The 54,904-nt window shown below is 67.9% G+C and carries 58 protein-coding genes and 1 pseudogene (2 of these 59 only partly in view); 30 read left to right on the top strand and 29 right to left on the bottom strand.

Features of this window, described 5'->3' with window-relative positions; translation table 11 throughout:
- The 6 genes from ACFXHA_RS29675 to ACFXHA_RS29650 form a co-directional block, all read left to right on the top strand.
- Positions 1-536 carry the 3' portion of a PIG-L family deacetylase gene (locus ACFXHA_RS29675; RefSeq protein WP_379362254.1) on the top strand. 280 nt of this gene lie to the left of the window's left edge, so the window shows 536 of its 816 coding nt (coding positions 281-816); the start codon falls outside the window, past its left edge; its stop codon occupies positions 534-536.
- A 316-nt stretch (positions 537-852) separates the two neighbouring features.
- The gene (locus ACFXHA_RS29670) at positions 853-1,809 is read left to right on the top strand and encodes a helix-turn-helix domain-containing protein (protein ID WP_379362253.1); all 957 of its coding nucleotides are present in this window, start codon (positions 853-855) and stop codon (positions 1,807-1,809) included.
- Positions 1,810-1,909: 100 nt separating this feature from the next.
- Positions 1,910-2,740: a hypothetical protein gene (locus ACFXHA_RS29665; protein ID WP_379362252.1), complete on the top strand. Its 831-nt coding sequence runs from the start codon at positions 1,910-1,912 to the stop codon at positions 2,738-2,740.
- 51 nt (positions 2,741-2,791) lie between these two features.
- Positions 2,792-3,928 carry a TfoX/Sxy family DNA transformation protein gene (locus ACFXHA_RS29660; protein WP_379362251.1) on the top strand — a complete coding sequence of 379 codons (1,137 nt, stop codon included), beginning with the start codon at positions 2,792-2,794 and terminating at the stop codon, positions 3,926-3,928.
- Positions 3,909-4,712 carry a methyltransferase domain-containing protein gene (locus ACFXHA_RS29655; RefSeq protein ID WP_379362250.1) on the top strand — a complete coding sequence of 268 codons (804 nt, stop codon included), beginning with the start codon at positions 3,909-3,911 and terminating at the stop codon, positions 4,710-4,712. Before ACFXHA_RS29660 ends, ACFXHA_RS29655 begins: the two co-directional genes overlap by 20 nt.
- 232 nt (positions 4,713-4,944) lie before the next feature.
- Positions 4,945-5,697 carry a rhomboid family intramembrane serine protease gene (locus ACFXHA_RS29650; RefSeq protein ID WP_379362317.1) on the top strand — a complete coding sequence of 251 codons (753 nt, stop codon included), beginning with the start codon at positions 4,945-4,947 and terminating at the stop codon, positions 5,695-5,697.
- Here the strand turns inward: ACFXHA_RS29650 and ACFXHA_RS29645 are convergent.
- Positions 5,600-8,329: an AAA family ATPase gene (locus ACFXHA_RS29645; RefSeq protein WP_379362249.1), complete on the bottom strand. Its 2,730-nt coding sequence runs from the start codon at positions 8,327-8,329 to the stop codon at positions 5,600-5,602. The genes ACFXHA_RS29650 and ACFXHA_RS29645 overlap by 98 nt on opposite strands.
- A 220-nt stretch (positions 8,330-8,549) precedes the next feature.
- On the opposite strand from ACFXHA_RS29645, the gene ACFXHA_RS29640 reads away from it, so the two are divergent.
- Complete coding sequence (locus ACFXHA_RS29640) at positions 8,550-9,362, top strand: class I SAM-dependent methyltransferase (RefSeq protein WP_379362248.1); 813 nt, start codon at positions 8,550-8,552, stop codon at positions 9,360-9,362.
- Positions 9,363-9,444: 82 nt separating this feature from the next.
- Here ACFXHA_RS29640 and ACFXHA_RS29635 read toward each other — a convergent pair whose 3' ends face one another.
- From ACFXHA_RS29635 to ppgK, 3 genes are all read right to left on the bottom strand, one after another.
- On the bottom strand, positions 9,445-9,654 hold the full coding sequence (locus ACFXHA_RS29635) for a hypothetical protein (protein WP_379362247.1): 210 nt from the start codon (positions 9,652-9,654) through the stop codon (positions 9,445-9,447).
- Between the two features lie 225 nt (positions 9,655-9,879).
- Positions 9,880-11,304 carry an RNA polymerase sigma factor gene (locus tag ACFXHA_RS29630; RefSeq protein ID WP_379362246.1) on the bottom strand — a complete coding sequence of 475 codons (1,425 nt, stop codon included), beginning with the start codon at positions 11,302-11,304 and terminating at the stop codon, positions 9,880-9,882.
- A gap of 153 nt (positions 11,305-11,457) precedes the next feature.
- Complete coding sequence (ppgK, locus tag ACFXHA_RS29625) at positions 11,458-12,216, bottom strand: polyphosphate--glucose phosphotransferase (protein ID WP_379362245.1); 759 nt, start codon at positions 12,214-12,216, stop codon at positions 11,458-11,460.
- Between the two features lie 108 nt (positions 12,217-12,324).
- On the opposite strand from ppgK, the gene ACFXHA_RS29620 reads away from it, so the two are divergent.
- Positions 12,325-13,287, top strand: coding sequence for an inositol monophosphatase family protein (locus ACFXHA_RS29620; RefSeq protein WP_379362244.1), 963 nt, complete (start codon positions 12,325-12,327; stop codon positions 13,285-13,287).
- Between the two features lie 175 nt (positions 13,288-13,462).
- On the opposite strand, the gene cei is transcribed toward ACFXHA_RS29620, so the two are convergent.
- The gene (gene cei / locus ACFXHA_RS29615; RefSeq protein ID WP_379362243.1) at positions 13,463-14,143 is read right to left on the bottom strand and encodes an envelope integrity protein Cei; all 681 of its coding nucleotides are present in this window, start codon (positions 14,141-14,143) and stop codon (positions 13,463-13,465) included.
- 492 nt (positions 14,144-14,635) lie between these two features.
- Here cei and ACFXHA_RS29610 point away from each other — a divergent pair, with 492 nt between their 5' ends.
- Positions 14,636-14,938, top strand: a complete 303-nt coding sequence (locus tag ACFXHA_RS29610; protein ID WP_033087954.1) for a DUF4193 domain-containing protein — start codon at positions 14,636-14,638, stop codon at positions 14,936-14,938.
- A 147-nt stretch (positions 14,939-15,085) separates the two neighbouring features.
- Here the strand turns inward: ACFXHA_RS29610 and ACFXHA_RS29605 are convergent, their stop codons facing one another.
- Entirely contained in the window at positions 15,086-15,580 is a 495-nt protein-coding gene (locus ACFXHA_RS29605) for a DUF3093 domain-containing protein (protein WP_379362316.1), read from the bottom strand.
- Between the two features lie 79 nt (positions 15,581-15,659).
- Here ACFXHA_RS29605 and dut point away from each other — a divergent pair, with 79 nt between their 5' ends.
- Together dut and ACFXHA_RS29595 are read left to right on the top strand one after the other, a co-directional pair.
- Positions 15,660-16,160, top strand: coding sequence for a dUTP diphosphatase (gene dut, locus ACFXHA_RS29600; protein ID WP_379362242.1), 501 nt, complete (start codon positions 15,660-15,662; stop codon positions 16,158-16,160).
- Between the two features lie 5 nt (positions 16,161-16,165).
- Positions 16,166-17,029 carry a DUF3710 domain-containing protein gene (locus tag ACFXHA_RS29595; protein WP_379362315.1) on the top strand — a complete coding sequence of 288 codons (864 nt, stop codon included), beginning with the start codon at positions 16,166-16,168 and terminating at the stop codon, positions 17,027-17,029.
- A 229-nt stretch (positions 17,030-17,258) separates the two neighbouring features.
- On the opposite strand, the gene ACFXHA_RS29590 is transcribed toward ACFXHA_RS29595, so the two are convergent.
- Positions 17,259-18,143: an alpha/beta fold hydrolase gene (locus tag ACFXHA_RS29590; RefSeq protein ID WP_379362241.1), complete on the bottom strand. Its 885-nt coding sequence runs from the start codon at positions 18,141-18,143 to the stop codon at positions 17,259-17,261.
- Positions 18,144-18,423: 280 nt separating this feature from the next.
- Between ACFXHA_RS29590 and ACFXHA_RS29585 the strand changes: the two genes are divergently transcribed.
- The 3 genes from ACFXHA_RS29585 to ACFXHA_RS29575 all read left to right on the top strand — a co-directional run bounded on the left by ACFXHA_RS29585 (position 18,424) and on the right by ACFXHA_RS29575 (position 20,550).
- A complete protein-coding gene (locus ACFXHA_RS29585) occupies positions 18,424-18,816 on the top strand; it encodes an OB-fold nucleic acid binding domain-containing protein (protein ID WP_379362240.1) in 393 nt (130 codons plus the stop codon).
- A 176-nt stretch (positions 18,817-18,992) separates the two neighbouring features.
- Positions 18,993-19,685, top strand: coding sequence for a DUF3159 domain-containing protein (locus tag ACFXHA_RS29580; protein ID WP_379362314.1), 693 nt, complete (start codon positions 18,993-18,995; stop codon positions 19,683-19,685).
- A gap of 283 nt (positions 19,686-19,968) precedes the next feature.
- Positions 19,969-20,550, top strand: coding sequence for a sigma-70 family RNA polymerase sigma factor (locus tag ACFXHA_RS29575; RefSeq protein ID WP_379362313.1), 582 nt, complete (start codon positions 19,969-19,971; stop codon positions 20,548-20,550).
- 108 nt (positions 20,551-20,658) lie between these two features.
- On the opposite strand, the gene ACFXHA_RS29570 is transcribed toward ACFXHA_RS29575, so the two are convergent.
- The gene (locus tag ACFXHA_RS29570) at positions 20,659-21,348 is read right to left on the bottom strand and encodes a potassium channel family protein (protein ID WP_379362239.1); all 690 of its coding nucleotides are present in this window, start codon (positions 21,346-21,348) and stop codon (positions 20,659-20,661) included.
- A gap of 2 nt (positions 21,349-21,350) precedes the next feature.
- Positions 21,351-22,016, bottom strand: a complete 666-nt coding sequence (locus ACFXHA_RS29565; RefSeq protein WP_379362238.1) for a potassium channel family protein — start codon at positions 22,014-22,016, stop codon at positions 21,351-21,353.
- A 222-nt stretch (positions 22,017-22,238) separates the two neighbouring features.
- Between ACFXHA_RS29565 and ACFXHA_RS29560 the strand changes: the two genes are divergently transcribed.
- From ACFXHA_RS29560 to ACFXHA_RS29545, 4 genes and pseudogenes are all read left to right on the top strand, one after another.
- Positions 22,239-24,227, top strand: coding sequence for an APC family permease (locus ACFXHA_RS29560; RefSeq protein ID WP_379362237.1), 1,989 nt, complete (start codon positions 22,239-22,241; stop codon positions 24,225-24,227).
- A pseudogene (locus ACFXHA_RS29555) lies at positions 24,224-24,598 on the top strand (TRAM domain-containing protein); the annotation flags it as partial. The gene ACFXHA_RS29560 and the pseudogene ACFXHA_RS29555, both read left to right, overlap by 4 nt.
- A gap of 48 nt (positions 24,599-24,646) precedes the next feature.
- Positions 24,647-26,155 carry a class I SAM-dependent RNA methyltransferase gene (locus tag ACFXHA_RS29550; RefSeq protein WP_379362312.1) on the top strand — a complete coding sequence of 503 codons (1,509 nt, stop codon included), beginning with the start codon at positions 24,647-24,649 and terminating at the stop codon, positions 26,153-26,155.
- 169 nt (positions 26,156-26,324) lie between these two features.
- Positions 26,325-27,134 (top strand): hypothetical protein, encoded by an 810-nt coding sequence (locus tag ACFXHA_RS29545; RefSeq protein WP_379362236.1) that lies wholly within the window; start codon positions 26,325-26,327, stop codon positions 27,132-27,134.
- 4 nt (positions 27,135-27,138) lie between these two features.
- On the opposite strand, the gene ACFXHA_RS29540 is transcribed toward ACFXHA_RS29545, so the two are convergent.
- Together ACFXHA_RS29540 and ACFXHA_RS29535 are read right to left on the bottom strand one after the other, a co-directional pair.
- Positions 27,139-27,819, bottom strand: coding sequence for an SIMPL domain-containing protein (locus ACFXHA_RS29540; RefSeq protein WP_379362235.1), 681 nt, complete (start codon positions 27,817-27,819; stop codon positions 27,139-27,141).
- A gap of 66 nt (positions 27,820-27,885) precedes the next feature.
- Positions 27,886-28,467, bottom strand: coding sequence for a winged helix-turn-helix transcriptional regulator (locus tag ACFXHA_RS29535; RefSeq protein WP_379362234.1), 582 nt, complete (start codon positions 28,465-28,467; stop codon positions 27,886-27,888).
- Positions 28,468-28,560: 93 nt separating this feature from the next.
- On the opposite strand from ACFXHA_RS29535, the gene ACFXHA_RS29530 reads away from it, so the two are divergent.
- A complete protein-coding gene (locus ACFXHA_RS29530) occupies positions 28,561-29,772 on the top strand; it encodes a pyridoxal phosphate-dependent aminotransferase (RefSeq protein WP_379362233.1) in 1,212 nt (403 codons plus the stop codon).
- Positions 29,773-29,794: 22 nt separating this feature from the next.
- Here the strand turns inward: ACFXHA_RS29530 and ACFXHA_RS29525 are convergent, their stop codons facing one another.
- The 3 genes from ACFXHA_RS29525 to ACFXHA_RS29515 all read right to left on the bottom strand — a co-directional run bounded on the left by ACFXHA_RS29525 (position 29,795) and on the right by ACFXHA_RS29515 (position 32,599).
- Positions 29,795-30,538, bottom strand: coding sequence for an SDR family oxidoreductase (locus tag ACFXHA_RS29525; RefSeq protein ID WP_379362232.1), 744 nt, complete (start codon positions 30,536-30,538; stop codon positions 29,795-29,797).
- Between the two features lie 289 nt (positions 30,539-30,827).
- Positions 30,828-32,027: an NADH:flavin oxidoreductase gene (locus ACFXHA_RS29520; protein WP_379362231.1), complete on the bottom strand. Its 1,200-nt coding sequence runs from the start codon at positions 32,025-32,027 to the stop codon at positions 30,828-30,830.
- A complete protein-coding gene (locus tag ACFXHA_RS29515) occupies positions 32,024-32,599 on the bottom strand; it encodes a TetR/AcrR family transcriptional regulator (RefSeq protein ID WP_379362230.1) in 576 nt (191 codons plus the stop codon). Before ACFXHA_RS29515 ends, ACFXHA_RS29520 begins: the two co-directional genes overlap by 4 nt.
- 121 nt (positions 32,600-32,720) lie before the next feature.
- Here ACFXHA_RS29515 and ACFXHA_RS29510 point away from each other — a divergent pair, with 121 nt between their 5' ends.
- The gene (locus ACFXHA_RS29510) at positions 32,721-33,332 is read left to right on the top strand and encodes a DedA family protein (RefSeq protein WP_379362229.1); all 612 of its coding nucleotides are present in this window, start codon (positions 32,721-32,723) and stop codon (positions 33,330-33,332) included.
- 1 nt (position 33,333) lies between these two features.
- Here the strand turns inward: ACFXHA_RS29510 and ACFXHA_RS29505 are convergent, their stop codons facing one another.
- A complete protein-coding gene (locus tag ACFXHA_RS29505; RefSeq protein WP_379362228.1) occupies positions 33,334-33,681 on the bottom strand; it encodes a hypothetical protein in 348 nt (115 codons plus the stop codon).
- 41 nt (positions 33,682-33,722) lie between these two features.
- Here ACFXHA_RS29505 and ACFXHA_RS29500 point away from each other — a divergent pair, with 41 nt between their 5' ends.
- On the top strand, positions 33,723-34,541 hold the full coding sequence (locus ACFXHA_RS29500) for a hypothetical protein (protein WP_379362227.1): 819 nt from the start codon (positions 33,723-33,725) through the stop codon (positions 34,539-34,541).
- A 4-nt stretch (positions 34,542-34,545) separates the two neighbouring features.
- On the opposite strand, the gene ACFXHA_RS29495 is transcribed toward ACFXHA_RS29500, so the two are convergent.
- From ACFXHA_RS29495 to ACFXHA_RS29480, 4 genes are all read right to left on the bottom strand, one after another.
- Positions 34,546-35,565: a hypothetical protein gene (locus ACFXHA_RS29495; protein ID WP_379362226.1), complete on the bottom strand. Its 1,020-nt coding sequence runs from the start codon at positions 35,563-35,565 to the stop codon at positions 34,546-34,548.
- Between the two features lie 25 nt (positions 35,566-35,590).
- Positions 35,591-35,770: a hypothetical protein gene (locus tag ACFXHA_RS29490; protein ID WP_379362225.1), complete on the bottom strand. Its 180-nt coding sequence runs from the start codon at positions 35,768-35,770 to the stop codon at positions 35,591-35,593.
- 83 nt (positions 35,771-35,853) lie between these two features.
- Complete coding sequence (locus ACFXHA_RS29485) at positions 35,854-36,291, bottom strand: DUF1707 domain-containing protein (protein ID WP_379362224.1); 438 nt, start codon at positions 36,289-36,291, stop codon at positions 35,854-35,856.
- 91 nt (positions 36,292-36,382) lie between these two features.
- Entirely contained in the window at positions 36,383-37,309 is a 927-nt protein-coding gene (locus ACFXHA_RS29480; RefSeq protein ID WP_379362223.1) for a LysR family transcriptional regulator, read from the bottom strand.
- Positions 37,310-37,372: 63 nt separating this feature from the next.
- Between ACFXHA_RS29480 and ACFXHA_RS29475 the strand changes: the two genes are divergently transcribed.
- Together ACFXHA_RS29475 and ACFXHA_RS29470 are read left to right on the top strand one after the other, a co-directional pair.
- A complete protein-coding gene (locus tag ACFXHA_RS29475; RefSeq protein ID WP_379362222.1) occupies positions 37,373-37,957 on the top strand; it encodes a UbiX family flavin prenyltransferase in 585 nt (194 codons plus the stop codon).
- Positions 37,954-39,459: a UbiD family decarboxylase gene (locus tag ACFXHA_RS29470; RefSeq protein ID WP_379362221.1), complete on the top strand. Its 1,506-nt coding sequence runs from the start codon at positions 37,954-37,956 to the stop codon at positions 39,457-39,459. Before ACFXHA_RS29475 ends, ACFXHA_RS29470 begins: the two co-directional genes overlap by 4 nt.
- Positions 39,460-39,624: 165 nt before the next feature.
- On the opposite strand, the gene glsA is transcribed toward ACFXHA_RS29470, so the two are convergent.
- A complete protein-coding gene (gene glsA / locus ACFXHA_RS29465) occupies positions 39,625-41,460 on the bottom strand; it encodes a glutaminase A (protein ID WP_379362220.1) in 1,836 nt (611 codons plus the stop codon).
- Between the two features lie 145 nt (positions 41,461-41,605).
- Between glsA and dxs the strand changes: the two genes are divergently transcribed.
- Together dxs and ACFXHA_RS29455 are read left to right on the top strand one after the other, a co-directional pair.
- On the top strand, positions 41,606-43,552 hold the full coding sequence (gene dxs, locus ACFXHA_RS29460) for a 1-deoxy-D-xylulose-5-phosphate synthase (protein WP_379362219.1): 1,947 nt from the start codon (positions 41,606-41,608) through the stop codon (positions 43,550-43,552).
- 119 nt (positions 43,553-43,671) lie between these two features.
- The gene (locus ACFXHA_RS29455; protein WP_379362218.1) at positions 43,672-44,475 is read left to right on the top strand and encodes an enoyl-CoA hydratase; all 804 of its coding nucleotides are present in this window, start codon (positions 43,672-43,674) and stop codon (positions 44,473-44,475) included.
- 52 nt (positions 44,476-44,527) lie between these two features.
- Here the strand turns inward: ACFXHA_RS29455 and ACFXHA_RS29450 are convergent, their stop codons facing one another.
- The 8 genes from ACFXHA_RS29450 to ACFXHA_RS29415 all read right to left on the bottom strand — a co-directional run bounded on the left by ACFXHA_RS29450 (position 44,528) and on the right by ACFXHA_RS29415 (position 50,129).
- The gene (locus ACFXHA_RS29450) at positions 44,528-45,055 is read right to left on the bottom strand and encodes a hypothetical protein (protein ID WP_379362217.1); all 528 of its coding nucleotides are present in this window, start codon (positions 45,053-45,055) and stop codon (positions 44,528-44,530) included.
- Positions 45,056-45,087: 32 nt separating this feature from the next.
- Positions 45,088-45,597 (bottom strand): hypothetical protein, encoded by a 510-nt coding sequence (locus ACFXHA_RS29445; RefSeq protein ID WP_379362216.1) that lies wholly within the window; start codon positions 45,595-45,597, stop codon positions 45,088-45,090.
- Positions 45,598-45,672: 75 nt separating this feature from the next.
- Positions 45,673-46,179: a hypothetical protein gene (locus tag ACFXHA_RS29440; protein ID WP_379362215.1), complete on the bottom strand. Its 507-nt coding sequence runs from the start codon at positions 46,177-46,179 to the stop codon at positions 45,673-45,675.
- Positions 46,180-46,211: 32 nt separating this feature from the next.
- On the bottom strand, positions 46,212-46,769 hold the full coding sequence (locus ACFXHA_RS29435) for a hypothetical protein (protein ID WP_379362214.1): 558 nt from the start codon (positions 46,767-46,769) through the stop codon (positions 46,212-46,214).
- 53 nt (positions 46,770-46,822) lie between these two features.
- Positions 46,823-47,356 (bottom strand): hypothetical protein, encoded by a 534-nt coding sequence (locus ACFXHA_RS29430; RefSeq protein WP_379362213.1) that lies wholly within the window; start codon positions 47,354-47,356, stop codon positions 46,823-46,825.
- Between the two features lie 50 nt (positions 47,357-47,406).
- On the bottom strand, positions 47,407-47,955 hold the full coding sequence (locus ACFXHA_RS29425) for a hypothetical protein (RefSeq protein WP_379362212.1): 549 nt from the start codon (positions 47,953-47,955) through the stop codon (positions 47,407-47,409).
- A gap of 123 nt (positions 47,956-48,078) precedes the next feature.
- A complete protein-coding gene (locus ACFXHA_RS29420) occupies positions 48,079-49,323 on the bottom strand; it encodes an HRDC domain-containing protein (RefSeq protein ID WP_379362211.1) in 1,245 nt (414 codons plus the stop codon).
- A 179-nt stretch (positions 49,324-49,502) separates the two neighbouring features.
- Positions 49,503-50,129, bottom strand: coding sequence for a DUF3000 domain-containing protein (locus ACFXHA_RS29415; RefSeq protein WP_379362210.1), 627 nt, complete (start codon positions 50,127-50,129; stop codon positions 49,503-49,505).
- A gap of 74 nt (positions 50,130-50,203) precedes the next feature.
- On the opposite strand from ACFXHA_RS29415, the gene hemE reads away from it, so the two are divergent.
- From hemE to ACFXHA_RS29390, 5 genes are all read left to right on the top strand, one after another.
- On the top strand, positions 50,204-51,271 hold the full coding sequence (gene hemE / locus ACFXHA_RS29410) for a uroporphyrinogen decarboxylase (protein ID WP_379362209.1): 1,068 nt from the start codon (positions 50,204-50,206) through the stop codon (positions 51,269-51,271).
- A gap of 86 nt (positions 51,272-51,357) precedes the next feature.
- Positions 51,358-51,570 carry a toxin-antitoxin system HicB family antitoxin gene (locus tag ACFXHA_RS29405; RefSeq protein WP_379362208.1) on the top strand — a complete coding sequence of 71 codons (213 nt, stop codon included), beginning with the start codon at positions 51,358-51,360 and terminating at the stop codon, positions 51,568-51,570.
- Positions 51,570-51,932, top strand: a complete 363-nt coding sequence (locus ACFXHA_RS29400; protein ID WP_379362207.1) for a Fic family protein — start codon at positions 51,570-51,572, stop codon at positions 51,930-51,932. Before ACFXHA_RS29405 ends, ACFXHA_RS29400 begins: the two co-directional genes overlap by 1 nt.
- Positions 51,933-52,003: 71 nt before the next feature.
- Positions 52,004-52,636, top strand: coding sequence for a hypothetical protein (locus ACFXHA_RS29395; RefSeq protein WP_379362206.1), 633 nt, complete (start codon positions 52,004-52,006; stop codon positions 52,634-52,636).
- Between the two features lie 228 nt (positions 52,637-52,864).
- Positions 52,865-54,217 (top strand): protoporphyrinogen oxidase, encoded by a 1,353-nt coding sequence (locus tag ACFXHA_RS29390; protein ID WP_379362311.1) that lies wholly within the window; start codon positions 52,865-52,867, stop codon positions 54,215-54,217.
- Positions 54,218-54,455: 238 nt separating this feature from the next.
- On the opposite strand, the gene ACFXHA_RS29385 is transcribed toward ACFXHA_RS29390, so the two are convergent.
- On the bottom strand, positions 54,456-54,904 hold the 3' portion of the coding sequence (locus ACFXHA_RS29385; protein ID WP_379362205.1) for a TetR/AcrR family transcriptional regulator. It continues 148 nt past the right edge of the window; 449 of the gene's 597 nt are visible here — the last part of the coding sequence; the start codon falls outside the window, past its right edge — the gene reads right to left on this strand; the stop codon is at positions 54,456-54,458.

Genomic DNA, 54,904 nt, shown 5'->3' with positions numbered 1-54,904 from the left:
TGGACGGCTGGGACGCCAACCAGCACCCGGACGTCTTCTGGAACACCCCCGTCGACCAGGCGGCCACCCGACTCGCCGACCTGATGCGCCACTACCGCCCCCAGGTCGTCGTCACCTACGACGAGAACGGCAACTACGGCCACCCCGACCACATCCAGGCCAACCGCATCACGCTGGCGGCCGCCGCGGCCACCGACATCCCGGACAAGCTCTACTACACCGCGATTCCCCGCGAATCCTCCCGCGAGATGTTCGGCCTCCTGCGCGCCAAGGGCCTCCTCGACTTCGACCCGCCCGAGGACTTCGGCATCCCGGCGGACCAGATCACCGCCACCGTGGACGTCACCCCCTACACCGAGCGCAAAGCCAAAGCCCTTGCCGCCCACGCGAGTCAATCCGACAGCGTCCCGTTCCTGTCGCTACCCTCCGACATGCAGCACCTGATGTTCGGCACCGAAGTGTTCGTCCGCCACTTCAACCGCGTCGCCGCCGCTCCGCCTCAGGAGACCGACCTTTTCGCCGGCCTCCGCCCCTGATCGGGTCTGGCAGGACACATTCCATGGCAGACCAAGCGCGCTCGGCGCGACGCTGCGGCGAGCGCGCTTGGAACCATGTACACGAACCGGTCACCGCCCTTGCGGGTGATGTCCTCGCTCATGCTGCTCGGTCTTCCCCTCCTACTGGAGACCGAGAAACCTCACTCGTCGTGCCGCGTTCCGGTCGGCTGTCGAGAGCGTCTCTCGCACACTAGGTTCCGCGGAATCCCGGTTTCTACCGTTTTCCTGCCCATTCGCGGTCGTTTTCTGCCCGGTGCGAGGGCCGCGTCCGGCGTGCCCTTGTAGCCTTGTGGTGGTGCGCGATGGCGGTGTGGTCGATCCGGGATACCAGTGTGAGACCTTCTCAACCGATGAGGACGACCCCGAGGAATCCTGGTACGAGTACCTCCGTCAGCGTCAGGGCTCGGTTCGGCTGGGCTTCGGCAGCGACTTCCGTTCGGACGCTTACGCTCAGAACGTCGGCCAATTCCAGATCGTCCGATTCACTTCCGGCGCACTCGATTACCAGCGTTCACGACGTGATGTGCGATCCGACGGCGACAACAGCTATCGCCTCCTCGTCCCGCTGGAGGGTCGATTCAAGTTCGAACAGGGCGATTCCAGGGAAGTCTTCGAGCCGGGCAAGATCTGCTTCTTCCATTGGGGCCGCCCCCTGCTGATGACCCACACCGACCCGATCAGCGCGCTGATCATGACCGTCCCCGAACGAGCGATCGCTACCCGCCGCGCCGAACAAGCCGCACTCACCCTGGACCCGAACCGCCCCTTGGTGCGCGCACTCGAAACCCAGGCCCGACTGCTCGTCGAGGCCGACGGCTGGACAGCAGCCGACTTCAGCGTCGCATTCTCCAGCGCCCTGACCCTCCTCGACGGCGCCCTGAACCCTTCTCCCGCCATCGGATCCGGCAAACGCGCCCTGGACGCCGACCGCGCCCGCCGCCTGATCGAAGCCCACGCGAACGACCCCCACCTGACCCCCGCCGCCATCGCCGCGATGCTCGGCATCGGCGAACGCACCCTCTACAAAATCCTCGACAGCGCCGGCTACCCCTCCCCGGCCACCCTCCTCCGCACCATCCGAGTCGAACGCGCTCACCGCCGCCTATCGGTCGCCCTCCCCATCGACCTGGACACGATCGCCTTCGAGGAAGGCTTCCCCAGCCCCCGCAGATTCCGGGAAGCCTACCGAGACCACTACGGTCAAACTCCAGCCCAAGCCCGAGACCAACTGTTCTCCGCCGCGCAACCCTGAAGATTGCCTGACGGAATACCTGCGCATGCTGTCCGTATACCGGGGGAGCGGTTGAATGCGGGTATCGGGCAATCGGTTTCGGACTGGAGGGCGGCACCCCATGAATGCGCGGGCTTTTGCGGCGCTCGCCGTCGCGGCGGTGCTGGCAGCGGGCGGCTGCCGGGCGGCCGGGGAACCGCGCACCCAGGCTGCCATGGCGAAATGGCTGATCTCCGGGGAAGCGATCGCCTTGCTCGCGGGCGCGGGGATGCCGCAGTCCGAACTGTCCACCGACTTCGATGTCGCCTCGACCTATCTGACTGTGGGCGGCATCGACCCGGTCGAGTACGCCAAAGCTGTTCGCACGCAATCGTTCACCAGTCTCGATGCCATGAGATCGGCGCTCGACCACGGCCTGGACCAGTCGGTCCGCGCGGTCCTCTACGACAACGAAGCCTGGTCGTTGACTCCCGCCGCCGAACAACAGGACCCGGCCGGGGCGCAATCGCGCGCCGCCGAGCTCGCCCACTCCCACCACCTGCTCCTGATCGCCACCCCCGCCACCGACCTGACCCGGGTTCTCGCCCCCGGTGAGAACCCGTATGCCGCCTACCTGCGGCTCGGCATCTCGGCTGCCGCCGCGAAGGTCGCGGACGTCATCGATATCCAAGCTCAGGGCAGCGAATCCGACACTGCCCGCTACAGCGATTTCGTTCGCGGAGCGGCAGCAGCCGCCCACGCCGCCAATCCGCATGTCGTGGTGCTCGCCGGTCTCAGCACCAACCCGAGCGGACAGAGCGTCACCGCCGGCCAGCTCCGCGCTGCCGTGGACGCCACCCGCTCCGTCGTCGACGGTTACTGGCTCAACATCCCCAAGGCCGGAAAGGCCTGCCCGCGCTGCGGCACCGCACAACCTCAGGTGGCGGTCGCCCTGCTGCGTCAGCTCTCTTGAGACGCAAAATCGGTTGTGCACAGGGGCATTGGTGTGGCGTCATGGATCGCGATGAAACAGCAGCGTCCGGCTGCCGCCAGAGCGGTCACCGATGGGATGAAACTGCACCGGCACCTGGTGCGGTTGGCGGGTGGCGTTCGCACAGTGATCACGTTGCGTCCCGGCACCGCTGTTCGATTCAGCACGAACCGCTTTCACGACACCTGGCATGTGTTGTCGGACGACCACGGCGCGCAACTGCTGGCGCGGTTGCTCTGGGGCCTGTCCTACCAGGCTCGTCCCGGCACGATCGTGCTCATCGACGGCCGGTTCCTGACCCCGACCCCGTTCGACGCGGACCCGGCCGATCCCATTGTCCTCGTTCCGGGCTGGTGCACGGCGTTCGACGATCGAGTGGCTCGAGAATTGAAAAGCCGCCTGCCCCTGTCGAATCCGGAGGGCACGGTGCGCTGGCGCACCTTCGGCCTGGATCGGACCCTGGAACCAGCGGTGTTGGAAGACTGGTGGGACCGCTACCGCCACCGAGAAGAGAAGGGTCGCGTCAGCCGCCGCGGCGGACTGCTCGTCCTCGCCCCCGGCTCGCCCGACGAGTCGCGCGCATGGGCGTTGCAGGCGGCCCGCCTGGACACCGCGAACCGGTTCGGCAGCGACTACGCCTACCTCGGTCCCTGGGATCGTGGGTACGACGGTGAAATTCAGGTGTTCCGCCGCTTCCGGCCGATGGTGAACGTGGCCGCTCGCGCGCGTGCGCAAGTCCTTTCTCGCCCCGGCGTTTTCACCGGACCCGACGATCTGCGATCGGCGGTGTGGCGGGAGGCCGAATTCGTCAGAGGCGACGCTCACCTGAGAGTTCGCGAATGGCAGGGCAGCACCTACACGCTCGGACGGGAGGCCGCCGCCATGCTGGCCCACGCCGACGTGGCCACCCTCGACGATCTCGCGGAGGTCGGCTCGGTCGAGGCGTATCGCCGAATGCGTGCCGCCGACGTGCGCGGTCTCAGCCTCGAAATGCTGTGGGCGATCGAGGGCGCGCTCACCTATCGCGACCGACGCAGCATCGGTGCGGACCGTCGCCGCGAACTACTTGCCGAACTCGGTCCCCAACCCGCACTCGAACCGATCCGCCGACGCCGCCACCGAGCCCCCATCCGGCGCGTACCGTGCGGTTATGACCACCGGCCAACCTAGCGGCTTCGAGTCCATCACCGACCGGCCGCAGTACTACATCGACTTTCTCGACGAACGTACTTCCATCCCCGGCGAGCAGATGGCCAAGCGGATCATTACCGAGCTTCTCGACCTGCGTGCGGGACTCGCGGTGCTCGATGTCGGATCCGGCACCGGCACCGACACCATCGAGGTCGCCAAGGCTGTCGGCCCGGCCGGGCGAGTGGTCGGCCTCGACAAGAGCCCCGACATGGTCGCCGCGGCCCGTGACCGTGCCACCGCCGCGAGCCTGCCGGTGGAATTCGTTCAGGGCGACGCCCACACCCTCGATTTCCCCGATGCCTCCTTCGACCGGGTCCGCACCGAACGCATGCTCATCCACCTGCCCGACCCGGAAGCCGCTGTGCGGGAAATGGTTCGAGTGACCAAACCCGGCGGAATCGTCGTCGCCTCCGACATCGACGCCGGCACCGTGTTCTTCAACAGCATGAACAAACCCTTGGCGGAAGCACTCACCCAACGCCTGTCCGACGGCCTCGCCCAGGGCTGGATGGGCCGCCGCCAACAGCGCTACCTGATCAACGCCGGCCTCGAAAACGTCCGCGTCGTTCCGAACGTCATCCTGAACAGCGTCGCCTTCCTCCGAATAGTCTGCACCGGCCTCCTGACCGCAATGATCGCCGACAACACCACAACCGCCCCCGCCGTCGACGCCTTCTGGTCCGAACTCGAACAAGGCGAACGCGAAGGCTGGCTCTGCACCGGCGTCACCTGCTTCACCGTATCCGGCACCAAACCCCACTGAACCGATCCGAGAACCGCACGCCGATGGATGCCCCTCGGCAATGCCGCCGATCACGCGGCCGATCGGGCTGGCATGGCCGAAAAGTATTGTGGCCCCGCGGCTCCAGTAGCGGATGGTGCCGGTGGCTCGACCAGCACCACCGCGGCGGTGCTGAGTCCATGATTCACTCCTGTGGCGCCCGGGGCGTCGCGCAGACCGTGGATTAGCCTCAGGCGTGGATGTTCTGAAGCGTATGGGGGTGGAGCGGTTTCCGGGGCTGACTGTCGGGGTGTTCGTGGGGACGGCGGCGGTGAATGTTCTGCAGTGGCTCGTGGTGGGTGTGCTGGGACAGTTGGAGCGAAGTCCGTCGGGGTTACACAGGGATTGGTGGCGTTCGGGTACTGCATTGTTCGTGCAGGACGGTGGGTTCGGTGGTGCGCTGCTGAATCTGGTCTTCCTGCTGGTGCTGGGTACGGTTGCCGAACAGGTGCTCCCGCGGTGGCGCTGGTTGATTCAGTACTTCGGGGTCGGGCTGGGGGTCGAGTTCATCGCTTACGGGTGGCAGCCCGTGGGAGGTGGGAACTCCATTGCCGTTTGTGGTCTCGCGGGAGGGCTTGCGGTGTCGCTGTGGCACCGGGAAGAACGCTTGCCGGACTGGACGCCGATTGCCGTAATCATCTGGAGCACGGCCATGTTCGTCACCCTGTGGGACCGAGCATGGCTGCCCGCGGTCTTGGGGTGCGCGTTGCTCGTGGGTCCCGCGAAGATGCTGTCGGCCCGCAGCATCGACCTTCGTCGCCCGGTCGCGGTGCTACCCGTGGCCGTCGGCCTCGTCCTCGCCGCGACCGCGAATATTCATGGTGCAGCGTTGATTCTGGGCACCGCCGCTGCTGCGAGTACCCCCTCCGCTACAGCTGATCGAGCAGTGGGGATAGTTCGGCACGGACTGCGACGCCGAGTTTCGGGTAGGCCTTGTAGAGGTGGCAGCCGACGGTGCGGGGGCTGAGGAACAGCTGGCCGCCGATCTCGCGGTTGGACAGTCCGCGCGCCGCCAGTCGGACCACTTGAAGTTCTTGCGGTGTGAGCAGATCCAGGACCGATGCATCGCTCGGCCGACGGCTGGTGTCGCCGGTGGCGCGCAGTTCGGCGCGGGTCCGTTCGGCCCAGACCTTTGCGCCGATTCGCTCGAAGGTCTCCAGCGCTGCACGTAAACTCGTGCGCGCCTCGGTCTTTCGCCGGGCGCGCCGTAGCCATTCCCCGTACAGCAGGTCGGTGCGGGCGGCCTCGAGGGGGCGATTGCCTTTCTCGTGCAACCGGACCGCCGCGGTGAAGTGTGCCTCGGCCTGGTCGCCGGAAGCCAGCTGGGCCAGGCACCGCGCGTAGACGGCTTGGATCCAGGGTGCTCGGCTGGCGTCCGCCCAACGACGGAAACGTTCGAGCGACTCGCCGATGCGTTCGGGCTGGCCGGTGCGCAGCGCGGCGTCGACGCGCATGGGTGTGAAGAACACGGCCATATAGTGGCCGCCCATGGGACCGCGGGCAGCGGATTCGATCCGGTCCAGTACCCGGTCGTAGTGTCCCGCGCCCAGATCGAGCAGCCCGAGCGCAGTGGTGGCCAGCACGGCGGTGGCGAGCTCACCCCGATCCAGGGCGGCGGCCAGGGTCGGTTCCGCGAATTCCCGGCAGCGCTGCTCGTCGCCGGTCTGTGCCGCGCCCCAGGCGAGAATGCTTCGGAGGCCGTCCATTTGGTGATGCTGTCCGACGGAGTCGGCGAGTGCCAAGGCCTCCTCGGCGTGCACGGTGGCGTCGCGGTGATGCCCGGTCGCGTATTCGGCGGAGGCGAGATAGTGCAGCCGCATCGGCAGCATCCGGAGCGAGGACTGTGCGCGGTCCTCGGCAACCAGGGCCGTGAGCAGTTCGCGTGCCTCGTCGTCGAGGCCGACCATCATGCCCATGGCGGCTGCGTTCATGCGCTCGTCCGGGCTCAATTCGGCGGAACGAGAATGTGCGTAGGTCGCGCAGGCGCGCAGGCGGTGGAGTGCGGCTTCGTCGTCGCCACCCAGCATGTGGGCCATCCCGATCATGCCCTCGCTCATGGGGCTCGGGCCGCGGCGCTGGTGGAGCAGGTCCGCGGCTTGCTGGGCGAGCTCGGCACTGCCGACCAGAACGCCATTGCGCATCGCGTCGGTCAGCATCTCGCTCACCAGGTGGTCCGGCGCCCGGCGGGCGGCGTCGATGAGGATGCGGGTGGCCTGATGGCGGGAACCGAATTCGGATTCGACGACGGCACGCAGATAGTCGAGGCGCGGTGCGTCCGTCCCGTCGACGGTTCCGCGCGCCGCGCGGCGCACGAGACCGGCGGTGCGCTGTAGATCGCCGGCGGTCGCTGCCGCCTTGGCGGCGCAGATGAGGCGACGGGTCGCGGTGGCCGGATCCACGGTCATGGTGGCCGCGCGTTCCATCGCCGCGGCCGCGAGCGCATGGTCCGCACGGTCGGATGCCCGGCGTGCCGCGGTTTCGAGGGCCGTGGCGATGTCGTCGTCGGTTCCGGTCGCGGCGCGATGCCAGGCCCCGCGATCGGCGGCGGCGGGGCAGCCGCACGCCGTGAGTGCCGCGGCCAGCGCGCGATGCGCGTCGAGCAGGCGGTGCACCGGGGCGGCACCGAGCACTGCCGCGCGCGCCAGCGGGTGCCGGAAGGCGAGCTGATCTCCTTGTCGCACAATCAATCCGGAGTCCTCGACGGCGGCCAGCTCGGCGTGGCCGGCGTCGAGGGCGGCCGCTGCGGCCAGCACGATCTCGAGGCGGCCGGTCTCCTCGACGGCCGCGATCAGCAGCAGGTCGGTGGCCGCCGCGTCCAATTGTGCGGCGCGCCTGCCGAATGCGGTCTGCACCCGGGCGGAGACCGGCAGCGTGGCGAGGTCGTAGGTGCCGGTGGGCGCGCGGCCGGTACGTTGCTCGGTGCTCAGCACGGACGGCAATTCGACCAAGGCCAGCGGATTGCCTTCGGTTTCGGACAGCATGCGGGCGCGTACCGCCGGCGCGAGTTCCGGATACCGCTCGTCGAGCAGGGCGGCCGCGGCGGCGGGATCGAGTCCGGTCAGCTCCTGGGTGGCGAGGGTGGTGAGTCCGGCCGGATCGCGGGCCTCGCCACGCACCGCGAACAGCAGGAGCACCCCCTCATGATGCAGCCGCCGGGCCGCGAAAGTCAGTGCCTCGGTGGAGGATCGGTCCAGCCATTGGGCGTCGTCGACGAGGCACAGGACCGGTCCGTCCTCGGCGAGTTCGGCCAGCATGGACAGTACGGCGAGGCCGATCAGGAAGCGGTCGCCGGTCTCGGCCGCGGCCAGGCCGAACGCGCCGCGCAGGGCGGCGGCCTGTGGTTCGGGCAGGGCGTCGAGGCGATCGAGGACCGGGCACAGCAGCAGATGCAGTCCGGCGAAAGGCAATTCCGCCTCGAGTTCGATTCCGGCCACGCGAATCACCCGCAGTCCGCCGGCTTGCGCCGCGGCGTAGTCGAGCAGGGCGGTCTTGCCGATGCCGGGCGGTCCGGTCAGCACCAGCGCTCCGCTGCGGCCCGCGCTCGTCTGCGCCAGGAGTCGATCGATCAGCGCCAACTCTTCCGCACGCCCATGTAGCACTCGACGGACCCTACTTAACCGACATGACAGATCAAGGACCAGTCGATCGACTGAATCCTTTCACCGCATCCCGCAATAGCGTTCTCACCAGCTAATTCACACCGAATACAGGAGCTGGCATGTCCCCGAATTACTCGCTGGGCGAACGCGATCGACGGCTGTCGCCACCACAGTGCTGTTCTTCGCGGCGGCCTGCTGATCAACCCACAAGGAACTCGACATGCAACGTATCCGTCTGAACCTGAATCAGCTGGAGGAAACCCTGCTGATCACGTTGTGGGCCAAGGCCCTCGACAGCAAGCTTCCCGTCCCGATGCTCGGCGACACCCACTCCGCGGAAATCGCGGACCGCATCGACTACGACTTCAGCACCTTGAAGATCAAAGACAGCCTGACCTACGAGACAGCCCTTCGCAGCCGAATGCTGGACGACGCCGTGCGTTCGTTCACCACCGCCCATCCCAACGCGGTGGTAGTCGACCTCGGCTGCGGCCTGGATCCCCGAATGATCCGCTGCCACCCACCCGCCGGAATCGACTGGTACGACGTCGATTTCCCCGAAGTCGTGGCACTACGCCCCCAATTCCTCCCCGAGTCCACCCATCTCATCGGCGCCGACATCACCGACCCCGACTGGCCGGCCGACATCCCACGCGACCGCCCAGCCATAATCATCGCCGAAGGCCTGATCCCCTTCCTCCCCAGCGACTCATTCCAGCTCCTGACCCGCACTCTCACAACACATTTCACCACCGGCGAAATCGCCCTGAACGGCTACACCCGCTTCGCCGCCTGGGCAATGAAATACCACCCCACCATCAAAGCCCTCGGCATCAAAGCCGCCACCGGATTCGACGATCCACGCATACCGGAAACCTGGAACACCGGCCTCACCCTCATCGACGAGGACTTCCTCACCCGAGCCCCACAAATCGCCGCCTGGCCTCAACCCCTCCGCGCCCTCACCCGCGCCATGTCCCACAGCACCACCCTCTCCCGCCAGGGCGCCCGAATCCTCCGCTACCACTTCTGACCCGAAACGATCGCCTCAACGCTCACCGGTCGCCGCTGACGTTCGTAATCGATCAATCGTTCGGCAGTGCCCACATTCCCCATCACCATGGTGAGCAATTCGCGATAGTTCTCCTGGGACGGAGCCGGATCCAACCGAGCTCGGCAGGGTCGGCGACGGTGATTTCGCCCCGCACCACCGTGTAGCGAGCGGTGACATCGCTGTTGACGACCACCGCCACGATTCCCAGCACCACAGCACCGGCGAGCGGAATACTCGCAAGCGCAAGCTTCCTCTTGACGGACATCGCCATAACCCGCGCCCGAAGGTTTTCGCAGTTTCGCGGTCGGCGGGGGTGTCTGTCAGTGGAAGGCATCTGGTCGGGTCCGGATTAGTCGAGCATGTCGATCGCTCGAACCCGTAGCTCTACACCTCGGTCGAACTCGATGAACTTCTCGTAGAACTCGGACCATTCGTCAGTTGAAAAAGCGATTGGGCCGCCGAGCGGGAAGCTCGGCGGCCCAATGCGAATGACCTTCTAATCCAGGTAGTCCCGGAGCACCTGGCTGCGGCTGGGGTGGCGCAGCTTGCTCATTGTCTTGGATTCGATCTGGCGGATTCGCTCGCGGGTGACGCCGTAGACCTGGCCGATTTCGTCCAGGGTTCGGGGCTGGCCATCCGTGAGGCCGAAGCGGAGACGCACCACGCCTGCTTCACGCTCGGAGAGCGTTTCGAGGACCGACTGGAGTTGGTCCTGCAACAGGGTGAAGGAGACTGCGTCGACCGCGACGACCGCTTCGGAGTCTTCGATGAAGTCGCCGAGTTGCGAGTCGCCTTCGTCGCCGATGGTCTGGTCCAGGGAGATGGGCTCGCGGGCGTACTGCTGGATTTCCAGCACCTTCTCCGGAGTGATGTCCATTTCCTTGGCGAGCTCTTCGGGGGTGGGCTCGCGGCCCAGGTCCTGGAGGAGTTCGCGCTGGATGCGACCGAGCTTGTTGATGACCTCGACCATGTGCACGGGGATGCGGATGGTGCGGGCCTGGTCGGCCATGGCGCGGGTGATGGCCTGACGGATCCACCACGTCGCGTAGGTCGAGAACTTGTAACCCTTGGTGTAGTCGAACTTCTCGACCGCGCGGATCAGACCGAGGTTGCCTTCCTGGATCAGGTCCAGGAACGCCATGCCGCGGCCGGTGTAGCGCTTGGCCAAAGACACCACGAGTCGCAGGTTGGCTTCCAGCAGATGGTTCTTGGCGCGGTTACCGTCGCGCATGATCCACTGCAGGTCGCGGCGCGACTGCACGGGCAGCTTCTCGCCCTTGTCGGCGAACTCGCGCAGCTTCTCCGTGGCGTAGAGGCCGGCCTCGATGCGTTTGGCGAGCTCGACCTCCTCCTCGGCGTTGAGCAGCGCGACCTTGCCGATCTGCTTGAGGTAGGCGCGGACCGAGTCGGCGGAGGCGGTGAGCTCGGCGTCCTTGCGGGCCTGGCGCAGCGCCTCGGATTCCTCTTCGTCCCAGACGAAGTCACCGGAGGCCTTGTCCTTCGCCGAGGGTTCGTCGGCCTCTTCGGCCTCCGCGCCCGCGGGGGTGACAACGGCAGGGGTCGCGGCCCCTTCCTCCTCGTCGTCCTCGACCTCGTCGACGATTTCTTCCTCTTCGAGGTCGTCCTCGTCGATTTCGAGATCGTCGAGGTCCTCGTCGAGTTCGATCGCTTCGTCGTCGAGGGCTTCTTCGCCCTCGCCACCCTCGGCCTTGGGCGAGGCCTTCTTGGCCGCCACCTTCTTGGCGGTGGCCTTGGTGGCCTTCTTCGCGGCGGTCTTCTTGGCCGCGACCTTCTTTGCCGCGGCCTTCTTGGCCGGGGCCTTCTTGGCGGCAGCCTTCTTGACCGGCCGTGCTTCAGTGGTGTCTGCTGAGTCGGCGGCTTCGGCCGAATCGGCGGTCTCTCGGGTATTCGTGGCTACCACGTACGCCCTTTCGTGACGGTCTCGTGCGGCGTCACGCCAGAGTGATCATCCGGCGGAGCGGTTCTGTCGGGGGATATACCGGCTCTCGTGCCGGTGTCGGTTTCCGGCTCACCGCCGGGCATGTGTTCCATTGTAACGATCGAACCAGCTTACTTATGGTGCGATACCGGCTGACACCGCCATGGCTGCTCCGACGATGCCCGCGGTGTTGCGCAGCGCGGCGGGCACCACGGGGGTTCTGTTGGTGAGCAACGGAATCCATTCCTGGTAGTCGCGGCTGATGCCGCCACCGGCCACGAAGACGTTCGGCCAGAACAGGTTTTCCAGCGTGACCAGCACTTTGGACACCTCGCGCGCCCATTCCTCGTAGCTCATGCCGACCCGATCCTTGACCGAGGCGGCGGCCCGGTGCTCGGCCTCACGGCCGTCGACCTCGAGGTGCCCGAGCTCGCTGTTGGGCATGAGCACACCGTTGTACATCACGGCCGATCCGATGCCGGTGCCGAAGGTGAGCAGCATTACCAATCCGCTGAGATCCTTTGCCGCGCCGTAGCTGTCCTCGGCCATGCCCGCCGCGTCGGCGTCGTTGAGGACGGTCACCTCGCGGCCGCCCAGCGCGACCGAGAACAGGTGCCGCGCGTCGATGCCGACCCAGGTCTTGTCGATGTTCGCGGCGGTGCGGATCTGGCCGTGCAGGACGACGCTCGGCATGGTGATGCCGACCGGGCCTTCCCAGCCGGATTGGGCGACCAGTTTGGCCACCGCCTCGGCGACCGCGTTGGGGGTGGCCGGATGCGGGGTCGCGATCTTGATGCGGTCGTACACGAGCTCACCGGTCGCGAGATCGACTTCGGCCCCCTTCACGCCGCTGCCACCGATATCGATGCCGAACGCGTGCCCGGGATCGGACATGGACCACTCCTCGTTCTCCAGTGATTGCCGGAAAGTCGCAGCTCCCCGGCCCATGAGCTGTGTCGTGCACGACAAGCCTAATGCGCGGGATGCCGGATCTGTGCTGCGATGGAGCTCGTGCCGGAATCGAATTTCACCACCCCTGTCCCCGCCGCCGTCAATACCGATGCCACCGCCGCCAGCAATGCCGACACTTCGGACATAGCCGAACTGCGCCGCGTCGCGGTGTATCTCGCCGAGACCGCCGCCGCGCACGTACGCGCGCGTCGGCCCGAGGTCTTCGGGCCGGACGCGAACGAGCCGGATGCCGTGCAGTCCAAGAGCACGCCCGTCGACCCGGTCACCATCGTCGATACCGAGACCGAGCAACTGGTCCGCAAACTCGTGGCGGAGCTGCGCCCCGGCGACCTCGTGGTGGGGGAGGAGGACGGCGGCAGCCTGACCGACGATCCCGATCTCGTGCACTGGGTGGTCGACCCCATCGACGGCACCGTCAACTTCGTCTACGGCATCGCCTCGTATTCGGTGTCGGTGGCGGCCGTGCGCGGCGGCAGGTCGGTGGCGGGTGCGGTCGCCGACGTGGCGCACGCGGTCACCTACAGCGCCGGGCTGGGCCTGGGCGCGCATCGCGCGGACTCGAGCATGGACGGCACCGCTCCGGGCGGCACGCCGATCGCCTTGGGCGCCAACCCCGTCGACACGGTGGCGATGGCGTTGGTGGCGACCGGCTTCGCCTACGCGACGCCGCGCCGCACCCGCCAGGGGCAGCTGGTGGCCCAGGTGTTGCCGCATATTCGCGATATCCGCCGGTTCGGTTCGGCGGCACTGGATTTGTGCGCGGTGGCGGAGGGTCGCACCGACGCCTATTACGAGCACGGGCTGAATCTGTGGGACTGGGCGGCGGGCGCGCTCATCGCGACCGAGGCCGGGGCGCGCCTGATTCTGCCGCCCGCGCCCGACTCGCCGGGTGCGGCAGGCGATTTGGTGTCGGCCGCGGCGCCCGGCATCGCTGACGAACTGTTCGGTCTGTTTGACCGTTTGGACGTCACCACCCCTATCCCGGTTTCGTGACAGGGGACTGAACGGCTTCCGAGCGCGCGAGCTGTTCGGACGAAGCATGCAAAAGGAATCGCCGCGACCGAGAGGTCGCGGCGATTCTTCTGTCTCGATGATTCTGTTGTGTTGTGCCGGTACGGGTTTCGCGAGGGCCCGCGGAATCAGAGCGGCGCCCCCGCGAAAGAGATAATCAACACTTGGCGTGTCGCGCGGCTTCCAGCAATTTCGGGTCGATGGCCGGTGCGGTGCCGGGCGTCGGGTTCTTGAGCGACTTCAGCACCTCCTCGGCATCCGTACCGGGCCGCAGGTCGCGGAACAGCGTGCCGAGCACCAGATCCACCGTGTCGTCCTGGCGCTGATCCTCGATCAGCTCGGCACACGGCATGACCAGCTGCGTCGCGGCCGCCGCGGAACGCCCGTTCACGCCGAACCGAATCTGCCCGGTGCACTCCAGATCACCGTTCACGTAGACCGGGTCGTTGCCGATCTGCACGTCCGGTGCGCTGGCGAAACCGAGATCGCCCAGCTCGGAGGCCACGTGCGCGGCCTGGCCGCGCTGGTTGTTGGCATTGAAGACACGCACCTTCGAGGAGGCGAGAGCGGCCGGCTCCACATCACGTAACTGCGACGCCGACACCCGCTTACCGAGCGGGGCGGGCGCTGCCGCGGAGGTGCTCGAGGCGGGGCTGGGCGAGTTGCAGGACATGGCGCCCTGATCGCTCTCGGTCGTGGTCAGCGCCTTGAACCAGACGCCGACACAGATGAGAGCGATGACACCCACCATGGCCGCCCAGGGCTCCCAGCGACGCCGAATGAACGGCCGTCCGCTCTTCGGATCGGTCGAGTTACCTTGGGTGATCAGTGAAACCACGCCCACACTCTACGAAAACGTGCGGGCGGGTGCGTGCAGGGCCACGGCAAGTCGGGCATTCGGTGTGGCGCGCGCCGCGGGAATCAGACCGGGCCGCAGCTGGTTCCACCAGGTCCGGACGGTCGCCATCAGGTCTCGGAGGTTGCGAGGAAGATCTCGGAGCGTTCCCTCATCGGTGACGATTACCCCTCAGTTTCAACTCGCAAGGGTTTTGATTGCGACTTTTGTCCCGGGGTCCGCTATTGTCTGGCGGCCCAGATCGTACAACCAGGGTGAAACTGGGGATCGATTTCGGGAACAACAAGGGCATGTCCTGCGTTGACCGAGCGCGATCCGGTGCGGATGAGGAGTATCCGGCTCGGATCTGTGACCGGTGTACGCGTGACGTACACCACGGGCGGGGCGGCACTCCGACCCGATCCGGCTCCGCGAGGAGCCGGTGAGGTGGGTGCCGGTCCGGGATATACGGAGTAAGGACGAGGGGAAGACGAGATGGCAACCGACTATGACGCACCGCGGCGCAGTGAATCCGACGAGGTTTCGGAGGACTCGCTGGAGGAGCTGAAGGCTCGCCGCAACGAAGCCGCGTCCGCCGTCGTGGATATCGACGAATCCGATACCGCGGAATCGTTCGAGCTTCCCGGCGCGGACCTTTCCGAGGAGGTGCTTTCGGTCCGTGTGATCCCGAAGCAGGCCGACGAGTTCACGTGTTCGAGCTGCTTCCTGGTGCACCACCGCAGCCGACTGGCCAGCGAAGCCGGCGGTCAGCTGATCTGCATGGACTGTGCCGCATAAGGCCTGACAAGGCCGCGTAACGCACTGTCTGTGCAGGGGATCCGAAGGATCCAGAGGATTCCGACAGCCCGCGCTCGGTTCGCCGAGCGCGGTCCGGAACCGGCCGCGCAATTCACGACCGGTCCCGTCGGAACAATTTCGGCAGGATCAGACCTGCTCGGCCGCGTTCTTCAGGCCCATGGCGGCGATGATCTTTTCCGGATGGCGAGTACTGACCAGCCAGTACGGCGTCGGATCGTCCGGATCGTCGAGCACCAGCAACACCATCGGTCCTACCCAGGCCCGATGCTGAACGAACGCGGCGGGGTCGAGCTGGCGACCCAACGCCGCGCTTTTCGCACTGGTCGGCACCGGTGCCGCGCGTTTGACGAAGGTCGCGGGCAGGTGGGCGCGATCGGTGCGCAGCTCCGGTACGCCGTCGGCGTCCGCGGCCACTTCCACGCGATGGCGTGAGAACCACACCAGCACCCAGGCCGCGATCGGGAACAGCAGCACGTACGGCAGCCAGGCCCGCACTCCCGGTGCGCCCATGTGGATTTCGGCTGCCAGCAGCCCGGTCACGACGAGGGCGACGGGCACCCACCACCACGGCACCCAGAGGCGCTCGGTGTAGAGGGGTGCGGTCTGCTGCTTAGGTTCCATGGTCACCTGAGGGGGCTGGTCGGACACGACATCAGACTAGGTCAATGACTCACGAACCGAACGCGTAGGCTCGGCCCACGTGACCGGTATTCCACCTATTCCCCTGCTGCGGCTCGATCCCGGCATCCCCGTACCGACGCGTGCCCATGAAGGCGACGCGGGCGTGGACCTGTGCACCACCGAGGACGTCATCATTGAACCGGGGGAGCGGGTGCTCGTCGGTACCGGCATCGCGGTGGCGCTCCCGATCGGCACGGTCGGTTTGATCCATCCCCGTTCGGGTCTGGCGGCCAAGGCGGGGCTCTCGGTCGTCAATACCCCCGGCACGGTCGACGCGGGCTATCGCGGTGAGATCAAGGTGTGCCTGATCAATCACGATCCGCGGGCGGCCGTCGAGCTCCGGCGGGGTGACCGGATCGCCCAGTTGCTGGTGCAGAAGGTCGAATTGGTGGACTTCGTGGAGGTGGAGACCCTCGACGAGACCGCGCGCGGCGCAGGAGGATACGGATCGAGCGGTGGGCATGCGAGCCTCGCCGCGACGTCCGGTGGGGCGGGTCAGGCGACCGGCAAGGAGGCATGACAATGGTGTTCGGACGTAAGAAGAACAAGGGCGGCGACAACGCCGACGAGGGTCGCTACGACGACGAGTACACCGAGTACGACGAGTACGAGGACGAGTACGACGAGTACGAGGAAGCCGACGACGTCGCGGGCGAATTCGACACCGCCAACTTCGCGCCGGTGACCGTCCCCACCAAGTCGGGCCCCTACGACTACGAGAATGTCGCCGATCGGCTCGAAGCCATTTCCGAGCAGCGCCTGGACCTGGGCTCGGTCATCGTGCCGGTGCCGCCGGGCGGGCAGCTGCAGGTCGAGATGACCCCCGACGGCACCCCGCAGGCGGTGCACCTGGCCACCCAGCACGGCCGGATCACGGTGGCGGCCTACGCCGCTCCCAAGACCTCGGGCCAATGGCGTTCGGTGGCAGCCGATCTGGCCGAGACGCTGCGCAAGGACGGCGCGCAGGTGTCGGTCGTGCAGGGCCCGTGGGGTCGTGAGCTGCACGCCGTCACCCAGGGCGCGGATCTGCGCTTCATCGGCGTGGACGGTCACCGCTGGATGGTTCGCCTGGTCGCGGCCGGTCCGACCGGTGCGGCCGACGACAATTCCCCGCTGGTCGCCGCCGCCCGCGCGGTGCTCGGCGAGACGGTTGTCCGCCGCGGCGACGAACCGCTCCCGGTTCGTGAACCGCTGCCGGTGGTCCTACCCCAGGAGCTGGCCGACCAGCTCGCCGCCGCCCACCAACAGCAGCTCGCCGCCCAGCAGCAGGCCGTGCAGGCCCAGATGGCCGCCATGCAGGGCGGCCCGGCCTTCCAGCCGGACCAGCCGTCGGCCGAACCGCGCCGCGGCGCGGAAGGCTCGGCCATGCAGCAACTCGGCCTGAACTGACCGACCGGTCCGGGACGGACCACCCAGCCCGTATTCGGTCGTAAGACAAGACAAACGGGGCACCGCCAGTGTGGCGGTGCCCCGTTTCGCTATGAGCGCAATGGCCACGCGCCCGGTCGGCGACCTCGTGCGGCCCGCCCCGAGGACCGCAGTGCGACACCGAGTCCGAGGACTTGGTGCGCCGCCGGACCAGCTCCGGTCGCGGCCGTGTGGCGCGGGTGGATTCGGGTCAGGGGGCCGGGACGCGGCGGGGGAGTAGGGCGTTGAGGCCGCGGGTGCCGAGGATGGATGGGTCCGCGCCGAGCTCGTCGAGGGTGATGGTGTGCAGGGTGGCGTGGGGGATGAGGGCGGTCCAGCGTTCGGCGACCGCGAAGGGGTGCACGGGATCGTCTGTCGCGCCGATGATTTCGACCGGGGCGGTGACGCGGGCCAGCAGGTCGGGTTCGGGCCAGGCGTAGGCGGCGGCCTCTTCCAGGGCGGCGGGGAGGTCGGGCCACTGGGAGGTCCAGGAGCGGGTGAGGGCGTCGGCCAGCCAGGCGGGGCTGGATTCGCGCATGCGGGTCAGCATGGCGTCGAGGCCGTCGGCGCGTAGTTGGGCGGCGGTGGCGGCGGCGCTGAGGGCGGCCGGGCAGCCGGTGGTGTCCGCGCCGGTCCAGGCGGGCAGTGCGGCGATGACGCCGTACACGGAGTCCGGGTGCGCGGCGGCCCAATCCACGGCCACGGCCGCGCCCAGGGAGATGCCCGCGATCAGGATCGGTCCGGAGCGGGCGGCGGCGTCCAGCGCGGCGCGGTAGCTCTCGATCACCCGGCGTGGATCCGGGTCGACCGCCAGGAAGGGCAGATCCACTGCCGCGCAGGCGGATCCGAAGGCGCGCCGCGCGAAGTGGGCGTCGGAGCCGGTCCCGGGCAGGGCGACCACGATCGCGGGCCCGCCCCGGGTCGCCGACCGACGTGCCGAGCCTGCTGCCCGATTTGCCGAGGTCGCTGCCCGATCGGCCGGGGTCTGGGCGGGGTTTGCCGGGGGCACTGCGGGACTCGCCGAGGCGGCTGCCGAGCTGGGCGAGGTCGTCGCCGCAGCGGTCGGGGCTGCCGTCGGAGAAGGTAGATCGGGCATCGGTCGAGCCTAGTCGGGGCCGGGGTGCGGCCCGGTGACTGTATGCCGGTGACCGGTGGGTAGGGCCGGGATGGTGTGGCGGTGACCGACGGGGTAAGGCCGGGGGTGGTGGGTGGTGACCGGTGGGTAGGGCGGTGACGGGCGTGCGTGGCGGGTGCAGGTCGGTGCATCTACAGTGGCGGTGTACGGCCACGGGCGGCCGGGTGGCAAACCACCGGGCCCGTGGGGAAACGAACGACGTGAGACCCACGCCGTCGAGCTCTACAGGAGAGCGTGCGAGATGCCATCCGCGGGTGGGAAGGACACCCCGTCGGGCTATTTCCGGCGGTTGAGCCGTCGCCTGACGGAGGACCTGGATCGTTTGGATGCCGAGGAACTCGCCGAGACGTCGGAAGCGTCGGGCGCGTGCCGGGCATCGGAGTGCCGGCGCGGCGAAGAGGTCACCATGTTGGGCCGGTTGCGCAGCGTGGAGGCGTGTCCCAAGTCCGCGGGCGCGGAGGTGGAGGCCGAGTTCTTCGACGGCACCGATTCGGTCGCGCTGGTGTTCATCGGTCGGCGTCGCATTCCGGGAATCGAGCCGGGGCGTCGTATCCTGGTCCGCGGTCGCGTCGGTGAACGTGACGGTGGCAAGGTCATCTACAACCCCTACTACGAACTGCGCGGGAATTCCTGACACTCATGCCGAACTCCACCAGTAGCAGCGACGAGAGCCGCGATCGGAGCGCAGCTTTCGGCGCGCCCGCCGCGTTCGATCCGCCCACGGTCCAGTTCCACGCGATGCCCGGGGCGCAGGACACGGGAGCCGACCAGCCGCCGCTGCGGTTGGACAAGGCGCTGTTGGACGAGGATATGCAGGCTCTGGTGGATGCCGAGACGGCCGCCGGGGATGACGACCAGCCGGAGCCGACCCTGCTCGAGCAGATGGGCGGGATCAGCGGCCTGATCTACTCGTCGCTGCCGGTGCTGGTGTTCGTGCCGATGAATTCCTTCCTGGGCCTGACCGCCGCCATCTGGGCGTCGCTGGGTGTGGCGGCGGCGATTCTGGTGTGGCGCTTGGTGCGTCGCGGTCCGATCCAGCCCGCGATCTCGGGTTTCCTGGGTGTCGGCGTGTGCGCGTTCATCGCCTACCGGATGGGTGAGGCCAAGGGCTTCTTCCTGTTCGGCATCTACGCGAGCTTGGTCTACGGTGGCGCGTTCCTGCTGTCGCTGGTGGTGCGCTGGCCGTTGGCGGGTGTCATCTGGGGTGCGCTCAACGGGCACGGCACCGGCTGGCGTTCGGACAAGGCCGCGATGCGCCTCTACGACATCGCGACCGCGGTGTGGGCGGTGGTGTTCGTGGCCCGCTACCTGGTGCAGAACCATCTCTACGCCTCCAACAGCACCGGCCTGCTGGCCGCCGCCCGCATCGGGATGGGCTGGCCGTTGACCGCTGTCGCGGCGCTGGTGACCTTCTGGGCGGTCCGTAAGGCGGGCCATCTGCCCTCGCAGCAGAAGGCCGAAGCGGCCGCTTCCGGGGCTCAGGCCCCCGACTCTGCGGTCTAGACATCCGCCCGATCGGCCCCTTATCGCCATAAAACGCCAGGGCGCAACACCTTCGGGGCCATTGGGGGACGTAAGGGGGTAACCAACCCACCCCTGGGGTACCTATTTCGGAGCCCCGGCTGCGAGCACGATCTTTCTCAGAAGCTACGAGAAAGGATCGAGCGGAGTGGTTACCGACGAGAAGGCAGTGGCGGCGCAGGATCGGGGCGAGGGGCTCGGGACCGCGGTGCAGACGGCAGCCTCGCGCCGGCACCCGGCGGGGCGGGGAGTCAAGAGCACGAGTGTGGCGACGTCGGAATCCCGGCGTGCGGCCGCTGAATTGGAGAAGCTGATCGGCCCGGCCGCGGCCGGTGACCGGGAAGCGGTCTCGGAAATTCTGAAGATCGTCTATCCGCTGGTGCGCCGCTATTGCGCGGCCCGCATGAGCGGAGCCGGTCACCTGCATGTGACCGCGGACGATGTGGCACAGGAGATCTGCCTGGCGACGGTGCAGGCGATTCCGCGCTACCGGGATCAGGGCAAGTCGTTCCTGGCCTTCGTGTACGGGATCTCGGCCAACAAGGTGGCCGACGCCTTCCGGCGGGCGCAGCTGCACCCGGCCTACCCGGTGGCGGAGTTCCCGGACGCTCCCAACAACGAGGCGGGACCGGAGGAGCGGGCGCTGGCGATGGAAACCCGCATGGCGGCACGCGATCTCATGCAGGTGCTGTCCACCACGCATCGTGAGGTGCTGGTGATGCGGATCGTGCTGGGGTGGACGGCGGCGCAGACCGCCGAGGCCATCGGCACCAGCCCGGGCGTGGTGCGGGTCATGCAGCACCGCGCGCTCAACCGGCTGCGCGCCGAACTGCGGGCGGCGTCCTGACGGTTCGGGGGGACGCTCGACGATGAGCTACGACGAAGAAGTGGGCCGGGCACTGGGGAGTGCGTCCGGCCCACTGTCGTGTGTGCGGTCAGGCATCAGGTGTGCGGGTCAGGCGGACGTGTCGTCCTCGGTCCCGAAGCCGTTGACGCCGAGCGCCTTGCGCAGATCGTCCTCGGCCTCGACGGAGGCGACGAACAGCAGTTCGTCCTCGCCTTCGAGGGGATCGTCGGCCTGCGGGACGATGACTCGCCCGCCGCGCAGGATGGTCACCAGCGCCGCGTCGCGCGGCAGCGTGAGGGTGCGAACGGCCCTGCCCGCCAACGGCGTATCGGTGGGCAGCGTGATCTCGACCAGGTTGGCCTGACCCTGCCGCAGCGTCATCAGCCGCACCAGGTCGCCGACCGAGACGGCCTCCTCGACGAGCGAGGCCAGCAGTCGCGGCGTGGATACGGCCACGTCGACGCCCCAGGAGGAGTCGAAGAGCCATTCGTTGCGCGGATCGTTGACGCGGGCCACGACTCGGCCCACCCCGAATTCGGTCTTGGCCAGCAGCGCGAACACCAGGTTCACCTTGTCGTCGCCGGTGGCGGCGATGACCACGTCGTAGGTTTCCAGCCCGGCCTCCTCGAGGGTCTCGAGTTCGCAGGCGTCGGCGTGGGTCCAGACGGCGTTGGGCGCGCTGGTGGGGTCGATGTGGTCGAGGCGGCGTTCGAGCAGCATGACCTGGTGACCGCCGCGCAAGAGTTCCTGGGCGATGGAGCGTCCGACGGCTCCGGCACCCGCGATGGCTACCTTCATGTTCAGACCTCGTTCGCAGGGGGGTTGGCGGCCAGGGCGACGGCTTCACCGACGGTGCCCGAGGTGGCGGCGATATAAACCTGGTCGTCGGCCTGCAGCATGGATTTCCCGTTGGGCAGCACGCCTTGTCCGAAGCGGATGACGAAGGCCACGCGCGCGCCGATGGCGTCCTCGAGGGCGTGCACCGAGTGCCCGTACCACTCCTCGTGCAACGCGAGTTCGGTGACCGCGACGGTGCCGGTGGGGTCGCGCCAGGTGGTCGTGGACTGATCCGAGACCAGGGTGCGCAGGAAGCGGTCGGTGGTCCACGGCACGGTGGCGATGGTGGGGATGCCGAGGCGTTCGTAGACGGCGGCGCGTTTGGCGTCGTAGATGCGGGCGACGACGCGTTCGACGCCGAAGGTCTCGCGGGCCACCCGGGCGGAGATGATGTTGGAGTTGTCGCCGGAGGAGACGGCGGCGAAGGCGCCGGCGCGTTCGATTCCCGCGCGGGTCAACACATCTCGATCGAAGCCGACGCCGGTGATGCACAGGCCGGGGAAGTCGCGGCCCAGCCGCAGGAAGGCGCTCGAGTTCTGATCGATCACCGCGACCTCGTGGCCGATGCGGACGAGGGCGCGGGCGAGCGAGGATCCGACCCGCCCACAACCCATGATCACGACGTACACCGTACGAACCCCATTCCCGAAAAGCGTGGTGTGCGGTCTGATTGCTTGCTCGGGTCGCAACCGTACCGCTCGAGTTTCCCTGCGGGCACTTTCCCCCTCCCGAAGTTGTTCAAACCGGAATCGGGAAAACCTCACAGTCCTCGGTGGCAACACTACGACCGCCGGGACCCGGGCGTCGCGCCGCGAACACAGCCGTCGCTCCACTGCCTTATGCTGCCTGGAGTGTCGAAGTTGACGACGGCCGCCAAGCGCATGCTGGTCGGCCGCCCTTTCCGCAGCGATTCTCTCGGGCATACGCTGCTGCCCAAGCGGATCGCGCTCCCGGTTTTCGCCTCGGACGCGCTGTCATCGGTGGCTTACGCACCCGAGGAGATCTTCCTGGTGCTGTCGGTGGCGGGGCTGTCCGCGTACGCCTACGCCCCCTGGATCGGTCTCGCGGTCGCGCTGGTGATGGCGGTGGTGGTGGCCAGTTACCGGCAGAACGTGCACGCCTACCCCTCGGGTGGCGGTGACTACGAGGTTGCGACCAAGAACCTGGGGCCGACCGCGGGATTGACCGTCGGCAGTGCGCTATTGGTGGATTACGTGCTCACGGTGGCGGTGTCGATTTCGTCGGCGGCATCGAATATCGGTTCGGCAGTGCCGTTCGTCGCAACGCACAAAGTGTTGTTCGCGGTGTCCGCGATTGTGATTCTCACCGCGATCAATCTGCGTGGTATCCGCGAATCCGGTACGGCCTTCGCGATTCCCACCTATGCCTTCATGATCGGCATGGCGCTGATGCTGCTCTGGGGTTTCATCCGGATCGGGTTGGGGCAGACCGTGCATGCCGAGTCCTACGGTTTCGGGCTGAAGGCCGAGGATTCGCATCTGGCGGGGCTGGCGTTCGTGTTCCTCGTGGCGCGCGCGTTCTCCTCCGGCTGTGCCGCGCTGACGGGTGTGGAGGCCATCAGCAATGGTGTGCCCGCGTTCCGCAAACCCAAGTCCCGCAATGCCGCGACCACGTTGCTGCTGTTGGGCGCGATCGCGATCACCCTGTTCATCGGCATGATCATCCTCGCCCAGAAGGTCGGCATCGTGTACGCGCACGACAGTGCCGATCTGATCGGTGCGCCCGCCGGATACGAGCAGAAGACGATGGTGGCGCAGCTGGCGGGTGCGGTGTTCGCCGGTTTCCCGGTCGGCTTCTACTTCATCACCATCGTCACCGCGCTGATCCTGGTGCTGGCGGCCAATACCGCGTTCAACGGTTTCCCGGTGCTGGGTTCGATTCTGGCGCAGGACCGTTTCCTGCCGCGGCAGTTGCACACCCGCGGGGACCGGCTGGCGTTCAGCAACGGCATCCTGTTTCTGGCCGGTGCGGCGATCGCGTTCGTGGTGCTGTTCGGCGGCGAGGTGACGCGCCTGATCCAGCTCTACATCGTGGGCGTGTTCGTATCGTTCGTGCTGAGTCAGACCGGCATGCTGCGGCATTGGACGCGATTGCTGCGCACCGAGACCGATCCCGCGCAGCGGGCGCGCATGAAGCGTTCGCGGGTGATCAACGCGATCGGTCTGACCATGACCGCGACCGTGCTGATCATCGTGCTGGTCACCAAGTTCCTGGCGGGCGCGTGGATCGCCATCGTCACCATGGCTGCCATCTTCGGATTGATGAAACTCATTCGCCGCCACTACGACACGGTGTCGCAGGAGCTCGACGAGACCGAATGGGACGGCGTGCTGCCCAGCCGCACCCACTCCATCGTGCTGGTGTCCAAGCTGCACCTGCCGACCAAGCGCGCCCTGGCCTATGCCCGTGCCACCCGACCCGACACCATCGAGGCGATCACCGTGAATGTGGACGAGCCCGATACCCGTGCGTTGGTGCGGCAATGGGAGGACAGCGATATCTCGGTGCCGCTCAAGGTGATCGAGTCGCCGTATCGCGAGATCACCAAGCCGGTGGTGGATTACGTGAAGCGGGTGCGTCGCGACTCCCCGCGAGACGTGGTCACCGTGTTCATTCCCGAGTATGTGGTCGGCCACTGGTGGGAACAGTTGCTGCACAACCAGAGTGCGCTGCGGCTGAAGGGACGTCTGTTGTTCGAGCCCGGTGTCATGGTGACCAGCGTCCCGTGGCAGCTGTCGTCCTCGGCGGGCCGCGCCCGCCCCGGTCGCGTCGCGAACGCGCCCGGCAATATCCGCCGCGGCTTCGGAGACGAGCGATGAGCGCCGGATCCGATTGGTACGGGCAGATCTTCGAGGTCCGCCTCGGCCCGCCCGGCCACGGCGGCTTCTGCGTCGCCCGCCACGAGGGCCGCGTCCTGTTCGTGCGCCACGGCCTCCCCGGCGAACTCGTCCGCGCCCAGATCACCGAGGACCGCGGCGGCTCCTTCTGCCGCGCCGACGCCATCGACATCCTCGAACCCTCCCCCGACCGCGTCCCCGCCACCTGCCCGGTCTCCGGCCCGGGCGGCGCCGGCTGCTGCGACTTCACCTTCGCCACCCCCGCCGCCCAACGCGACCTCAAACACCAGGTCGTCGCCGAACAACTGCGCCGCCTGGCGAACTGGGAACCCGACTTCATCGTCGAATCGATCGCGGCACCTGTCGGCCTGCCGGGCGGCGTTGCCGCGCAGCGGGATGCGATGGCAGGCGGGATCGTATTGCCTACCCACCCGGCGGACCCCGCCGAACGGACGCCGGGCCAGCGACTGCTGAGCCCAGGCCGAGTCGGCGGCGTATCGGCCCGCCTGACCTCGACACTGCTCGCCGCAACCGGCGAGTCCGCAACCGGCAGCGCCACTCCGGCCGCCGCCGATCCCGCAACGAGGGGCGAGTCGTCCGCGACTCCGGGTGGGTCGTCTGCCGACGCTGCGACTGAGCTTGGGGCGTCTGCCGACACCGCGGTTGGGGCCGGGTCCTCCGCCGCCGATGCGGCTGAGTCGCTCGCCGATGGCTCCACCAGAGGTGGGATCTCCGCTGGCACCTCGGTAGCGGCCGAGTCGTTCGGTGGCGAACACTCCGGCAGTGTCGCGCCCGGCCGAATCGGCGGGGTGGCTACACATTTGGCTCGTACGTTGACGGTTGGCGCGGACTCGACCGTGGGCGCTGCGCAGGGTCCGGTGGCGATCGGTGGCGCTGTTGTGGCTGCCTCGCGCGCGGGCAGCGAGTTGCCGAGCCTCGGTGGCTCGCGGTCGGCGGATGCGTACGCGGGTGGCTGGCGGAGCCGGGTTCGGTTGACGGTGGACTCGGATGGGCGGGCCGGGGTGCACCGGTATCGCAGTACCGAGGTGATCACGGATCTGCGGTGCCCGCAGCCGATGGCGGGGGCGATGGAGGGGATTGCCGAGCGGAAGTGGACGCCCGGTGCGGATCTCGTTGTCGCCGTGGATGGTGACGGGATGCGGCATCTCGTGGAGGTGGCTCCGGCCGCGGACGAGCGTGGCGACCGCCGCGGTCGAGGTGGTCAGCGGCACGAAAGCGGAAAGGGCGCGGGCGCTTCCGGGCGGCGTGGCGGGGACCGGGGCAGTACCGCCGCGCGGCGGGCGGCAGCGCACGGTGCGCGCGACGAGCGGGTGATCGATGGCACCGGGCGGGCCGTGCAGTATGTCGCCGAGCGACGCTGGGAGGTGTCGGCCACGGGGTTCTGGCAGCCGCATTACGGTGCGGCGCAGACCTATTCGGATGTCGTAGCGGAGTGGGCGCAGGCCGCGCCCGGTGCACTGGTGTGGGATCTGTACTGCGGTGTCGGAGTCTTCGCGGCTCGGCTCGCGGGGCAGGTGGGCGCGGCCGGTCTGGTGCACGGTGTCGAGTTCGCGCGCGACGCGGTGACCGAAGGCCGTGGCGCGCTGCGGGATATGCCGTGGGTGGATCTGACGGTTGCGCGGGTCGAGCGGTGGATTCACGAACAGCCCGATGCCGCACCGGATGTGGTCGTCCTGGACCCGCCGCGTGCGGGCGCGGGCAAGGAAGTGATCACCGCGCTGAGTGAGCGTTCTCCCCGCCGGATCATCCATATCGGCTGTGACCCAGCCGCTTTCGCCCGCGATGTGGGCCTCTATCGCGCCGCAGGCTACGAGCCCGCCGCCCTGCGTGTCTTCGACGCCTTCCCGGGTACTCATCACGTGGAATGCGTCGCGGTGCTGGAGCGCTGAGGAAGGGTTTTCAAGATCAAGGTGTACTCAGCGCGGAATTTTGTCCGAATTACCGCGCTGAGTACACCTTGTCCTGTCATGCAGCACATCACCCCGCAGCCATTGGCGTGATGGCGACAGCGGATGGGTTGGCGGCCCGCCGGATTCGGGGTGCGCCAAGATGTAGCCCGTGACTACGTTGTCGGATCCGACTGTGGCGTCGGTGGTCGAGTTGATTTATGGGGATCAGTCGCGGTTTCACTCGCTCGAGGCGTTGCTGTTGGGGGTGGATCTCAAGCGGCCGGGGTATCGGGCCGAGTTGTGGGTGAATGCGGATAGTTATTGGGGGCGGCTGGTGACGCCCGTGTACGGGGCGCGGGTGGCGGCGTCGGAGGGTGATGCGCAGGCGGACCGGGCGCTGCTGGATCTGGTCGAGGTGACGGTGGCGCGGTTCCTGCGTGGAGAATCCTTGGCGCGCAAGCAGCTTCCGGCCTGGTTGGCGGGATTGCGGGGCGCGCTGTTGGCGGACGGCTATCGGATGAAGCTCGATCGGGCGGGTGCGACGGGACCCGACGGTGAGGTGCGCTGCCGGTTGAAACCCACCCCGTGGTTGCCGGTGCGGCTGAGCGAGCGGGTGGCCCTGCTTGCGACCGAGCTGGAGGTGCGCGGCCAGCAGACCGCGCTCGACCATCTGCGCCAGGCGGTCAAACATTATGAACGCGAACGGTTCTCGGCCTGTGAGAAGCGGCTGCGTGCCGCGCTGCGGCAGATCACGGCGTATGCGGCCGGGACCGGCGACCTCGACGAGGCCCGCAATGTGCGCCACCTGGTCGACACCGGCCGCGTCAGCATCGCCGCCGGCACCCGGCTGCTGCACGACCTGCGGGAAATGGCCGTCGACGACCCCTTCCCGCATCGAACCCGCGCCGACGCCACCCGGTTTCGCGTCCAGCTCACCGAAACCCGGGCGGCCTGGCTGTTGGGCAAGGTCGAGTTGTAAGAGGTCAGGCCAGCTGCCAGGTGACGCGGATACTCGCCGACACTTCACTCTCACCCAGCTGCACCGGCAGCGCGCCCGCCGAGTCGGCCATCTTCTCGGCGGCAAACGCGATGCGCGGCTGCGGAATCGGCCCGGAAACGTTCTCGGTGATCTCGAGCACCGGCCCGAGCGTCCGCCCCGCCCGGAACACGTACTGCTCCGCCTTGCCCAGCGCATGATCCCAGGCCGCGTTCCGCGCCCCGACCATTAAGATCTCCTCATCGGCGACGGCGAGCGTCAGCCCACCGAGCCGCACATCGTCACCCCCGGCCGTCACCGCGTGCGCAATGATCTCCGCAGGCCCACCCTCGGACTTCGCCTCCCCGTCTGCCTCGGCGATCTCCCGCAACGTGACCGTCAACGACGTCCCCGCGATATACCCGACCAGCTTCTCCCGATTCCCGTCCGTCCACACGGTATCGGCCCGCACCGTCAGCCCACTGGTATTGATATCCCGCCCGGCCACCCCATCGGCCCGCAACGACCCGATCACCGCATCGGCCCGCACCCCAGCCTGCGCATACGCCGCGGCCACACTGTCGGCCCGAGTCTCCACCGACAGCGACACCCGCATAATGTCGGGAGTAGCACTGGCCGCACCCGATCCGATCATCGTGATCGTGCCGATACCGTTCTCGCTGCTCACGGGTTCCTCCTCGATCGATCCGACCACAACCCAGCCGATGCTACCGACGCCGGGGCTGCGTTTCGGTCAGGCGACGGGGTCTTCGAGGGTGGTGGCGAGGGTGCGAGCTCCGGTCGCGATCTCGCCGGCCTCGGCGAGGGTGAGGCGCAGTTCGAGGTCGGGGTGTTCGGCCGAACCGTCGTGGTGGGTGATGCCGGATTCGCCGATCACGTAGTGCAGCACCGTGTCTCCGATGTGCACCGTGACCGTGCCGGCGGGCACGAGGTCGGCCACGGCCCGGCCCAGCGGCAGCGCGAACCAGTGTGCGCGGACCGCGTCGGTGGCGCGCTGTTCGCCGAGTTGGCCGGTGCCCCAGGCGGACAGTGAGTCCAGGACGGGGCGGAGCGCGGTTCCGGATTCGGTGAGTTCGTAGAGGGCGGTGCCTGCGCGGGGCCCGACTCGGCGCTTGGTGAGAATCCCGTCACGTTCGAGGTCCTTGAGGCGGGCGGCCAGGACGTCGGTGCTGATGCCGGGGAGGTCGGCGAACAGGTCGCTGTAGCGGCGGGGGCCCGAACACAATTCGCGGACCACCAAGAGGTTCCAGCGGTCGCCGACGATGTCGAGGGCGCGGCTCACGGTGCAGTAGTGGTCGTAGCTTCGGCGTGGCACGATTCCACTGTAACCAACAACTTGGAAAAACAAAGTGCAAACTTGGAAATTCCAAGTAGAGTGTGCGACAACCACACCGAGAAGGGGTCGTTCATGCAGGTGAAGCAGTCGAGCAAGCTGGCGGGCGTGTCCTACGAGATCCGCGGGCCGGTCGCCGAGCATGCCGCACGGCTGGAGTCCGAGGGGCATCACGTCGTGAAGCTCAATACCGGCAACCCGCTGACCTTCGGCTTCGAGGCACCCGCCGAGCTGTTGCAGGACATGGTCCGCAATCTGCCGCAGTCCAGCGGCTACTCCTCGTCCAAGGGGCTGCTCTCGGCGCGGCGCGCGGTGGTGCAGTACTACCAGACGCTCGGGCTGACCGAACTCGACGTCGAACAGGTCTTCCTGGGCAACGGCGTCTCCGAGCTCATCATGATGGCGATGACCGCGCTGCTCGAGACCGGCGATGAAGTCCTGGTTCCCGCACCGGATTTCCCGCTCTGGACCGCCGCCACCGCGCTCAACGGCGGCCGCCCGGTGCACTACATCTGTGACGAGGGCGCGGACTGGATGCCGGATCTCGCCGATATCGAAGCCAAGATCACCGATCGCACCCGCGCGCTGGTCATCATCAACCCGAACAACCCCACCGGCGCGGTGTACGCGCCGGAGGTGGTCAAGGGGATGCTCGAGCTCGCCCGCCGCCACAACCTGGTGGTGTTCTCCGATGAGATCTACGACAAGATCCTCTACGACGGCATGACCCACACCGCGACCGCGTCGCTGGCCCCGGATCTGTTGTGCCTCACCTTCTCCGGGCTGTCGAAGTCCTACCGCGCCGCCGGTTTCCGCGGCGGCTGGCTGGCGATCACCGGCCCGATCGAGCACGCCGAGAACTATATCGAGGGCCTGACCATGCTGGCCGGGCTGCGCCTGTGCGCGAATGTGCCTGCGCAGCAGGCGATTCAGGCCGCACTCGGCGGGCATCAGAGCATCTACGACCTGACCATGCCCGGCGGCCGGCTGTGCGAGCAGCGCGATCGGGCGTGGGAGGCGCTCAACGCGATTCCGGGCATCTCGTGTGTGAAGCCCAAGGGCGCGCTGTACGCCTTCCCGCGCATCGACCTGAACATGTACCAGATCCACAATGACGAGCAGTTCGTCCTGGATCTGCTGCTGCGCGAGAAGATCCACATCGTGCAGGGCACCGGCTTCAATTGGCCGCGCCCCGACCACTTCCGGATCGTGACGCTGCCGCATGCCGATGAGCTCGAAGCCATCATCGAACGCATCGGCCGCTTCCTCGCCACCTACAAGCAGTAGTGCGACCTACAAGCCGTAGGTCTCAGACCGGGCGTCCGGCCGTCATCCCGCCGTCGACCACGAATTCGGCCGCATTGCAGTAGCTGGATTCGTGGCCGGCGAGGAACACGACCAGCGCCGTCACTTCCTCGGGCGCGCCGAGGCGGGCCAGCGGATTCGCGTCACGATTGACGGTGGTGCCCTCGGGCACCCCGATCATCGGGGTCAGGATCCCGCCCGGGTGCACGGAATTCACGCGCACCCCGTGCGGCGCGAGCTCGAGCGCCGCGGACTTGGTGAGCCCGCGCACCCCGAATTTCGAGGCGGTGTACCCGTGCGCGCCCGGCACGCCCTGGATCCCGGCGGCCGAGGAGATGTTCACCACCGACGCGGGCCGTGCCGCCACCAGCGCGTCGCGTGCGGCGCTCAATCCCAGGAACGGCCCGGTCAGATTGATAGCCAGCGCCCGCTGCCACTGCTCCTCGGAATAGGTTCCCAGCGGCCCGAAGTCGAGAATCCCCGCATTGTTGACCAGCACGTCGAGCTTGCCGAACCGCTCGACCGCGGTGGCCACGGCCGTCGCCCACTCGTCGGCACGGGTGACATCCAAATGGACGAACGCCGCCGCGTCGCCGAGTTCCGCCGCCAGCTTCGCGCCCGCTTCATCGGCGATGTCTCCGAGGATGACCGACGCCCCTTCGGCGATGAACGCCCGCGCATGCGAGGCCCCCATCCCCGATGCCGCCCCGCTGATCAGCGCGACCCGCCCGTCCAGTCTTCCACTCACGATTGCTCCTCGATTCTCATTGTCGGCCGCCGAATCCGCGGCAGCCCAAGATATTCCGGCCACTCCCTGCTGGGCGGGCCGCGCACTCCGACCTGGCCGAGAGGGCAGGCAGAGCGGCCGTGTCAGCCGACCGGTGGACCGTGCCGGGCGGGGCGCGCCGAGCCGCCCTCGTCATTCGGGCGCGTTTTTGGCCGGAATCCACTCCGACCGTGTGGATCCCGGCTGAAAGCACGCCGGGATGAGGGGTTTCGTGCTGACGGATGTGGTGGGGTCTCGGGGGTGGTGTTGCTCACGCGCGCCGGACGCCGTCGAAGTCGATGGCGGTTTGGTCGGGGCGGAACACGCACCGGGTGGTGGTGTAGATGGTGGGCATGCACTTGTTGCAGTGCACGCAGGCGGAACGGGTGGTTGCATCGGATTCGATGCGGCGCAGCAGGTTCGGCTCGCGGAGTAGGGCGCGGCCCATGGCTACGAAGTCGAAGCCTTCGGTGCGGGCCAGGGTCATGGTGTCGAGGTTGGTGATGCCGCCGAGCAGGATCAGCGGCATGGTCAGTTCGCGGCGGAAGTGGCGGGCGCGGTCCAGGAGGTAGGCCTCCTGATATGGGTATTCCTTCAGGAAGGCGCGGCCGACCGCGCGGAAGCCGAGGCGGGCGGGGCCGGGGAGGACCTCGGCGAATTCCTTGCGCGGTGCGTCGCCGTGGAACAGCAGCATCGGGTTGAGCAGTGAACTGCCCGCGGTCAATTCGAGCGCGTCGAGTGCGCCGTCGGCTTCCAGCCAGGCGGCGACCTGAACGCTCTCGGGGACGGTGAGACCGCCACGGCGGCCGTCCTCCATATTCAGTTTGGCGGTCACCGCGAGCCGCCCGCCTACGGCTTCCCCTACTGCGCAGGCGATTTCGCGTGCCAGCCGGGCCCGATTGGTCAGCGAGCCGCCCCACCGGTCGCGCCGCCGGTTGAGCAGCGGGCTCAGGAACGAGCTCACCAGATAGTTGTGGCCGAAATGGATTTCGACCGCGTCGAACCCGGCCTGTTCGGCCAGCAGTGCCGCCTCGGCGTGTGCTGCGATGAGTTCACGGATCTCGGTGTCGCCGGGAACGTGCATGGCCTGCATGCTCAACGGGCTGAAAAGCCTGCTCGGCGCGAGCGCGGGCGCACGATTGGAGGCGGCATTGGCGACCGGCCCGGCATGCCCGAGCTGGGCGCTGGCGGCCGCACCCTCGGCGTGCACGGCGTCGGTCAGTTCCCGCAGTCCCGCAACGGCTTCCGGGCGCATCCAGATCTGATGCCGGTCGGTGCGCCCACCGGGCGCGACCGCGCAGTAGGCGACCGTGGTCATGCCCACCCCGCCCGCGGCGACCTCGCGATGGAACTCGATCAGCTCGGGCGTGACGAGCGCCTCCGGGGTACGTCCCTCGAAGGTGGCGGCCTTGATCACCCTGTTGCGCAAGGTGATCGGGCCGAGTTTCGCCGGTGTGAAGAGGTCGTTCATGAATGTTCTCCCGGTGCGGTGAGTCCGGCCACCACGAAGTCGCGCAGGGCCGTCAGCGCGGGTCCGGGCATGCCGTGCTCGTCGAGCTCGGGTGTGCCGAACCGCATGATGATCAGGTCGAAGGCCAGCATCCAGCGTCGCTTGGCGGTGGCCGGGCTGAGCTCGGGCAGCAGGGGAGCCCAGTTCTCCATCCGGAACCAGGGCCCCTGCCAGGTGGTCAGGTGGCGGCCCAGCACGAAACGTGCCAGCAGTCGAAGGTGTAAGCGCCCCAGGGGATCCGCGGCCAGTTCGAGGAACGGCGCGAGGATGGTGTCGACCACCTCGGGCACCGAATCGCGCCCGCCCTTGGCCCGCGCCATGCCGTCGGCCCACAGCGGCCCGAGCCGTGCCTCGATGAGCGCGCCGACGAGCGCCTCCTTGGAGCCGAAGTGATAGTGCACCGCCGCTGGATTGGCTCCGGCCTGCGCGCACACGGCCCGTACCGAGACCTCGTCGTAGGACTCGATCAGCAGCAGTTGCTCGGCTGCCGCCAGCAATCGTTCGCGGGTTCCCGCCGCCAGCTTCTCGACCATGCAGAGCAGTGAAACACGTTTCAATCGGTATTTCAATCATTGATTGAAATCGGAGGTAGAGCTAGGAAACGACCGGTGTGTCGGCGGAATGAGGACCGGTCGGGCGGTTAGCGTCGGCGGCATGGACTCGATCGTGCAGCGAGTGTTGAGCTTCCCCGCGATCTGGACCTATGTCGTCGTCGCGCTGCTGGTGATCGCCGAGGAGGCGATGGTCTTCGGCCTGCTGGTGCCCGGCGACACCGCCGCGATCCTCGCGGGCGTGGCCGCCAGCCGCGGGCACCTCAGCATCGTCACCACGCTGGCCCTGGTCATCGCGTCCGCGCTCGTCGGGGCCAGCATCGGCTACTGGATCGGCCGCGTCTACGGCACCCGGGTACTGGAGTGGAAGATCTTCAACCGCTACCGCGACAACCTCACCAAGGCCGGGGATTTCCTGCAGCGCCACGGCGGCTGGGCGATCCTGGTGGGCCGCTTCAGTACCTTCTTCCGCACCATGCTGCCGGAGCTGGTCGGCATGTCTCCCATGCCTTTTCGTCGTTTCGTGCTGGCCAGCGCGGTGGGCGCGATCATCTGGGGTTCGGTGCTGGTGCTGTGCGGCTACCTGATCGGTGAGTCGTTCACGGCCATCCTCAAACGCGTCGACAACGACCTGCTGATCATCGTCCCGATCCTCGCCGTCCTCGCGCTGATCTACTGGAAGTGGCACCGCCACCGCAACGCGGGGGAGGAGTGAACTACTCGCTCTGCGCCCATGCCGCGACCGGAAGCGTCAGGTAGACACCGATATTCGCGTCCACGAACTTCTCGATATCGGCCAGCATCCGATCACACCGCTCCTGCCGATTCTCCGCCCGGCTCGCGAAGTACTTCGACCGCACCTCGATCACCAGATCCATCCCACTGCGATCGAACTTCCCCAACTCCCGAAACCGGATCTCCACATCCCCGGGCTGCAGATCCCCGTCATAGGGCTCCTCCGGGCATTCGACCGCCGTCGAGACCAGATGCGGCAGCCATTCCCCCAGCTCACGCAGCACGGTCTCGGGCAGTTCCGGATTGTAGGTCACCTCGACGAGCGGCATCGGCCCAGTCTATTGGGTTGGCGCGCCGCTAGATTGGTGACATGCGGAGGGTGCAGCGGGTGGGGGCCGTCCTGGCGGCTCTGGCCATCCTGGTGGGGTGCGGGGCATTGTGGTTGACCACCGAAGGGGCTGGATTGGATGCCTGGGAGCATCCGGAACGCAACGGGCACCCCAGGAATGCCTATGAACCACTGAAATTCGCCTACCGGACCGACCGGCAGATCGTGCTGGGCGATGAGCGCGGCGTCATACACCGTGAGCCCGCTCCACTGCGGGACGGCGACGATCCACGAATCGACTGGTTCTCCGACTCCGATGCCGTGTATGGGGTTTCCGGTGGTGCGATCACCGGGATCTGGGATGGCGAGTCCTTCGGAAGCATCGCCTGCGGCGGCTGTCCACGCGCGTTCGGGCTGAGCATGGATTCCTACCGGGGTTTCTACCCGGATGTCGCCTTCTGGCGTGCGCCCGACCAGATCATGGGGGTGGGCATCTACCCCGGCGGGAATCCGTCGCCACCGCCGGTCATCGATCAGATTCCACGAATGCTGACCACCATCGATCGTCAGGATTGCACCGGAATCGCAGCGGTGGGTGTGCGTGCGAGCCTCGTGCTGGATTGCGCGCAGGGACGCTTCTCGGTCGACACCCACACCGGGGTGACCAGGCCGTTCACCGGTGAGGTACCGCCGCGCACGGATCCGGTCAGCACGCCGATCCCGTTGTCCGACAAGAGTGTCGAGATCGTTGCCGAATCCGACGGCACCTTCACCGCTTACCTTGTCGGTCCGACTTCGCGGCGTTTGCTCGACCGAGGCGTGCGGGATCTGATCATGGAACGAGTCCGGCTGCTGGACTGAGCTCCTACGAGGTGCGCACGCTCGCGATCAGGGCCTTGGCCTGGTCGGCGGCGAGTTCGCCGGTGGTGCCGCGGTCGGCTTCGACGACGATGGCCAGGGTGGCGTTGCGGGGGCCGGTGAAGGCGAAGGTGTAGACGGAGTAGGCGTTGGCGGTGCAACCGGAGAGGGTGGGCTTCCACGGGCCGGAGGCTTCCACCTGCTGGCCGGCGATGCCGCTCTTGGTGGTGACCGCGGTTGGGGTGCCGGGTGAGCCGCCCTTGGGGTCGTCGTAGCCGCTCTCCACGGAAATCTTGGTCGCCTTGGTGGCGGCGGCTCCGAGGTCGGTGACGCCGTCGACCTGGGCCACGAACGCCAGGGCCCGGTAGGCGGAGCCGGGGCAGTAGTCTTGTCCCTCACTGGATTTGGCGTAGCCGAACAGGGTGCCGTCGGTGCCGGTCTGCATGGAGGTCTCGGTCGGTGCGGCGATGGTCCAGCCGCTCGGCACGTCGTAGCTGATGCCCAGCGACGGGGCGACCACGGTGGTGGCTCCGGCCTTGGGCGCCCCGGAGGTGGACGGACCCTTCGAGGGGGTGGGCTTGCCGGTCGGGGCCGCGCTCGCGGTGGTGGACGGCGCGGCGGTGGTGGTGGAGTCGTCGCGGGTCAGCAGGTAAGCCGCGAGACCACCGCCGACCAGGACGACGACCGCCACCAGGGCACCGAGAATGAGCCAGGTCCGGTTCGGCCCGCCGGGGGGCGGCGTCGGACCGTAACCGGGAATCGGTTGCTGCCCTGGATAATTCGGCGGGTAGCCGGGCGGGTAATTCGGGTCCGGCTGCCCGGGGTAGTACTGCTGTGTCGGCTGGTATCCCGGCTGCGGCGCGGGCTGATATCCCGGCTGCTGCGCGTAGCCCGGATACTCGATCGGCTGGGCTCCGGTCTGCGGCTGACCCCAGACCTGTTGTCCCGCATCCGGATGCCCCCACGCCTGCTGGCCGGGATTCGGCGATCCGTACGGGTTGGACCAGTGATCGTTATTGTCCGTCACGCCTGGTCACCCTATCGGGTGTGCACTAGCCCTGCGAGGCGGGAGTTTCCGGCTCCGGGTTCGGCGGGGTGGCCCGAGGCGACAGCGTGATCACACCCGCGTCGAGATCGATGGCCAGCCGCGGCTTGTGCTGCTGGCCGTCGCCAGCCTCGCTGCTGTCGTCTTCGAGCTTCTTACCGGGGAACAGTTCGCCTATGACGCCCATCCCTCCACCCTAATGGGCGCTGACGGCGTAGCCGCCCTTAGCCCGCGCACGGCCGGAGCGAATGCGGAGGTATCGCCTAACCCTCACATCCGGTAGCGCCGGGAGCCGTAGGACGGCCCGAATCCGCGCGGCCCCCAGCCGCGCCGACCGCGCGCGAACAGGAAGAACACGAGTGGGAACAGGAAGAACGGGAAGAAGTGGGTGGCCACCGCGAACGCGATCGCGAAGATCAACGCCACGATCAGCGCGATCGGGGCGAACGGCGGTGGGCGGCGCGGCATCGGTGGCGGGGTGAGGATCTGCGGGGTGACCGGCTGCGGGCGGGGCAGATCGCCGAACAGCACCGCGAGCTCACCCGCGGTCTTGGCGGCGTACGCCCGGCTCACCCGGTCGTCGTATTCGGTGACATCCAGACGGCCGGCCGCGAAGTGGTCTCCCAGCGCGGCGGCGGCTCGTTCACGTTCCGCGGTGCCGACGCGGACATCGGGCGGTCCGTAGACCGCAGGATCGAAATCGGTCATGACATCCGGCCTAGAGCAGAAGGGAATCTCGTTGTCCGCCAGCGTAGGCCCGTTCGCGACGGCGTGCCTGCACGCGTCGACGTAATCCTCGCTACGTCGGCTGACGTAGTCCCGGCCGGGAGGTCTCGGCGGCCAGCGCGGCGAATTCGGCGACCTTGGGATTGTCGGTCCGATTGCGCCACACCAGCCGCACCCGGGCCGCGGCCAGCCCGGTGAGCGGCACGAATGCCACCTCCGGATGGGTGAAATAGGTGGGCATGGCGGTGGTGGTCGCGAACACCGCGTCATTGTGGGCGACAGCGGAGAGCATCTCGGGTTCGGTGCGGGCGGGCGGCGCGGCCGGGATCGGGCGACCGCTGGGCGTGACGGCGGGCGGCCAGAAACCGCGAGCGAATTCGGGGCTCACATCCGGATGCGGCCCGATGACCCGCAATTCGGCCAGATCCTCGACATCGAGGCTCGCGCGCGCGGCCCACGGATGCCGCCGGGCGATGGCGAGCAGCCGGGGGAACTCGCCGACCTCGGGACCCACGGTCAGGTCGGGCTGTTCGATCGGGGTCAGTGAGATCTGCAGATCGACTTCGCCGCGGCGCAGCGGCCCGTAGATATCGGTCCACGCGATCTGGGTCAGCGTGACCGTGCAATGCGGATGCCGGGCCCGGAACCCGGCCAGCGGCGCATCCAGTGTGGACCCGTACGGCCCGAGGAAGCCGATCCGCAATCCCCTTGCCAGCGTCCGGGTTTCGGTCATGGCCCGCTGCAGGTCCTCGAAGGCGGGCCGGACCCGGGAGAGCAGTTGCTCGCCCAGCGGATTGAGCGTGACGCGGCGGCTGGTGCGTTCCACCAGGCGGCGGCCGATGCGTCGTTCCAGGCTGCGGATCAACTGGCTCACCCGGGGCTGGGACACTCCCAGCCGCATCGCGGTGCGCCCGAAGTGCAGTTCTTCGGCCAGCACCACGAAGGCTTCCAATTCGGCCGGATCGACGCGGGTATCCCGCACAGAGTCTTCGATTAGCATTTCTTATCGATTCTCGCGGATTTCGCCGTTGATGGCCAACCGGCGGTGCCCGATCCTTGTTCGGTGAGTGGTGTGCGGCGTTTGGTGGTGGGCATCAGCGGCGCGACGGGTATCGCGTACGGGGTGCGGGTGCTGGAGTTGGCCCGCAAGGCGGGGGTGGAGACGCACCTGGTGGTGACCCCGGCCGGGCAGCAGACCCGGGCCTATGAAACCGGGCTCAGCGCAGGCGATCTCGCGGCCATGGCCGATGTCAGCTATCGGCCTGCCGATATCGGCGCGGCCATCGCGTCGGGCTCGTTCCGGACTGCCGGAATGATCGTGGCCCCCTGCTCGATTCGCACGCTGTCGGCGGTCGCCTACGCCAATAACGACAACCTGCTCACCCGCGCCGCCGACGTCACCCTCAAGGAGCGTCGCCGCCTGGTGCTCATGGTTCGCGAAACCCCGCTCACCAGGGCGCATCTGCGCGCCATGACCGCGGTCACCGAGATGGGCGGCATCGTGATGCCGCCGGTGCCCGCCTTCTATCTCAATCCCGAATCGGTCGCCGACATCGTCGACCACACCGCCGGCCGCGCCCTGGACCTGCTCGGCATCGACGTCCCCGACCTGCCCCGCTGGGGCGAATCTCCGATCGAAGGAAAGTGAAACAGGCTGTGGCCCACCTGAAGAGCTTGCGGGAATTCATCGACGCGCTGACCGCGATCGGCGAGATCCAGCAGATCGACACCGAGGTCGACTGGAATATGGAGCTGGGCGCGATCATTCGCCGCTCCTACGACCTGAAGGCCCCCGCGCCGCTGTTCACCAATATCACCGACTACCAGGACAGCGGGTTCCGCGTGCTGGGCGCGCCGGGTGCGCTCTCGGGTCCGGAGCACCGGCTGGCGCGCATCGCGCTGGCGCTGGGCCTCCCGGCCGACGCCAGCGGTCAGCAGATCGTGGAGGCGCTGGCCGACGCCCGTGCCAAGCCGGGTATCCCGCCGGTGGTGGTGGACCGCGCGGACGCGCCTTGCAAGCAGAACGTCAAGCTCGGCGACGAGATCGACCTGTTCGCGTTCCCGACCCCGAAGCTGCACGGCAATGACGGCGGCCGCTACATCCAGACCTACGGGATGAACATCGTCAAGACCCCTGACGGCTCGTGGACCAACTGGTCGATCAACCGCATGATGATCCACGACCGCAACACCCTGGCCTGCCTGATCCCCGGCCCGCAGCACCTGGGCATCATCCGCTCGAAGTGGACCGAGGTCGGCAAGCCCATGCCGATCGCGCTGGCCATCGGCGTGGAGCCGGGCCTGCCGTGGGTGGGCGGCATGCCGATTCCCGAGGGCGAGGACGAAACCCATTTCCTGGGCGCGCTTTTCGGCGAGGGCTTGGAGTTGGTGCCCGCCGAGACCGTCGACCTGCTGGTCCCCGCGACCGCCGAGATCGTCATCGAGGGCCACATCGCCCTCGACGAGACGGTCATGGAGGGCCCGTTCAACGAATTCCCCGGCTACAACGCCACCGAGGCCAGCCTCAAGCAGGTCTTCCACGTCTCCGCCATCACCTACCGCGACGGTGCGATCCAGCCGACCGTGGCCGCGGGCCCGCCGGTGGAGGAGGACCACACCATCATCGGCACCACCAGTGCCGCCGAGATCCTCTACCTGCTGCGGCAGGCCGGACTGCCGATCTCCTCGGCCTGGTACAACTTCGAGGCGGCCGTGCACTGGCTGACCCTCGCGGTGAAGCAGGACTGGCACGAGACCACCGGCCTCGGCTCGCACGAACTGGTCGACCAGATCGCGAAGATCATCTTCACGGGCAAGCCCTCGGTGAACGCGCCCAAGATCCTCGTCGTCGAGGACGACGTCGACATCACCAACCTCGACGAGGTGGTGTGGGCCTTCGCCACTCGCTCGCATCCCGATATCGACCGTGGCGAATTCCATTACCCGCCAGCGATTTCCGACCAGCTCGCGGTCTACCTCTCCCCGGAGGAGTCGCATTCCTTCAAGGCGGGCAAGGTCATCTACAACTGCCTGCTCGCCGACCATTTCCCCGCCGGTCGCCGCCCGATCAAGGGCAGCTTCGAGAACGGCTGGCCCGAAGAGATCCAGCAGCGCGTCCTGGACCGCTGGCAGGAGTACGGCTACCGCTGACCCGAAATCATTCTGTCCGAAGAACTTCGGGAGACCTCGTGCGACCAACCGAGGGGTGTCGGACGAAGGTCTCCCGTCGTGGTCAGATGCCGCCGTGCGCAGCAACCGCGCGCACGGCGGCATCGGCCTGGGTGTAGGCGGCGGCCGCGAGCCGTTCCAGCACGCTCACAGCGAGGGATGGGTGGCGACCGAGCGGAGGGCGGCGTCGGCCTGGGTGTAGGCGGTCGCGGCCAGGCGTTGCAGGAGAGCCAGTTTGGCTTCCGGTGCCTGGGCGGTCAGGGCGTCGAAGCGGGCGGGGGACAGGACGGCCACCCGGACCATGGTTTCGGCGTGCACGTCATTGGCGAACGGCACATCCGCGAGCATGGAGGTCTCACCGAACGACAGCCCCGGCGTGAGGGTGATGAGGCGGTGGCGGCGGTTGTCGCGGTCGGTGAAGGTGAAGCGGACCCGGCCGTCGAGAATCAGGAACAGGCCGCTGCGGGGACTGTCGCGGGCGACGATGAGCTCGCCGCGGGCGATGGTGCGGGTCTCGAATTCCTTTGCCAGCCGGGCGCGTTCGTCATCGGGCAGATCGGCGAGCGCGGGATGTTCGTCGATGGTCAGCGCGGCCGGACACTCCTGGCCGGGTGGGCGATGCCGCTCGAGGATGAGCTCTTCGCACCATTCGGTGGCGGCGTCGCGGTCGACGAACACCCGCCCGCGCGGATCCTTGGGATCCAGGCTGGATACCAGATGCCCGAGCTTGGCGTCCGGATCGACCAGGGCCACCCGGCAACCGGTGGCGGCGAGCGCGGCCTCGAGGTCGTTGAGCATGCGGATGGCGACCGGGCTGACATCGCCGACCTCGCGCAGGTCCAGGACCAGCGCCTCGAGCTCGCCGGGGGTCTCCTCGGCGGCGCGGACCGCCGATTCCGCACCGGCGAACAAGAGGTCGCCGTGCAGCTCGAAGATCCGCGCGTGGTCACCGAATTCGTGCAATACGGCCATTTCATCGGCGTCGCGGCGCAGCCGGGAGGGGGCTTCGGCCACCGAGTAGGCGGCGCGAATCGCGGTGTGCGCGGCCCGGGTCACGTGCAGGAAGTGCAGGCCCAGGCGATCGGACAGTTCCCGGCACGCCTTCACCCCGCGCACGCTGCTGCCGTGCGCGTCCAGGCGCGGGGAGTACACGGCGATGCCGATCTGCCCGGGCAGCACGGCCAGGATGCCGCCGCCCACACCGCTTTTCGCGGGCAGTCCGACCGTGGTCACCCATTCGCCCGCCGAGTTGTACATGCCGCAGGTGGTCATGACCGAGAGCACCTGCTCGACCAACGGCCGGGTCAGCGCGCGTTCATGGGTCAGCGGATTCATGCCGTTGTTGGCCAGGGTCGCGGCCATCACCGCGAGATCGCGCACGGTGACGTCGATCGAGCACTGCCGGAAATAGGTGTCGACCGCTTCGTCCGGATCGATGTCGACGATGCCCGCGCCGCGCAGCAGCAACCCGATCGCGCGATTGCGGAACCCGGTGCGCGCCTCGGAGGCGTACACCGCCTCGTTCATGGTGAGTTCGCGTCCGGCGAATCGGCTGTAGCTCCGTCGAATTCGGGCAAACCGGTCGGCAGCGTCGGTGCCCTTGATCAGTGAGGCCGCCGCGATCGCCCCGGCATTGATCATCGGGTTGCGGGGCCGCTGCGTCTGGGGGTCCAGACTGATTTCGTAGAACGGTTCCCCGGACGGCTCCACATCGATGTGCCGCGACACCTCGTCCGGGCCCCGATCGGCCAGGGCCAGCGCGTATGTGAACGGCTTCGAGATCGACTGAATCGTGAAGGCGGTGTCCAGATCTCCGCTCCCGTACACCCGACCGTCCGCGGTAGCCAGACAGATGCCGAACGAATCGGGTTGCACCGCCGCGAGTTCCGGAATGTAGTCGGCCAGCGTTCCCGACGTGTCGGCCCGGCACAGCTCGTACACTTCGTCGATGATGCGGGCCACGACGCCGCCGGAGGGGACCACTCGGCCACTCTAACCGGCGTAATGTGTGTGCAGCCTCACATCTGTTACGGATGTCGCAGGTGGCGTTTCGTTCCCGGCATCGGAGTCCACTACGGGCTCCGTAGACTGTTGCAATCACAGGAGACATCCGGAGGGAGCAATAGCCGTGGGAGTGCTTTCCCGGGTCGACATGCCCGAGGATCTGCGTCGGCTGTCGGTACCGGAGCTGCACGAGCTGGCCGAGGAGATTCGGGAGTTCCTGGTGCGGAAGGTCGCCGTCACCGGCGGGCACCTGGGACCGAACCTCGGGGTCGTGGAGCTGACCATCGCGTTGCACCGGGTCTTCGACTCGCCTGCCGACCCGATCATCTTCGACACCGGTCATCAGGCTTACGTGCACAAGATCCTCACCGGCCGTAAGGACGGGTTCGACACGCTGCGTAAAGAGGGCGGCCTGTCGGGGTACCCGTGCCGCGCCGAGAGTGCCCACGACTGGGTGGAGTCCTCGCACGCCTCGGCCTCGCTGTCCTACGCGGACGGCATCGCCAAGGCGTTCGCGCTGACCCGGCAGAAGCGGCATGTGGTCGCGGTCGTCGGCGACGGCGCGTTGACCGGCGGCATGTGCTGGGAGGCGTTGAACAATATCGCCGCCGGCCAGGATCGTTCGGTCATCGTGGTGGTCAACGACAACGGCCGTTCCTATGCGCCGACCATCGGCGGCCTCGCCGAGCGACTGGCCGGTCTGCGTACCCAGCCCGCCTACGAGCACGCGCTCGACGCCACCAAGCGGATCGTGCAGAGCATTCCGCGCGTGGGGGATTCGGCGTACTCGATGCTGCATGCCATCAAGACCGGGATCAAGGACGCGGTCGCGCCGCAGGAGCTGTTCAGCGATCTGGGCATGAAGTACGTGGGCCCGGTCGACGGGCACGATCCGGTGATGCTGGAGGCCGCGCTCAAGCGCGCCAAGGACTTCGGCGGACCGGTCATCGTGCACGCGGTGACGCAGAAGGGCCGCGGGTACAAACCCGCCGTGGATCATGTGGCCGATCAGATGCATTCGGTCGGCCAGATCGACCCGGAGACCGGTGAGCCGCTGGGCGGTTCGTCCGGAACCTCGTGGACCTCGGTGTTCTCCAAGGAACTGATCGCCCAGGCCGAGCAGCGTGACGACATCGTCGCCATTACCGCCGCCATGCCGGGACCGACCGGTCTGTCGCCGTTCGGGGAACGCTTCCCGGACCGCATGTTCGACGTCGGCATCGCCGAACAGCACGCCATGACCTCCGCGGCCGGGATGGCCCTGGGCGGCCTGCATCCGGTCGTCGCCATCTACTCGACGTTCCTGAATCGGGCCTTCGATCAGCTGCTGATGGATGTCGCGCTGCTCAAGCTGCCGGTGACCCTGGTCCTGGACCGTGCGGGCATCACCGGCGACGACGGCGCATCGCACAACGGCATGTGGGATCTCTCGGTGCTGGGCATCGTCCCCGGTATCCGGGTGGCCGCCCCGCGCGACGCGGCCACGCTGCGTGAGGAATTCGCGGAAGCACTGCACGTCAGCGACGGCCCGACGGCGATCCGGTTCCCCAAGGGCGCTGCCATCGAGGAGATTCCGGCCGTCGAGCGTTTCGAGGGCGTGGATGTGCTGCGCATGCCCGATGTACAGGACGCCGCCTCCTATTCGGTGCACGCCGATGTGCTGCTGATCGCGGTCGGCCCCTTCGCGGAGCTCGCCCTGAAGGTGGCGGATCTGCTGGAGGCCGAAGGGGTTTCGGTCACCGTCGTGGACCCGCGCTGGGTGCTGCCGGTAGCCGACGCCGTCGTCAAGATGGCCGGCAACCACCGTCTCGTCGTCACCCTCGAGGACAGCGGCCTGCACGGCGGTATCGGTTCCACCATCTCCGCGCGTCTGCGCGGCATGGGCGTCGACGTCCCGACCCGCGATCTCGGTGTGCCACAGCACTTCCTGGACCACGCCTCGCGCTCCAAGATCCACCAGGAACTCGGCCTCACCCCCGGCGAGGTCGCCCAGCGCGTCCACGTCTGGCTGGGAGCCTCCGACACGGCGAGCTCCGACATCGCCGACGCCCTCCTCCCGGCCGCCGAGTAACCCCCGGCCGGCCGTCGAACGGACCCGCGATCCTCGATCGCGGGTCCGTTTTTCTGTGCGGAGCTGGACTTCTCGCGTAGATTCTGAAACAGGTTACAGTTTCCTGGTCAGGAGTTCGGATGTCGTTTGTGCTCGTCGAGAAGCCGCGTCCCCAGATCGCGCTGGTCACGTTGAACCGGCCCGAGCGGATGAACGCCATGGCGTTCGACGTGATGGTGCCGCTGCGCGAAACCCTCGAGGAGGTGGCGGCCGACAACGAGGTGCGGGTGGTGGTGCTCACCGGGGCCGGGCACGGGTTCTGCTCGGGCGCGGACCTGCAGCACGCGGGCAAGGTGCCGGGGGTGGAGGGGCTGACGCGCACCAGCATCGCGCGCCGCTCGATGTCGTTGCTGGACAACGTGATGCTGACCATCAAGCGCATGCATCAGCCGGTGATCAGCGCCATCAACGGCGCGGCCATCGGCGGCGGCTTCTGCCTGGCCATGGGCACCGACATCCGAATCGCCTCCGACGACGCCTATTTCCGCGCCGCGGGCATCAACAACGGCCTCACCTCCGCCGAACTCGGCATCAGCTACACCCTGCCGCGGGCCATCGGCTCCACCCGCGCTTTCGAGATCATGCTCACCGGCCGCGACGTCGACGCCGCCGAAGCCGAACGCATCGGCATCGTCTCCCGCGTCGTCCCCGCCGACAAACTCCTCGAATCCGCCTACGACACCGCCGAGCAGATCATCCGCTGGTCCCGAGTAGGCGGCGAACTCACCAAACGCCTCCTCTGGAACGGCCTGGAGGCAAGCTCTTTCGAATCCCACATGCAAAACGAGGGCCTCGCCCAGCTCTACGTCCGCCTCACCACCGACAACTTCGACGAGGCCATCCGGGCCCGCCGCGACCGCCGCCCACCCAACTTCCAGGACTGAGCGAGACCCGGTCCCTCGACGCCCCTGCGCGCCGAGGGACCGGACCTCCCGATCAGCTGCCGGTGTCTTGAATGATCTCGCCCAAGACGCCGGGCACGATGTTCGCGCTGCCGGGCCCGATGAACGAGCTGGGGTTGCCGAGGCTGCCGCCGCCCCCGCAGCCGCCCTGTCTCGGCGGTTGCTGTGGGGTGGTTCCCGTCGGCGCGGCGACCACGGTCACCGTCACATAGTCCACCGAGCCGCCATTGGTGTAGGTGGCGGACACGGTGTGGCTTCCCATGGCGAGTGGAACCCAGGTGACGCCGTGACTGCCGCTTCCGATGCAGGCGCCGTTGTCGTAGAAGTTGTAGTTGGTGTTCGGCGTCCCGTTGTCGGGGCCGACGACCGAATAGCTCTGTCCGACAACGAAAGACGTGGGCTCCACGCAGTTACCGGTATCGATCGAGCAGAGTTCGATGCCGTGGAGTCCGGCGCTGGCGACTCCGGGGGACAGCGCGGTGAGCATCGCGGCGACGCCGACCAGCGTTGCGGCCGAAGCGATGCGGCGATCGGTGACGGACAGACGGTGGGTGACAGGCATGGGTGCCCCTCGTTTTCTTCGGATCTCTGGAACTAGCTGGATCCGGGCATGATCGAGCTACCGGATCCGACCGGACTACCGCTGCCGACCCCGGCGCAGCCGCCGTGCTGGGTGGGCTGCGGGGTGGGTGATCCCGGTGGCGCGGCGACCACGGTCACCGGGAACGGATTCGGCTTGGTGTACACGAACGGGATCGTGAGGGCGGTCGAGTAGGCCATCTGGTGGGTTCCGGCGGTGGTCGGAACCCATGGGACCGCATTGGGACCGCTGTGCGGGTACGTGATGGTGCCGACGCAATTCCCGTTGTCGTAGAAGCTGGTGGTGGCCGCATTGTCCAACGCCGGAATCTGGAAGAACATGTACGTCTGTCCGACGACGTAGGACGAGGGTGCCACGCAGGTACCGCTCGAACAATCCATGATGTCCGGACCCATGAAGTCGGCGCTCGCCGTGGGAGCGGATAGCGCGGCGACGGTCGCGGCCAATGCGAGAGTTGTTGTACCCCAACCGATGCGGCGGACGGGGCGGTGGGTGGTGTGCATTCGTGTGTGAGTCCTTCGTGAGAGGGGATCAGACTTCCAGGACTGAGCGAACGGCCGCCGCGCGATCGGCGCGAGCTAACTGGATCCGCGCAGGCTTGCACTGCCTGAGCTGAGCCAGTCGGCGCTACCGGAGCTGACGCAGCTGCCCGGCGTCGGCGGGGTGTCCGAGCCCGCCGGCGAGGCCTGCACGGTCACCGTCCACTTGGCGAAGTAGGGCTGCGGCGGTGAGAACGGGGACCGGAGATTCTCGGTGATCATCATTTCGTGCGGACCGGGGGTGGTGGGCACCCACGGAACGGCGAGGGGACCGCTGTGCGGCAAAGTGATGCTGCCGAGGCATTTCCCATTGTCGTAGAAGTTCATGGAGCTCGGGTTGTCCAGCGTGTAGTCCGCGGTGAACGAATAGGTATGTCCGACGGCATAGGACGAGGGCACCCCGCAGATGCCGGTCGAGCAATCGTCGACCTCGGGACTCGGGACGTGAGCGGTGGCGGGCGTGGCCAGCGCGGTGACGGTCGCGGCCAATGCGAGAGTTGTTGTACACCAGGCGATGTGGCGGGCGGGGTGGTGGGTGGTGTGCATTCGTGCGTGAGTCCTTCGTGAGAGGGATCAGATCAGCTGCCGCTGTTGCCGGTGTTGAGCAATCTCGCACTGCCGGATCCGAGCGGGTCGGCACTGCCGGTGCCGCTGCCCGTCATGGCGCAGTTGCCCGATACCGGCGGCTGCGGTGCGACGGGGGAGCCCGCCGGTGCGGCGACCACCGACACCGACAAGGTGGTCGGCTGCGCTATCAGCAGCGGCACGATGGTGTTGTACGCGATGGTGAGCTTGTGTGTTCCGGTGGTGGCCGGAACCCAGGGGACCGACGTCGGACCGTTGGTCGGCAACGAGACACTGCCGAGGCATTTCCCGTCGTCGTAGAAGTTGAGGGAGGTGTACTGGTACTCCCAGGAGGTGGTTCCTCCGGCGGAGCCCGGATCGAAGGAGTAGGTGTGTCCGACGACAAAGGTCGAGGGCTCCGTGCAGGGACTGGTCGAACAGTCCCAGACTCCGGCCGGGTGCCCCTGCAGCTCCGCGCTCGCGGTCGGAACGGACAGGGTGGTGACCATCGTGGCCATGGTCAAAGTGGTTGCACCCCAGAGGGTGTGGCGCAGGAACGGGGTGGTGCGCATGATCTTGCTCTCTGTGACTATTTCGGATGTCGAGGTTGCCGGAGCGGGGAGAGCTAGCTGGATCCGGGCAGGCTCGCGCTGCCGGAGCCGAGGCTGCCGCCGCCACCGCAGCCGGGCTGCTTCGGCGGTTGTGCTGGGGTGGATCCAGCCGGTGCGGCAACGACATTCACGGTGGTGGAGTCGGATGCGCCGCCCTGGGTGACGGTGAGTTTGTGGGTTCCGGCCGTCGGGACCCAGTAGACGGAGACGTCCATCCAGTAGAAGCCCGCGACGCCCATGCCCGTGGGTGCCGGTCCGCTAGCGATGCATTGACCGTTGTCGTAGAAGTTCACCGTGGTGTCCAGTGACGAGAGCACGGGCAGCGGGATGATCTGGTTGGCCGGTGCCGTGACGACGTACTTCTGGCCCGCGACGATCGGCGAGGACGCCGGGCACGGGTTGTTGTCCGACTGTGCGCATTCGGCGACGATGATCGGGCCGAGGTTGGCCAGGGCGGGCGGTGCGGTCAGCGTGGTGACCGCCGTGGCTGTCGCCAATGTGGTTGCGGCCCAGCCGATGCGGCGCATGGTTCGGGATCGGAGATGCATAGCGGTATTCCTTGGTCGACGAGCTCGGGTGATGCTGCTTCGCGGTGAGGTCAGTGCCCGCTGCCGGAGGTGAGGCCCTTGATCAGGGAGCTGCCGGCTCCCAGGTCGGCGCTGCCGGTGCCGAGGAGGCCTGCGCCGTCGCAGCCGCCCTGCGCGGGTTGTTGCGGGGTCGGGGATCCGGCGGGCGCGGCGGCCACGGTGACGGTGATCGATTGCGATTCCGTGCCCTGCTGCACGGTGAGCTTGTGGGTTCCGGCGGTGGTCGGCACCCAGGTGATGTAGGCGGGATCGCCGACGAGGACGGTGACGTCACCGTTGTCGGCCTGCGGGGTGTTCCCGAGGCACTGCCCGTTGTCGTAGAAGTACACCTGGTAGGCGACCAGGTCGCTGTGCACATTCTGGGACCCGAACCGGTAGCTGTGACCCACGACGAACGATGTCACCGGCGTGCAGGTGGTGGCGGTCGGGCAGTCCAGCACGTTGGGGGTTTGGATGGTCGCGGACGCGGTGGGTGCGAGCACGGTGGTGACCGTCGCGGCTACCGCGAGAGCGGTTGTGCCCCAAGCGATGTGGTGGGCGCGGCGGTGGGTGGCGGGCATGTGTGGACTCCTTTGTCGTACCCCTCGGTTCAGGGTCGACAGAATCTAACTTTCACGTACTGTGAAATGAGTCCACTTCAGAAAAACGGTGTGCCCCAACTTCTGTGGGCGGTAGTTGCGGGGTCAGTCCTTCGGGTACAGGGCTTCGCTCAGCCGCGGGACCGCGAGGTCACGCTGCCAGGGGCGTGCGCCGCCCGCCGCGAGATAGTCCTCGATCAACCCCGGGGCCTCGCCGTTGGTGGCCGACTTGGGCAGGCCGTCCCAGCACATGCGACGCAACAGGTCCGGGGTGAGCAGGTTCTCGACCGGGACCGAGACTTCCGTCGACAGGTCGGTCATGGCCGCACGGGCACGCTGCAGCCGGGCGGCGGCGGCGGGGTCGCGGCGCTCCCAGCGGTTGACCGGGGGCGGGCCGTCGAAGGGCTGAGTCAGCGGGGGGAGTTCGTTGTCCGGCAGGGCGCGGGCACGTTCCACCGCGCCGAGCCATTCCCGGGAGTAGCGACGCTGGCGCGGGCCGCCGAAGATCGGCAGGGTGCGCAGTTGGGCGATGGACTTGGGCTCATTGGTGGCCGCGGCCACGATCGCCGAGTCCGGCAGGATGCGGGCGGGGGCCACATCGCGCAGGCGGGCCAGCCGGTCGCGGGTGGTCCACAGTTCCCGCACGATCGCCAGCTGCCGAGTGCGGCGCAGCGCGTGGATGCCGCTGGTGCGCCGCCACCGATCGGACTTCGGCGCGGACGGTTCCGCGGTGCGCACATGCTCGAATTCCTGTGCGGCCCACTCGGATTTGCCCTGCTCGTCGAGATCCGCGGCGACCGCGTCGCGCAGCTCGATCAATAGCTCGACATCGAGGGCGGCATAGTTCAGCCAGTCGTCGGGCAGCGGGCGCGTGGACCAGTCGGCCGCACCGTGACCCTTCTTGAGCTCCCGGCCCAGCAGCTTCTCCACCATGGCGGCCAGCCCGACCCGCTCGTATCCGGCCAGCCGGCCGCCGAGTTCGGTGTCGAACAGCACGGCCGGGTAGAGCCCGAGTTCGGCCAGTCCCGGCAGATCCTGATCGGCGGAGTGCAGCACCCATTCGAGCGGGTTGATCGCCTCGGCGAGCGGTTCGAGATCCCCGTCCACCGGAATCGGATCGATGAGGAAGCTGCCCGCGCCCTCGCGGCGTAACTGGATCAGATACGCGCGATTGGAGTAGCGGAACCCGGAGGCGCGTTCGGCGTCGACCGCGAGCGGTCCGGTGCCGACGGCCAGTCGCCGCGCGGCCGCCTCGATTTCGGCAGCAGTGTCCAGTACCGGCGGTACACCCTCCACTGGCGCGAGCAACGGTACCGCGGCAGTGGCTTCGGGTTCATCTGGTACGGACATGGTCTTGAACTCTACGGGTAGGACAATGGCGAGCCGCGTCACGTCGGTGAAACGCCGGGCCGTGACACTGCGTCGGGCCATTGGGAATCGTACGTGCCGGGCGTCGATTTCGTTGCAGTACAGACGTTCTCGCAGGCGAGGAGCTATTTCCTGGCTCTGGGCGGGGGAATTCGCGCGGGCTATTCAGTGCTCTCGCCCCGGCGTATGTCGAGCCGGGTGACACCTGCCGGCGGTAATCCGGCCGCGAAGGCGAGCACCTCGCAGAAGGCCTCGACATGCGGTCGCATCTCGGTGTCGGTGACCGTCCAGGACGCGCGCAGCTCGAGTTGATGCGCGCGCGGCGGTCCGGCGATATCGCCGTAGCGCACCGAACTGGTGGAGGTGACCGTGCCGCCGAGCGCGGTGAACGGGGTGCGCGAATCCAGCGCGTCGACCAGCCAGCTCCACGCCACCTCCGGTAGCAGCGGGTCGGCGGCGAGCGCGGAGTCGATATCGGCCTGGATGTAGGCGACCAGGCGGAAGACTCCGTGCCAGGCCTCTTGACCGGCCGGGTCGTGCAGCAGGATGAGGCGGCCGAAGGCGTCCCCGTCGGAGTCGACGGGTATCACGGTGGCGTCGGGCCGGGTGACTTCCGCGCCGAGGGCGTAGGAGTACGGGGCCAGGCGTTGCGGCGGACGGATCGGTGCCAATTCGATGCGGGGGTGCACTGAGGCGGATCCCATGGCCTCGACCGCGGCGCGGAACCGGGCTGGTTCTTCGGGCTCCGGGGTCGGGGCAGCGCCGTCGCGGAAGTCGAGCGGTGTCACGAATGGCACCGTAGACCCCCGGGGAGCCGAGCGGTGCGAGGCGCGCCGCCGGGCCCCCTTTACGATGGGCGGTGATGAGTACTTCAACCCGCCGCCTGCTGACCGATGCTCCGTTCCTCGCCGCCGCCACCGGTGGCGTGCCGCATCGTCGGCCGGTGTGGTTCCAGAGACAGGCCGGTCGGTCCCTTCCGGAGTACCGCGAGCTGCGCGCCGGAATCGGCATGCTGGAATCGTGTTTCGACCCGGAGCTGGTGTGCGAGATCACCATGCAGCCGATCCGACGCCACGATGTGGACGCGGCAATCCTGTTCTCCGACATCGTCGTTCCGCTCAAGGCCGCGGGCATCGACCTCGACATCGTGCCCGGTGTCGGCCCGGTCGTGGCCAACCCGGTGCGCACCGTCGCCGATGTGCGCGCGCTGCCGCAACTGCGCGCTGAAGAAGTGGGCGCGGTCACCGCGGGCATCAAGCTGCTGCTGGACGCGCTGGGCACCGTGCCGTTGATCGGATTCGCCGGTGCCCCGTTCACTTTGGCGTCCTACCTGGTCGAGGGCGGACCGAGCAAGAACCACGAGCGCACCAAGGCGATGATGCTCGCCGACCCCGAGACCTGGCACCAGCTGATGAGCGCGCTCACCGACATCACCATCGAATTCCTGCGCGCCCAGATCGGCGCGGGTGTGGACGCGGTGCAGCTGTTCGACTCCTGGGCGGGCGCGCTCACCCAGGCCCAGTACCGCGAATACGTTATGCCGCACTCGCAACGCGTCTTCACCGAGGTCGCCGACGCGGGCATCCCGCGCACCCACTTCGGTGTCGGCACCGGCGAACTGCTCGGCGCCATGGGTGAGGCGGGCGCGGACGTGGTCGGCGTCGACTGGCGAATCCCGTTGAACGAGGCCGCCCGTCGCGTCGGCCCCGGAAAAGCCTTGCAGGGCAACCTCGATCCGGCCGTCCTGTTCGCAGGCCCCGCCGCCATCGAATCCGAGGTCCGCCGCATCGCCCGCGAAGCCGACGAGGCGATCACCCTCGGCGCCAAGGGCCACATCTTCAACCTCGGCCACGGCGTCCTCCCCAACACCGACCCCACCGTCATCACCGACACCGTCGCGTTGATCCACAGCCTCCCCGCCCCGCTCTGAGCGGATATCCACGAGGCCGTCGCTGGGATTGTTCGGGGCTGGTCGTCCGAATCGTTCACATAAACGGATGGTGCTAGAGTGGTGCTATGTCGAACTTGAATCTTCGGCTCCCCGACGAGTTGCATGCTGCCGCTTCCGCAGAGGCGGACGCTGGCAGTATGTCGTTGAACAGCGCTATTTGTGAGGCACTGCGTGATTGGGTGACGGCGCGGGCGCTCAACCGTCGGGAGAATGCGCTACTCGACGAACTGACCGCAGAGCACGCTGACGTTCTGGCGATGCTGCGAGAACGCGGATAGTGCGCCCCGAAGCGCTGATCAAATGCAATCAGCGGGTCACCGAGGGGCACGGGAGGGTTCGTGACCTCGGGTTGGTCGCCTCCGCTGCGAACCGCCCCGACGCGGTCGTCGGCAACGAACATGCCTACCCCGCACCGGAGTTGAAGGCGGCCGCGATTCTGCAGTCGGTGGTACGGGACCGGCCCTTCACCGAAGGAAACGATTCGACCGCTTGGCTGGCAATGCTGCTGCTGTTGCGATGTTTCGGACTGAAACCCGGCATCGACGGTTGTGGAATCGCGCATCTGATCGACGTCATCGCAAAAGAACACACGGACGTCGCATGGATCGCTACGCAACTGGCGGTGGAACCCGTCGAGTAGAGGCGTAGAGTGTCGGACCTCTTCGAAATCCCTGTGCGAAAACAGTTTCGGCGCGCGTAGCGTCCTTCGTCATGGGTGCGCCGGGCTGCTTCGTCATCATCGATGCCGACGGTATGCGCTGCTATCCGGACCGTTGGGCGGGCAATGTTGTATGCAGGACACTCGTCACAGGTCCGAGGAACGCGACGGAGACCATCGAGTCTGCCCATCGCCGGGGCGACGACACGGGTGCGGTCTGGATCACCGAGTACGGGCTCGACGGCGGTGCGGTCATCGACCACCCGAATCGCACGCTGACCTGGTTCGGTGACTATGACCTGCTGCACGAACCCTCGACCCGCTTCGTGGTCACGGGGCTGCTCGAATTGCTCTGGCCCGGTTGGCGTCTGAAGTGGGCCACGAGGGGAGCCGCCGATCTCGCCGCGGCCGCGGGCCTGGCGCGGGTCGATGCAGCGCCTCGAGACGGTGAACAGGGACAGGTCGCCGCACCGTTGTCGCCCGCCGAGAGGCTCGCGGCACTGGATGAAGCTGTCGGGAGGCTGGCCGCCACGGTCGGCCAGACTTCGACGATCGCTGCCTTCGATGATCGTCCGCCCCAGGAGCTCCGGTGGGGTCGCGACCGGTCGATGCTCAGTGACGAAGCCTGGTCTGCCGTGTTGCTGGCCGCCGAGGAGCTGCGAGCGAGGTGGACCGCCGAGGTGTGAGCCGCCCAGCGGTCGGCGGTACGACCCCCGCGCGGCGTCAATCACGTTCCGGTGCGCGGTCTTTTCTCTGTCGAGTAGGTGAAATACCTGATGAGAGTGGTCGACCGGAACGTGACGGGACGGTTGGGGAGGGGCACCGCGCACCGGTGGGCGCGTCCGGCGGGAGTAGGTTGACGAGCGGAGCGGCGCGACGTGAAGGTGCGGGTCGCAGGTGGCGAGGAGTGGTTGATGCGGGTCGCGGTGGTTGGTGGCGGGATCAGCGGGCTGGTGGCTGCCTATCGACTGCGGCAGGCGCTGGGGGAGTCGGCGGAACTGCTGCTCGTGGAGCGGCGGGATCGGGTGGGCGGGATTCTGCGGACCGTCGATATCGAGGGGGATCCGGTTGATCTGGGGGCGGAGGCTTTCGTCGGGCGACGGCCCGAAATCCCGGCGTTGATGCGGGAATTGGGGATCGAGGAACAGCTCGTGCATCCGGCGGGGAAGCGGCCGCTGGTGTGGTCTCAGGGCGCCGGACATCGGCTGCCCGAGCGGACGCTGATGGGGATCCCGGCGGACGCGAAATCGGTGGAGGGACTGGTTGATGCGTCCACGGTGGCCATGATCGACGATGAGCCGAACCGGCCCCTGGTATGGGTGCGCGGCGGCGATATGTCGGTCGGCGAGCTGGTGCGGGATCGGTTCGGACAGCAGGTCGTTCGCCGCAGCGTCGACCCGTTGCTCGGGGGAGTGTATGCGGGACTGGCCGATTCGATCGGCGTGCGCGCGGCCCTGCCGACTCTCGCGGCCGCTCTCGACCGGGGCGCGACGAGTCTGACCCAAGCGGTGTCGGAGGCGCTGCCGCCGCCGAGCACCACCCCGGTCTTCGGCGGCATCCGCGACGGCTACCGCGCACTGCTGGACGCCCTGCGTGCCGCCGCCGACGTGAAGACCGAAATCGGCACCGCCGCAACCCGGCTCGCGCGCACCGCCACCGGCTGGCGGCTGGACCCGGTCGGCGACGTGGATGCGGTGATCCTCGCGACGCCCGCCCCGGTCACGGCGGAACTGCTGCGCGAGGTGGCTCCCGAAGCCGCCGACCTCGCCGGTGGCATCGAACTGGCCTCGTCCGCGGTGGTGGCGCTGGCGCTACCGTCCGACACCGAACTTCCCGACAACTCGGGCATCCTGGTCGCCACCGGTGAACCCCTGCGCGCCAAGGCTTTCACCCTCTCCAGCCGCAAATGGCCACACCTCGCCGCCCGCGACGTGGCCCTCGTCCGCGCCTCCTTCGGCCGCTTCGGTGACCCCACCCCACTGTCCTGGTCCGACGACGAGCTCGTCGCGGCCGCCATCGCGGACCTGTCCGCCGTCACCGGCCTCGACATCCGCCCCCTGAGCGCGGTCGTGCAGCGCTGGCCCGGCGGCCTCCCGCAGTACGCCCCCGGCCACACCACCCGAATCGCGGACTTGCGTTCCGCCACAGCCGATCTCCCCGCCCTGGCCCTCGCCGGCGCCTACCTCGACGGCGTCGGTGTCCCCGCCTGCGCAGCTACCGGCACCAAAGCCGCAGCTACCATCACCGCCCACCTCACCGGCAGCTGAGGGGAGGCCCCGCTGCCGCCGGTTGCTTCGGCCGACCACCCGTGGTCGTCCGGTCGCGACAGTGCTCGTCATGAACGGCGCGCCGTCACCTGCCTCATCTTTGGCCTGGATCCACGCTCGGAGTGCGCCAACGGTTCTCTGACGTCTCCCGTTCGGCATCGCTGGGCCGCCCTCGCATGAGCATGCGCAGGTGGCGGCGAACGTCGAGAGTGTCGCTGCCGCAGTGCATGCCGGCGGGCTAGCGCGGCTCGCGGACCGTGGCGGCCGCGGCGATGAGGGCGTGAATGGCGGCGCGGGTCTGGGTGGCGACGAGTTCGGGGCTGGAATTGTCGAGTTTGCCGTCCATGTGGAGGAAGGCCAGGCCGTGGACCAGTGCCCAGACGGCGGTGGCGAGGTTGTCCGGGTCCACGGTCGGGAATGACTGCTGGACAATCATTTTGACGTAGGCGCTGATTGCCTCGGTGGCTGCGACGCGGTCGGGGTCGGCGGGGTTGCAGGGTTCGGCGAACATGACGCGGAACAGGGCGGGCCGGTCGAGGGCGAAGCGGATGTAGGCGATCGCGATGGTGGCGAGGTCGTCGGGGGTGGTGGGGGAGGGGTGCGCGGCGAGGAGTTGCGCGGCGAGTTCGCGGTAGCCGACGGCGGCGACGGCCGAGAGCAGGGCCTCGCGGTCGGCGTAGTGCCGGT

The organism is Nocardia sp. NPDC059240 (assembly GCF_042753865.1).
Classification (GTDB): Bacteria; Actinomycetota; Actinomycetes; order Mycobacteriales; family Mycobacteriaceae; genus Nocardia.
The sequence above is the reverse complement of the archived record's forward strand: the minus strand, read 5'-3'. Positions and strand labels throughout refer to the sequence as shown.

Coding starts and splice junctions, on each gene's coding strand:
- ACFXHA_RS29610 (WP_033087954.1), top strand. CDS start 14,636: ATGGCAACCGACTATGACGCACCGCGGCGCAGTGAATCCGACGAGGTT.
- ACFXHA_RS29580 (WP_379362314.1), top strand. CDS start 18,993: ATGCAGGCTCTGGTGGATGCCGAGACGGCCGCCGGGGATGACGACCAG.
- ACFXHA_RS29620 (WP_379362244.1), top strand. CDS start 12,325: ATGGAGCTCGTGCCGGAATCGAATTTCACCACCCCTGTCCCCGCCGCC.
- hemE (WP_379362209.1), top strand. CDS start 50,204: ATGAGTACTTCAACCCGCCGCCTGCTGACCGATGCTCCGTTCCTCGCC.
- ACFXHA_RS29425 (WP_379362212.1), bottom strand. CDS start 47,955: ATGCCCGCCACCCACCGCCGCGCCCACCACATCGCTTGGGGCACAACC.
- ACFXHA_RS29450 (WP_379362217.1), bottom strand. CDS start 45,055: ATGCCTGTCACCCACCGTCTGTCCGTCACCGATCGCCGCATCGCTTCG.
- ACFXHA_RS29445 (WP_379362216.1), bottom strand. CDS start 45,597: ATGCACACCACCCACCGCCCCGTCCGCCGCATCGGTTGGGGTACAACA.
- ACFXHA_RS29500 (WP_379362227.1), top strand. CDS start 33,723: ATGCGGAGGGTGCAGCGGGTGGGGGCCGTCCTGGCGGCTCTGGCCATC.
- ACFXHA_RS29485 (WP_379362224.1), bottom strand. CDS start 36,291: ATGACCGATTTCGATCCTGCGGTCTACGGACCGCCCGATGTCCGCGTC.
- ACFXHA_RS29665 (WP_379362252.1), top strand. CDS start 1,910: ATGAATGCGCGGGCTTTTGCGGCGCTCGCCGTCGCGGCGGTGCTGGCA.
- ACFXHA_RS29510 (WP_379362229.1), top strand. CDS start 32,721: ATGGACTCGATCGTGCAGCGAGTGTTGAGCTTCCCCGCGATCTGGACC.
- ACFXHA_RS29655 (WP_379362250.1), top strand. CDS start 3,909: ATGACCACCGGCCAACCTAGCGGCTTCGAGTCCATCACCGACCGGCCG.
- ACFXHA_RS29435 (WP_379362214.1), bottom strand. CDS start 46,769: ATGCGCACCACCCCGTTCCTGCGCCACACCCTCTGGGGTGCAACCACT.
- ACFXHA_RS29605 (WP_379362316.1), bottom strand. CDS start 15,580: ATGGAACCTAAGCAGCAGACCGCACCCCTCTACACCGAGCGCCTCTGG.
- ACFXHA_RS29405 (WP_379362208.1), top strand. CDS start 51,358: ATGTCGAACTTGAATCTTCGGCTCCCCGACGAGTTGCATGCTGCCGCT.
- ACFXHA_RS29390 (WP_379362311.1), top strand. CDS start 52,865: ATGCGGGTCGCGGTGGTTGGTGGCGGGATCAGCGGGCTGGTGGCTGCC.
- ACFXHA_RS29650 (WP_379362317.1), top strand. CDS start 4,945: ATGGGGGTGGAGCGGTTTCCGGGGCTGACTGTCGGGGTGTTCGTGGGG.
- ACFXHA_RS29585 (WP_379362240.1), top strand. CDS start 18,424: ATGCCATCCGCGGGTGGGAAGGACACCCCGTCGGGCTATTTCCGGCGG.
- ACFXHA_RS29420 (WP_379362211.1), bottom strand. CDS start 49,323: ATGTCCGTACCAGATGAACCCGAAGCCACTGCCGCGGTACCGTTGCTC.
- ACFXHA_RS29395 (WP_379362206.1), top strand. CDS start 52,004: ATGGGTGCGCCGGGCTGCTTCGTCATCATCGATGCCGACGGTATGCGC.
- ACFXHA_RS29550 (WP_379362312.1), top strand. CDS start 24,647: ATGGCAGGCGGGATCGTATTGCCTACCCACCCGGCGGACCCCGCCGAA.
- ACFXHA_RS29660 (WP_379362251.1), top strand. CDS start 2,792: ATGAAACAGCAGCGTCCGGCTGCCGCCAGAGCGGTCACCGATGGGATG.
- ACFXHA_RS29480 (WP_379362223.1), bottom strand. CDS start 37,309: ATGCTAATCGAAGACTCTGTGCGGGATACCCGCGTCGATCCGGCCGAA.
- ACFXHA_RS29515 (WP_379362230.1), bottom strand. CDS start 32,599: ATGGTCGAGAAGCTGGCGGCGGGAACCCGCGAACGATTGCTGGCGGCA.
- ACFXHA_RS29530 (WP_379362233.1), top strand. CDS start 28,561: ATGCAGGTGAAGCAGTCGAGCAAGCTGGCGGGCGTGTCCTACGAGATC.
- ACFXHA_RS29440 (WP_379362215.1), bottom strand. CDS start 46,179: ATGCACACCACCCACCACCCCGCCCGCCACATCGCCTGGTGTACAACA.
- ACFXHA_RS29505 (WP_379362228.1), bottom strand. CDS start 33,681: ATGCCGCTCGTCGAGGTGACCTACAATCCGGAACTGCCCGAGACCGTG.
- ACFXHA_RS29520 (WP_379362231.1), bottom strand. CDS start 32,027: ATGAACGACCTCTTCACACCGGCGAAACTCGGCCCGATCACCTTGCGC.
- ppgK (WP_379362245.1), bottom strand. CDS start 12,216: ATGTCCGATCCCGGGCACGCGTTCGGCATCGATATCGGTGGCAGCGGC.
- ACFXHA_RS29635 (WP_379362247.1), bottom strand. CDS start 9,654: ATGGCGATGTCCGTCAAGAGGAAGCTTGCGCTTGCGAGTATTCCGCTC.
- ACFXHA_RS29455 (WP_379362218.1), top strand. CDS start 43,672: ATGTCGTTTGTGCTCGTCGAGAAGCCGCGTCCCCAGATCGCGCTGGTC.
- ACFXHA_RS29570 (WP_379362239.1), bottom strand. CDS start 21,348: ATGAAGGTAGCCATCGCGGGTGCCGGAGCCGTCGGACGCTCCATCGCC.
- ACFXHA_RS29430 (WP_379362213.1), bottom strand. CDS start 47,356: ATGCATCTCCGATCCCGAACCATGCGCCGCATCGGCTGGGCCGCAACC.
- ACFXHA_RS29490 (WP_379362225.1), bottom strand. CDS start 35,770: ATGGGCGTCATAGGCGAACTGTTCCCCGGTAAGAAGCTCGAAGACGAC.
- ACFXHA_RS29640 (WP_379362248.1), top strand. CDS start 8,550: ATGCAACGTATCCGTCTGAACCTGAATCAGCTGGAGGAAACCCTGCTG.
- ACFXHA_RS29590 (WP_379362241.1), bottom strand. CDS start 18,143: ATGCCCGATCTACCTTCTCCGACGGCAGCCCCGACCGCTGCGGCGACG.